General features: G+C 44.3%; 42 protein-coding genes and 1 tRNA gene. 20 read left to right on the top strand and 23 right to left on the bottom strand.

Annotated features, from left to right (window positions below; genetic code table 11):
• The coding region (locus A3735_RS11915) for a sensor domain-containing diguanylate cyclase (RefSeq protein WP_068638111.1) at positions 1-917 on the bottom strand (917 nt) is incomplete at its 3' end.
• 271 nt (positions 918-1188) lie between these two features.
• Here A3735_RS11915 and A3735_RS11910 point away from each other — a divergent pair.
• From A3735_RS11910 to fghA, 3 genes are all read left to right on the top strand, one after another.
• Positions 1189-1265, top strand: a tRNA-Met gene (locus tag A3735_RS11910).
• Positions 1266-1804: 539 nt separating this feature from the next.
• Complete coding sequence (locus A3735_RS11905; RefSeq protein ID WP_197475897.1) at positions 1805-2914, top strand: S-(hydroxymethyl)glutathione dehydrogenase/class III alcohol dehydrogenase; 1110 nt, start codon at positions 1805-1807, stop codon at positions 2912-2914.
• Between the two features lie 37 nt (positions 2915-2951).
• Positions 2952-3803 (top strand): S-formylglutathione hydrolase, encoded by an 852-nt coding sequence (fghA, locus tag A3735_RS11900; protein WP_068516502.1) that lies wholly within the window; start codon positions 2952-2954, stop codon positions 3801-3803.
• A gap of 41 nt (positions 3804-3844) precedes the next feature.
• Here the strand turns inward: fghA and A3735_RS11895 are convergent, their stop codons facing one another.
• The 11 genes from A3735_RS11895 to A3735_RS11845 form a co-directional block, all read right to left on the bottom strand.
• On the bottom strand, positions 3845-4507 hold the full coding sequence (locus A3735_RS11895; protein ID WP_068516504.1) for a cupin domain-containing protein: 663 nt from the start codon (positions 4505-4507) through the stop codon (positions 3845-3847).
• 235 nt (positions 4508-4742) lie between these two features.
• Entirely contained in the window at positions 4743-5924 is a 1182-nt protein-coding gene (locus A3735_RS11890; RefSeq protein WP_068516507.1) for a hypothetical protein, read from the bottom strand.
• A gap of 95 nt (positions 5925-6019) precedes the next feature.
• Entirely contained in the window at positions 6020-7192 is a 1173-nt protein-coding gene (locus A3735_RS11885) for a hypothetical protein (protein WP_156490166.1), read from the bottom strand.
• Positions 7193-7470: 278 nt separating this feature from the next.
• A complete protein-coding gene (locus tag A3735_RS11880) occupies positions 7471-8691 on the bottom strand; it encodes an iron-containing alcohol dehydrogenase (RefSeq protein WP_068516511.1) in 1221 nt (406 codons plus the stop codon).
• A 60-nt stretch (positions 8692-8751) separates the two neighbouring features.
• Complete coding sequence (locus A3735_RS11875; RefSeq protein WP_068516514.1) at positions 8752-9561, bottom strand: hypothetical protein; 810 nt, start codon at positions 9559-9561, stop codon at positions 8752-8754.
• A gap of 2 nt (positions 9562-9563) precedes the next feature.
• Entirely contained in the window at positions 9564-10358 is a 795-nt protein-coding gene (locus A3735_RS11870; RefSeq protein ID WP_068516515.1) for a hypothetical protein, read from the bottom strand.
• A gap of 44 nt (positions 10359-10402) precedes the next feature.
• Entirely contained in the window at positions 10403-12121 is a 1719-nt protein-coding gene (locus tag A3735_RS11865; protein WP_156490165.1) for a hypothetical protein, read from the bottom strand.
• A gap of 106 nt (positions 12122-12227) precedes the next feature.
• Positions 12228-14672, bottom strand: a complete 2445-nt coding sequence (locus A3735_RS11860) for a hypothetical protein (protein ID WP_068516520.1) — start codon at positions 14670-14672, stop codon at positions 12228-12230.
• 215 nt (positions 14673-14887) lie between these two features.
• Positions 14888-15826, bottom strand: coding sequence for a GGDEF domain-containing protein (locus tag A3735_RS11855; protein ID WP_068516523.1), 939 nt, complete (start codon positions 15824-15826; stop codon positions 14888-14890).
• A gap of 390 nt (positions 15827-16216) precedes the next feature.
• A complete protein-coding gene (locus A3735_RS11850; RefSeq protein WP_082865023.1) occupies positions 16217-17236 on the bottom strand; it encodes a DUF523 and DUF1722 domain-containing protein in 1020 nt (339 codons plus the stop codon).
• A gap of 93 nt (positions 17237-17329) precedes the next feature.
• The gene (locus A3735_RS11845; protein ID WP_068638109.1) at positions 17330-18217 is read right to left on the bottom strand and encodes a TIGR01777 family oxidoreductase; all 888 of its coding nucleotides are present in this window, start codon (positions 18215-18217) and stop codon (positions 17330-17332) included.
• Positions 18218-18427: 210 nt separating this feature from the next.
• Between A3735_RS11845 and A3735_RS11840 the strand changes: the two genes are divergently transcribed.
• Positions 18428-20197, top strand: coding sequence for an acyl-CoA dehydrogenase C-terminal domain-containing protein (locus tag A3735_RS11840; protein WP_068638105.1), 1770 nt, complete (start codon positions 18428-18430; stop codon positions 20195-20197).
• Positions 20198-20332: 135 nt separating this feature from the next.
• A complete protein-coding gene (hemH, locus tag A3735_RS11835) occupies positions 20333-21415 on the top strand; it encodes a ferrochelatase (RefSeq protein WP_068638103.1) in 1083 nt (360 codons plus the stop codon).
• A 59-nt stretch (positions 21416-21474) separates the two neighbouring features.
• Here the strand turns inward: hemH and A3735_RS29680 are convergent, their stop codons facing one another.
• Positions 21475-21645 (bottom strand): DUF6435 family protein, encoded by a 171-nt coding sequence (locus A3735_RS29680; protein WP_156490163.1) that lies wholly within the window; start codon positions 21643-21645, stop codon positions 21475-21477.
• Positions 21646-21758: 113 nt separating this feature from the next.
• A protein-coding gene (locus A3735_RS11830; RefSeq protein ID WP_156490229.1) for an IS3 family transposase occupies positions 21759-22936 on the bottom strand; the annotation gives its coding sequence in 2 pieces (ribosomal slippage) (positions 21759-22678 and positions 22678-22936; 1179 coding nt in all).
• Positions 22937-23556: 620 nt separating this feature from the next.
• Here A3735_RS11830 and A3735_RS11820 point away from each other — a divergent pair.
• Complete coding sequence (locus A3735_RS11820) at positions 23557-23925, top strand: hypothetical protein (protein WP_068553808.1); 369 nt, start codon at positions 23557-23559, stop codon at positions 23923-23925.
• Positions 23926-24118: 193 nt separating this feature from the next.
• Here A3735_RS11820 and A3735_RS11815 read toward each other — a convergent pair whose 3' ends face one another.
• From A3735_RS11815 to A3735_RS11805, 3 genes are all read right to left on the bottom strand, one after another.
• A complete protein-coding gene (locus tag A3735_RS11815) occupies positions 24119-24553 on the bottom strand; it encodes a phosphate-starvation-inducible PsiE family protein (RefSeq protein ID WP_068515468.1) in 435 nt (144 codons plus the stop codon).
• Positions 24554-24589: 36 nt separating this feature from the next.
• Positions 24590-25531 carry a universal stress protein gene (locus tag A3735_RS11810; RefSeq protein WP_068508639.1) on the bottom strand — a complete coding sequence of 314 codons (942 nt, stop codon included), beginning with the start codon at positions 25529-25531 and terminating at the stop codon, positions 24590-24592.
• 399 nt (positions 25532-25930) lie between these two features.
• Positions 25931-26569: an HPP family protein gene (locus tag A3735_RS11805; protein WP_068554077.1), complete on the bottom strand. Its 639-nt coding sequence runs from the start codon at positions 26567-26569 to the stop codon at positions 25931-25933.
• Between the two features lie 256 nt (positions 26570-26825).
• Between A3735_RS11805 and nhaR the strand changes: the two genes are divergently transcribed.
• The gene (nhaR, locus tag A3735_RS11800; protein WP_068515460.1) at positions 26826-27740 is read left to right on the top strand and encodes a transcriptional activator NhaR; all 915 of its coding nucleotides are present in this window, start codon (positions 26826-26828) and stop codon (positions 27738-27740) included.
• Here nhaR and A3735_RS11795 read toward each other — a convergent pair.
• On the bottom strand, positions 27724-28050 hold the full coding sequence (locus tag A3735_RS11795) for a hypothetical protein (protein WP_068515457.1): 327 nt from the start codon (positions 28048-28050) through the stop codon (positions 27724-27726). The genes nhaR and A3735_RS11795 overlap by 17 nt on opposite strands.
• Before the next feature lie 261 nt (positions 28051-28311).
• Here A3735_RS11795 and nhaA point away from each other — a divergent pair, with 261 nt between their 5' ends.
• The 4 genes from nhaA (at position 28312) to A3735_RS11775 (ending at position 31952) form a co-directional block, all read left to right on the top strand.
• Positions 28312-29487, top strand: a complete 1176-nt coding sequence (gene nhaA / locus A3735_RS11790) for a Na+/H+ antiporter NhaA (RefSeq protein WP_068515454.1) — start codon at positions 28312-28314, stop codon at positions 29485-29487.
• Between the two features lie 175 nt (positions 29488-29662).
• Positions 29663-30337, top strand: a complete 675-nt coding sequence (locus tag A3735_RS11785) for a heme-binding protein (RefSeq protein WP_068515449.1) — start codon at positions 29663-29665, stop codon at positions 30335-30337.
• Between the two features lie 10 nt (positions 30338-30347).
• Positions 30348-31121: a MipA/OmpV family protein gene (locus tag A3735_RS11780; protein WP_197482883.1), complete on the top strand. Its 774-nt coding sequence runs from the start codon at positions 30348-30350 to the stop codon at positions 31119-31121.
• A gap of 87 nt (positions 31122-31208) precedes the next feature.
• Positions 31209-31952, top strand: coding sequence for an SDR family NAD(P)-dependent oxidoreductase (locus tag A3735_RS11775; RefSeq protein WP_068515443.1), 744 nt, complete (start codon positions 31209-31211; stop codon positions 31950-31952).
• Between the two features lie 348 nt (positions 31953-32300).
• Here the strand turns inward: A3735_RS11775 and A3735_RS11770 are convergent, their stop codons facing one another.
• Both A3735_RS11770 and A3735_RS30920 read right to left on the bottom strand, forming a co-directional pair.
• Positions 32301-33332 (bottom strand): fasciclin domain-containing protein, encoded by a 1032-nt coding sequence (locus tag A3735_RS11770; RefSeq protein ID WP_197485882.1) that lies wholly within the window; start codon positions 33330-33332, stop codon positions 32301-32303.
• A gap of 5 nt (positions 33333-33337) precedes the next feature.
• Positions 33338-33577: a fasciclin domain-containing protein gene (locus A3735_RS30920; protein WP_255375169.1), complete on the bottom strand. Its 240-nt coding sequence runs from the start codon at positions 33575-33577 to the stop codon at positions 33338-33340.
• A 389-nt stretch (positions 33578-33966) separates the two neighbouring features.
• Between A3735_RS30920 and A3735_RS11765 the strand changes: the two genes are divergently transcribed.
• Genes A3735_RS11765 through folE form a run of 3 tightly spaced genes read left to right on the top strand, consistent with a single transcriptional unit; the run spans position 33967 to position 36272 of the window.
• Positions 33967-35181: a sigma-70 family RNA polymerase sigma factor gene (locus A3735_RS11765; protein WP_068515439.1), complete on the top strand. Its 1215-nt coding sequence runs from the start codon at positions 33967-33969 to the stop codon at positions 35179-35181.
• Positions 35182-35233: 52 nt separating this feature from the next.
• Entirely contained in the window at positions 35234-35629 is a 396-nt protein-coding gene (gene folX, locus A3735_RS11760; protein WP_068515436.1) for a dihydroneopterin triphosphate 2'-epimerase, read from the top strand.
• Positions 35622-36272 carry a GTP cyclohydrolase I FolE gene (gene folE, locus A3735_RS11755; RefSeq protein ID WP_068515433.1) on the top strand — a complete coding sequence of 217 codons (651 nt, stop codon included), beginning with the start codon at positions 35622-35624 and terminating at the stop codon, positions 36270-36272. Before folX ends, folE begins: the two co-directional genes overlap by 8 nt.
• Before the next feature lie 86 nt (positions 36273-36358).
• On the opposite strand, the gene A3735_RS11750 is transcribed toward folE, so the two are convergent.
• Positions 36359-38041 carry an NAD(P)/FAD-dependent oxidoreductase gene (locus tag A3735_RS11750; protein ID WP_068515429.1) on the bottom strand — a complete coding sequence of 561 codons (1683 nt, stop codon included), beginning with the start codon at positions 38039-38041 and terminating at the stop codon, positions 36359-36361.
• A 332-nt stretch (positions 38042-38373) separates the two neighbouring features.
• Here A3735_RS11750 and A3735_RS11745 point away from each other — a divergent pair, with 332 nt between their 5' ends.
• Complete coding sequence (locus A3735_RS11745) at positions 38374-39570, top strand: PQQ-binding-like beta-propeller repeat protein (RefSeq protein WP_068515427.1); 1197 nt, start codon at positions 38374-38376, stop codon at positions 39568-39570.
• Positions 39571-39802: 232 nt separating this feature from the next.
• Here the strand turns inward: A3735_RS11745 and A3735_RS11740 are convergent, their stop codons facing one another.
• Together A3735_RS11740 and A3735_RS11735 are read right to left on the bottom strand one after the other, a co-directional pair.
• A complete protein-coding gene (locus A3735_RS11740; protein ID WP_068515424.1) occupies positions 39803-40447 on the bottom strand; it encodes a ChrR family anti-sigma-E factor in 645 nt (214 codons plus the stop codon).
• Positions 40414-41007, bottom strand: a complete 594-nt coding sequence (locus A3735_RS11735; protein WP_082865284.1) for a sigma-70 family RNA polymerase sigma factor — start codon at positions 41005-41007, stop codon at positions 40414-40416. Before A3735_RS11735 ends, A3735_RS11740 begins: the two co-directional genes overlap by 34 nt.
• Before the next feature lie 135 nt (positions 41008-41142).
• Here A3735_RS11735 and A3735_RS11730 point away from each other — a divergent pair, with 135 nt between their 5' ends.
• From A3735_RS11730 to A3735_RS11710, 5 genes are all read left to right on the top strand, one after another.
• The gene (locus A3735_RS11730) at positions 41143-42132 is read left to right on the top strand and encodes an NAD(P)/FAD-dependent oxidoreductase (protein ID WP_068515418.1); all 990 of its coding nucleotides are present in this window, start codon (positions 41143-41145) and stop codon (positions 42130-42132) included.
• A gap of 85 nt (positions 42133-42217) precedes the next feature.
• A complete protein-coding gene (phrB, locus tag A3735_RS11725) occupies positions 42218-43681 on the top strand; it encodes a deoxyribodipyrimidine photo-lyase (protein ID WP_068515415.1) in 1464 nt (487 codons plus the stop codon).
• Positions 43678-44670 carry an acyl-CoA desaturase gene (locus A3735_RS11720; protein ID WP_068515410.1) on the top strand — a complete coding sequence of 331 codons (993 nt, stop codon included), beginning with the start codon at positions 43678-43680 and terminating at the stop codon, positions 44668-44670. The genes phrB and A3735_RS11720 overlap by 4 nt, the downstream gene beginning before the upstream one ends.
• Positions 44671-44685: 15 nt before the next feature.
• Positions 44686-45141: a nuclear transport factor 2 family protein gene (locus A3735_RS11715; protein WP_082865183.1), complete on the top strand. Its 456-nt coding sequence runs from the start codon at positions 44686-44688 to the stop codon at positions 45139-45141.
• 12 nt (positions 45142-45153) lie between these two features.
• The coding region (locus tag A3735_RS11710; RefSeq protein WP_068638101.1) for an SDR family oxidoreductase at positions 45154-45691 on the top strand (538 nt) is incomplete at its 3' end.

Below are 45691 nucleotides of genomic sequence, written 5' to 3'. Positions count from 1 at the left end.
TCGACTCTGAGAGGCGTATTCAAGAGATGCTCGCGAATACGCCCTGCAATAATATCAGCGCCTTCTTGGCGCTGATGAGGCAGCAACACGACAAACTCATCACCAGCAAAGCGGAATGCCAAATCACTCTTTCGTGTTAACTCATTCAGATGATGTGCAACATGCTTGAGATAACTATCACCACAGTCATGACCGCAGGTATCGTTGACTATCTTGAAATCATCACAATCGATAAACATGACCGCCAAATCTTCTTTCTGGCGCGCATGACGACTTAACTCTTGATCAAGCGTTTCCTCTAACTCTCTACGATTACGTAATAAAGTAAGCGGATCTCGCGTTGCCAAAAAGCTAATCCTTTCTCTTGCCCATACACCCGCTAGCGAGAAAGAGACTTTTACAGACAACTGCTTCAGAAAGAAGCTATCTTTGCTCGGGCTATAGCGCTCGGCGGAGTTTGAACCCAGCATCAAAGCCCCTACAACCTTGCTATCAATCACAATAGGCAATACAGCCAGCGAACGAACACCGTGAGGCTCGGCATTGCGTTTCACTTCAATAGGCATGAGCGAGTGATAGCGCTTGATGTCACGACTAACCAAAATTGGCTCTCGGACACTCTGAGTCGCTCCTAGAAAATCCACCATACTCACTGTGCGCAGAATGACAGGCGCTTCTTTATCAGCTTTACGCTCAGCTTCGCGCAAAGTATCAATCAGATGAGCGTTAGAAGGCGTTTCCGTCAAAACCGTCCACACATGCTCGATTTCGAACTTTTCCTGCACCAGCGACACCAGCGCCATAAAGAAGTCCGAACAACGAGTAATGTTCATAATCGCAACTTCTATATCGAAGAGGTTACGAGCGATTATTTCGTTACGCCTCGCGGTCGCAACGAGGTCATCAACTGAGGGCATCCAAGAATCTCCGGCTTGGGATAGGTATAACTAAGACATCTGTATATTGTAGTTTAAATCGCTTCCTCTGTAGAAGCATAACGCAATTTTATCGCGGCAATTGGACTCAGATCATCACCAGACAGTGAATTCACCCGCCACCCGCATTAATTAACACATAAAAATCCGTTTTTATTAAATAAGATGGAATTAGGCTTGACGGGAAGCACATCGATGGATAGTATACGCGCACATTGATTGAGGCAACAAACCTTGATCAAGACGAGATTGATGCGGGGTGGAGCAGCCTGGTAGCTCGTCGGGCTCATAACCCGAAGGTCGTCGGTTCAAATCCGGCCCCCGCTACCACATTAAAAAGACTAGTTAGTTATCTAACTGGTCTTTTTTTTCGCTTGTAGAAAGTAGCATCCATAACTAAATCATTTTCTTTAACAGAAGTTCAATCGAGTCTGACCCCGTTGATTCAATAGAGCCACGTCTATCACTCCTTTTTCTCCTGCCTTTGTTGAAGCAGGGATAGGTTTATACGTGGGTCAAAATTCGATGCAAATATTTGGGTTTAATGGGTCAGTTTTGGGTGCAAATCAACAAAAAAGGTCTCAGATCTATTTCTTAACATATTTGCAAAAGTTGAGTATTGAGGGGTTTAACCAAGGTACATTAAAACGAGCATTTGCCTTGCGAAAGAAGTCGCCACAATGATCACCTTAACAGGGCGTCCGCTTTAACTGGTGCGGATCATTAAGCCACCAACCTAAAACAAAAGCGCTGGAAAAAGTTTAGGAATATGTCAAGATTGGAACACGCTTCGGCCGATATAGGCTTGTAGCTAATCTGATTGTGAATTTCATCTTTCCCCCCGGAGAAACCTTGTGACTGACCAGTTTATTAAATCTAAAGCCGCCGTTGCTTGGGGCCCTAACACACCCCTGAAGATCGAAGAAGTCGATGTTATGTACCCGAAAGCGGGCGAGGTCTTGGTAAAGATCGTTGCAACCGGGGTCTGTCATACTGATGCCTTCACCTTGTCAGGTGAAGACCCAGAGGGAATTTTCCCATCAATCCTTGGTCATGAAGGTGGTGGTATTGTCGAAATGGTCGGTGAAGGCGTTACAAGCGTCGAAGTCGGCGACCACGTAATCCCGCTTTACACAGCTGAGTGTGGTGAATGTAAATTTTGCATGTCGGGGAAAACAAACTTATGCCAGGCCGTACGGGAAACCCAAGGTAAAGGGTTGATGCCAGACGGCACTACTCGTTTTTATAAGAATGGTGAACCAATCTATCACTATATGGGCTGTTCCACTTTTTCTGAGTATACCGTTTTACCAGAGATTTCCTTGGCGAAAGTAAACAAAGATGCTCCCCTTGAAGAAGTCTGCCTGCTAGGTTGTGGTGTAACAACAGGAATGGGTGCTGTCTTGAACACAGCTAAAGTACAGCAAGGTGATACCGTTGCCATCTTTGGCTTGGGCGGTATTGGTTTATCCGCTATTATCGGTGCCCGTATGGCAGGCGCTAGTCGTATTATCGGCATCGATATCAACGAAAGTAAGTTTGAACTCGCCAAGCAGTTAGGTGCAAGCGATTGTATTAATCCTCAGAATTTTGACAAGCCTATTCAAGAGGTCATTGTTGAAATGACCGATGGAGGCGTGGATTATTCATTTGAGTGCATTGGTAACGTTAATGTCATGCGACAGGCACTAGAGTGCTGCCATAAAGGCTGGGGAGAATCCGTGATCATCGGCGTTGCGGGTGCAGGTCAAGAGATTTCAACAAGACCCTTTCAGTTAGTCACCGGACGAGTTTGGCGCGGAACTGCCTTTGGCGGCGTAAAAGGTCGATCTGAACTGCCAGGTATCGTTGAACAGTATTTGGCTGGAGAGTTCGGTTTACAGGAATTCATTACGCATACTATGCCGCTCGAAGAGATTAATAATGCCTTTGATCTCATGCATGAAGGCAAGAGTATTCGCAGCGTCATTCATTACTAAGACATTTTATTAGATAACAATATTAAGCGACCGCTACATGACACTAAAACAAATAAATCAAGCAAGAGTCTTTGGTGGCTGCTATCAGCAGTTCACACATACATCGGATGTTTTGGGTTGTGATATGCGGTTTTCGGTATTTATACCTTCAAAGGCATCAACTGGAAGCCCTCTCCCTGCAATGTACTGGTTATCCGGCCTCACCTGCACAGATGAAAACTTCATGCATAAAGCGGGTGTTTTTCGTCTGGCAGAAGAACTCGGACTCATTATCATCGCACCCGACACAAGCCCTCGTGGTGAAGATGTTGCCGATGACCCCGAAGGCTCTTATGACCTAGGCTTAGGGGCTGGCTTCTATCTAAATGCTACACAACCACCCTGGTCTTCCCACTATCGAATGTACGATTACATCGCAACAGAACTACCGAAACTTGTTGAACGCCACTTCCCTGCCTCCAGTGTAAAATCTATTTTCGGGCATAGTATGGGCGGGCATGGCGCTTTAACTATTGCCCTGAAGAATCAAGAAGCTTATCGGTCAGTCTCTGCCTTCAGCCCTATTAGCAATCCAATCAATTGCCCATGGGGACAAAAAGCATTTCTCGCTTACCTTGGCACGGATCAGAATACATGGAAACAATACGATAGTTGCGAGCTGTTAAAAGAACATGGATGTGCGTTACCGATATTAGTGGATCAAGGTGATGAGGATAATTTTCTGCTGGAACAACTAAAACCCGAAAATCTTGTAGAATCCGCCAAATCTGTCGGCGCGAATCTAGAACTCAGAATGCAAAAAGGCTACGACCATAGTTACTTTTTTATTCAAAGCTTCATAGAAGATCACCTAAGATTCCACTTTGCTCACTTAAGCAGAGCTGACTAAAAGCGTTTTAGTGTGTAGAGATACTTTCGCCTCTTAATTATCTAAGGGTTAATTGGCACGGGTAAGTGCCCAGTTTTCACCAAAATGACCGTCTCCTCTTCAACGAAGGGGTGATGCTGACTCATGTGAGGGCTACGTATCCAGCTTCCTTTAGGATAGATGCCATGCTCATCACAAAACTTTCCCGATAGGACAAAAATTTCCTCCCCTCCAAAATGACGGTGAGACTGAAAACGCTCATTACTCGGCCACTTCACCAGTGCGACATGCTCATGCTCAAAATCGTGCAAAGGCATAACCTGCAGCCTGCCGATTCCTGGCAGCCAAGAGGTAGAAGTAGTATCGATGCGTACCTGTTCTTTATCCTCGAGTGAAAACTGGTTCAGCTTGACCAAGATAACACAGCCTTGCTTACTAAACGGGGCATGGTTGCTTCCAGGCGGATTACGTATATAGGTTCCAGCGCCAAAGTCTCCTGTTTCATCTGAGAATACGCCCTCCAATACAAAAATCTCTTCACCCATTGGGTGAAAGTGCTCAGAGAAAGACGAGCCAGGCTCATACATTACAATGCTCGTGGTATGCCCCGATTCCTTAGCTTCTCGCTCCAAAGGTTTACGCCAAACACCGGCAGCAGGGCTTTTATCCCATTCCATTTTCGCTGTATCGAGAGCCAGCTTTTCCGAAAAATCCATATTTAACATTGTTAATACTCATACCTTGTGAGCATTAACAATACAGTGAAAAAAAAGACCTGACACCTTTTTTATTATTAACGGTAACAAACAGGTATATACGCATTGCCTTAAAGCCTGGGCCACAAAAATATTGATTAAGCCTTAACGAAAGCCCATAAAAAAATCCGACAATGTTGCCATCATCGGATTTTCTATTCAGCCTTATGCTAGTTTTTTACATGACTAAGTATTTCAGACTCTACTACTCAAATGAGTCCAGTATCACTTCAGACATACTTTTTCTTGAAGCATTGGTGATATACCGATATTTCTTAAACCATGACCAGTGATGGTGATACTCTACATCCACATCGATTGAGGCATTACCACTGTTTTCGTATTGATTTGCATTGCTCAATGCGAAGGTCATTGGGTGACCGTCAACAAACCATGGAAGTACCAATAGGTTTTGGAAAGACCAGATATTAATGGATTGCGGCATATTATTGTGAGGTGTGTTCTCACTCATAATGATGGGGTAGTAATAATCGTAGTAACCAGACGGGTGCTTCGAGACATACTTCACACGTCCATCTACAGCTAGATCAGACACACATGAATCAATGGACTCTTCCCTGTTAGAGCCACATGCACTATGCAGAGGTACAACACTGTCATCGCCGCCTGTAATCAGCGGGTGCGTAACGAGACCAAAAAGCTCATCACCCGTACCTGCAATACGCAAGTTAGGGATCGAATTAGACGTACCAGACGCGGCTAAGCCTCGAGCAATTTCAGGCTGCAATTCATACGTCATACCAATTCGCGTGCTGGGCAATGTAATATCTGCACCAATCCAATCGGAAATAGCATTAGCAATAGTAGAGCCGTAGTTGATACCATTAAACAGGTCAACACCTATGTTCGCCAGGTCAGTACCACCACCGGCACCCGCCATGGCGATGACCGCGTCAATGTTTAAGTTATTGGCATAATCACCCAACAGTGAAGCATTTTGAGGATCCATAACATAACGCATTACGATATCGCCCGTTGAGTGCAATACCAACACACAACCATCAACACAAAAGTTAGGTGTGTCTGCGAAGATTTCTTGCAACTGATTGGCAACAAGCTCACCATTATTACCTGGTCCAGTTAGGTGTTTACCTGAATCATAGTAAAGAATTCTAGCATGTGGGTCTGCCGTCTGATTGATCGATCCATCTCCATGCCGAACAATACCGTTACCGCCGTTGTATAGTTCAGACGTCCCCCAATATCGATAGCCATCTTCCTTACCGTTGTCACCTGGATCAGCGGCAATATGCGTGGGCCAATACCCTTGGATGAGTAAAATATTCTTACCCGCAATTTGACCTGCGAAGCTAGAAAGGCTAGACGCCGCCATGCATAAAGCGACGATATACTTGAGTATCTTCATGATAATTCTCCTGTCCTTTTATCTTTATTTTTAAGAGCTTAATTATGTGTTGAGTAGTGATTTAAGAGCTTGTCTGCTACAGAAAGTTGCTAGCCTTAGTGAGTACTCCCTAGTTGATTTAAGAAATCCAAACGTGATTGCGCGCTCTCGTCGATGTATGGAACGTCGTCATATTCGCTAAAAGAGAAACCGGCAACAGGATATGTAGACGCGCCGACCAGCCCTTGCTCCACGGTATATTTTGGTGCAGACGCCCCCCTGGTAAACGAAAGATCCCTGAGTTCATAAGGCCCTTCATGGCCCATATTTTTAAGTGCTGCGATGTGTGCTTTCAGTAAGAGCACACCGCTCTCTGAGTTGAGCTCTTCAACCGTATTCAGGTGCACAAGAGGTGTGCCTAAATCAGCAGCATAAAGATTTGCTTTAATGGCATGCAAGCCGGGAGCAGAGGTCGTCACCTGCATTGGAATCTTGAGGTATTCTCCTTCAACCTCGACCTCACCAAGCCCCTCTATAGACGCAACCGTCTTGGGGTACCTTATTAATGAGGTAATCGCATAGGTATTTCCATCAATCGTAAACTCGGCAACAACATCCATGTCTCCCTGATCGCTCACAGGAATATTGCTGAGGTCATCAAAATGCAAGCTGTATTGCTGGTGAGCATGATTAGAACCGTCATCTGAGCGAATAACACCTTGGTTTTTCGCGACAATCTGTCCACCAACTCGAACTAGCCCCGTGACATGCACAGAGTTACGAGCTTGTATGCCTGTCACATCTGCGACGGCGACAACAGGTTCGCCAGGGTAATAGTTAAACTTAGAGGTCTTGAGAGCAATACGAGGCCCTACCTCTTGTATCTCTCCATCAACGTCATCAAGATTGATCGGTCGACTAGACTGTACGGCCCGATTGGGTAAATACTCAACCAAGTCCTGTTGCTGATGAATCGGGCGCGAAAAAGTAGGGTATTTAATCTCCTGAGCAAAATGAGACGCTATTTGCTGGAAGCGATATTTGACCTCTCGCCCCTCAAAAGGATCATTCCTGTCTTCAATAGCTAAAGGCGCGTCATCGGGAGACATGTTCGCAGTCTCTGCCAAAGACTGAGCTTCAACACCAATGGTTATTTCCTGAATTTTCTTGGGGGTGCCAAGCTTTGACGTTTCCTGTACTGGTTCACTTTGAAGAGCGACAAAGCCAACTCCAGCGAGTACAGAGACGCCAGCAATCATCTTAGCATTACGAGATCTTATTATTTTCACTATCCATCCGCCTGGAGTATTTAATTACTTTGTGAGTCATAGAACGAATAGGAAAAATAATACGGCGAGTATGTATTTTATTAACCCGCCCATTTGGGGGGTATTAGTGATTTATGAGAACTAGGTTATACCCCATATGTCGGTATTGCTATTGGCACCCCACCCAATCCTGACTCTTCATTGCGGCTCCTTAAAGAAAGTCTATGCAGTAATGACAAATGCAAAGACCGAAGCAGTAAGCGTCAGGATCAAGTCTAAGTGGACTAAAAAATTCACCCTCAAGCTACAGTATTTGGTAATAGTTGCTGTAAGAGTGTATTGCAATCTTGTTCTGGCATAAATTTGGGAACAGGATAATTGAAATAGGCTTCGCTCATGGCATCTTTAACGATGGAAGGAAAGTCTTCTTCTTGAAGCTCAGCAATCGTTTCCGGGATATCGACCGCTTTATTAAACGCAAAAAGATACTCTACCACTCTCTTTGCTGATTGTTTTGTGTCGTCTCCTTGTTGCACGATGCCAACTTCTTGTGCAATCGTTGCCAGCTTGACTTCAATTGAAGGCGCTGAATATTGAATCACATGCGGTAATACAATTGCATTACCCAAGCCGTGGGCAACACCATACTTCGCACCCAATTGATGAGAAATAGCATGTACGTAGCCCAGTGATGCTTTCGTAAACGCTAGTCCTGCTTTGTAAGAAGCTAATGCCAGCGCACTTCGTGCCTCAATATTACTTCCATCCTTAAAAGCAATAGGCAGGTTTTTGAATATTAAACGAATAGCTGCGAGGGCTTGCTCGTCTGTGTAAGCACTACCATTTCTTCCGACATACGCTTCAATAGCATGGGTTAAGGCGTCCATTCCTGTCGCTGCCGTCAACGCAGGCGGTATCGTAATCATAAATACTGGATCAAGTGCGGTGGCTAAGCTGGCTGTACGAGGGTCAATAACGAAGCTTTTACTTTTAGTCTGATTATCAGATATGACGGATATAACCGTCACTTCTGAGCCTGTGCCAGCTGTTGTTGGGATAGCGTAAAACGGCAAAGGTTTCTTAAGTGCTTTGAAATAACCGGTAAGTTTTTCTGGTTTTTTCTTATTGGAAGCACTCAAGGCAATGACTTTAGCAAGGTCCATCGCAGAACCACCGCCGATCGCTAGCACGCTTTGGCAATTGTTTTCATTTAGCAGATTCAATGCTTCATTCGTGATACTGAACGTCGGGTCGGGTTCTACACGGTCAAAAATAGTCACACTAATATTAAGTTCGGCAAAACGATCAATAATCGGCTGCACCTGCCCTCTTCGAATTAGCCCAGCACCCGTTACAATCAGTACGCTTTTATGCTTCTGGCTCGCCATGTAATCGATCAAATCAAGTGAAGAGTTTTCTCCCTCGAATAACTTAGGTTCTTTAATCAACGGTAGGCTGGCTGTGAGTTTTAGACAAAACATCCAAACATAGTTTAATAGCTTTCCAAAAAAGTCGTTCATAGCGTTAAGTCCTTATTCGACTGCATTGCATAATGATAATAGCTTGTGAGCAAATTGATTCTATTCAGGAGGATGCTCTTCCTTAAAACGGCGCTGATTATCTTCGTTGATAAAATCAGGGAACCATTTTACTTTCGGGAAGAATAGCACTCTTACCAGGCCGATAAGCATCCACATAAAGCACACACTAAAGATGAGACCACAGGCCCAGGTAATGTACTCGAAGTTACCGGAGATATACTTCATTCCCCACCAGGAGATGATGTCTGTTAACGAGGCAATCAACCCAACCGGAAATATCCATTGATAGACCTTAAGGCGACTGAAGTGCATAGAGAAAGGTATACCGATGATAAAGAAGCTGGTTGTGAAGCCAAATAGGTGGGCATGCGTGAAAGCAATCAGCTTGCCTTCACCCATTTGCTGAAAATAGCTGGGTGCGTCACCATGCAAGTGGACTTGGTAATGCGCCTCCATCGCGCCAAACACCAAGGCTATGCCATAAAGTATGACCGCTACACCAATACCCCGCTGCGCCGCGATAGGCAGGTTGTGAAGATCAAACTCCATACCCGTTTGCTTGAATGGGAAAAACCAGTTGATTAAGAAGCAAGAAAAGAAGAAAAAGACCACAAGCGCGATAGGCGCTCCAATGTCTTCCCATGCTGTTTTTTCGGGTGGCACAATGACCAATTCCTCTTCAGCGATAGGCGCATCACTGAAGAAATCAAATTCTGCATTTTCTGCCAAAGCAGGACTCGCCCCCAAGCTCAGGAAACAAACCGTAAACAGTGCTAAGAAGGGTGCCCTGAATGAAGCCGTTAAGGTTAACAAGATGCTGAACAAACTATTAGCTATCAAGCCTTGCATGCTTAAGCCCCCTTCAAGCGAATATAAACCAAGGCACCGGCACGTTTAACTGCACTGTTTATCGCAGTCGCCAGCCCATCACCATCGCGCTTAGGTATTGAGTGAAGTGCTGAGCCCTTAAAACCTTGAAATAGCTCCGCCCCTAATTCGAAAGGAAGTTCCTGTGACTCTAAAGCTTTAACTTGGCTAATATTCAAGTGACGATCTGTCGACATCAATAAGAAGAAGGTTTCATTCTTATATATCACAGGAAAGATGAGACTGGTCCCTATCGGACGACGATTTGCGACAGGGATGTATATCGTGTTCTCGTCTTCACCGCTAAGCCTTACACCCATGGCCTCAGCCCGCTTAAGGTCTTTCTCAGTTAAGGTGGCATCAAGCGGTTTCCAAGCTTCAGCCTTAGGAAATAACGTTTGCACTTCTTTTGGAATAATACTGGATAAATCAAGCCAATTTCCCGGTTTAGAAGGCAGCGAATTCGGATTACCCGGGTTAGATTTTTTGACCGCTTCAACACCGTTAGCGATACCATCTTTATCACTGTCCAGCTCGGCGATCAGTCTTAAGGCGGCTTTGTTTTTTCCCTGATCTTCAAAGGCCTGTCCGTAAAAGTTTAAAGGTGTACCGCCACCTTCTTTGTGGCAAGCGTGACAAGATGGCGTATAGCCATAGTGCTGCTTGTATTGACGCGCAAAGGCAGGCATCGCGTAAATGTTTGCGGCATTCAATATCAAAACCAAGGCGAGCGATAGCTGTATGGCCTTTTTCAACATCGCTACTTGAAGTATGTGCATTGATAATATTCTCTCGATTATTCCACGATAGTGATTAGTATAGATTAAAAGCTAAACAAGCTTGGCACCGTGTCTCGCATCAGCTGTAATTCATCACCCTCTTTCCCTTCGTCACTCAAAGCCTCGACAAGCATTTTATACTGCACAGAATCTCTTGGCGGCATTAAGGTACTTTCCTTATCAGTATTCTGATAACGCTCCCAGTCCAGAACGTCTCGAATTTCTGCTTTATCTTTGATCTTATCAAGCACAATTTGCTCGTTATCACCTGACATAAAATCAAGGCGCTTAGCAGGGTTACCTCGATGACAAGTGAAGCAATACTGCTCAAACAACTTAAGTTCTTGATATTCGTTTATCTCTAACTTAGGCGCGCTACTCACTCGTGGCAAAGACATGTCAGATGTATCTAAACAACAATACTGAAGATCCTTAGCTAATAAAGCCTTCATAGTTGCCACCCGAGAAAAAGGCTTTGCTTCAAAGAATTCAACCGGTAAGTCAGAAACTCTTTGCAAGATGGCGTCTATCTTGTAGCTATAGTGAGCGTTGAGTGTTTTCAAATCTGAGTCAGTGAAGAAACTGGCGATACCATAGACACCATCGATATCCGATTTACTTAGCGTTTGTTTTGGCTCCCGCTTCGTTAATGGGTCCTGCCTTGGTGGCAGAGGTGGTAGCTTTTCAAACGCATTGAGATCTTCATTGTCTTTGGCGCCGTCACCAAAGCTAATATCAGGAGTAAGGGTTGCGTATAGCCACTCGGTAAAGGTGTTTGACTCACCACTTGGGTCTCGATTAGCCAAGTCGGATTGTGGCACCTTAATGCCCGTCTCGGGATAAGTATTCGCCCAGAGCTTGAGTAAGGTATTCACCTCTTTACTCATTGAATCAAACAAGCCTGGCTGATCTGCGTAACGTAGAGCGAGTGACAATAGTGCACGTCGACACTCATTGCCTTCGACTCCACAAGCATCTAGCCATACGCGCTGGCTAGCTACATGAAAATTTCCAACATCAGTGAGTTCATCAAAACGCTCAGGCGTAGCCAGCGGTTGTTCAATGTCTACCCCCCAATAAGGCTCGTTACCTCTGGCCGCCTGTATACGTTTAGCAACACTTAACTGTCCATTGGTTTCTTGCCAAGGGCGCTGCGAGAAAATAGGCCCGCCCCCTTGGTGGCAGGTCAGGCAGATCGCTCGACGAGTATAGACAATTCTTGGCACACACCCTTCACAATAATTTTGCACCAGCTGAAACTCAAACCGCCCTGCGCCTTCATTGTAGCTAAGCACCTCTATTTCATTTGCCCCTTCGACTAGCGCAACAAAAAGCTGGCCTTGGGTATTCATACCCAAACCCGCTGGGGTGTTTTCTTCCTGAAAGTCTGGCGCAATCAGTATTCGAGGTAAATGATGATCAGCTTGGCCTTTTAGCAGTGAACGGCCATCAGGAATCAGCAATGACAGCGGCGCTTCACCTTCAGGGTGCTGGCTCTGCAAGAGCTTGATCATTTCAGTAAAAGGGTAAGGCAAGCCATCATTCTGCGCGATTATATGGTCGAACAAAGAACGGGTTCCCTCAGGAGGGAGGTCTGTATCAGGTATCAGCTGACTATGCAGAGACGACTCTTCTACACCATCAAGAGATTGAGTGAGTTCAGAAATAGACGGATTATCAGCGTGATTGATAGACCAATATGTAATGCCAATAGCGAGCATACACAACAGGACTAACGCACTTATTGCTCTAGATAGATTCATTATTAACATTGCCCAGCTAAAGCAGCCCTTGTGATAACAAAGCTGCCTCAGCTCAAGCAATTAGGCCTCCCCATTCGTTTTTCATGACAAACATGAGTACCAAACGTTACATGAGTTTCAAGAATTCACGTAGGGCTAGTTTTTCTTCTGCAGGTAGATCTATACCAAACTGGTGGCCTTTGTTCTCAACAAAATCACCGCACTTCAAGAATACTGCATCATGTGGATTAGACGAAAGTACATGCGCAGCAGGCGTGCCTTTAGGGAAATGGACAATGCCATCTGGCTGACCGCTTAAGGTAATATTCAGGTCATGCTGTAACTTAGTGATCTTCTGCGGGCGACTGTTCTCTGCCAGCGGATCGTCAGACTTCATCAACTCATCGAAGGCCATTTCGAATTGTTCGATACGTCCTTTAACCGTGTAGTCAGGTGAACCGTCTTCAAGGAAAGTCACTTCACCAATCGCATTGTTATGTAGGAATGGAGCCGTTGCCCAAGCCGATAATAGAGAGAAGTTTCTCAAGTACCCTGGGCCACCTTCAATCTTCTTCTCGCCAATCTGCATACCACCGACGATTGGCGCGACAGGGTTAAGCACCTTAGGAATACTGCCCGGTGAAGGCTTATTCTTGTAGGTCTCAGATGAGAACTCTTCAAAGATGTGGCCTTCATTATGATTGTCATGAATGGCTCGACAATAGTTTGTACCAATGATATCGAAAGGCACTAACTCATCGTTTGACAGCCAATCCTGACCAAAGATACCTTTCTCGGCGAACTGCTTAGGACGTAACTTACCGGACTCATCTTTCTGCATAAATTTCGCAATAAAGGCCGGATCATTGCGCTCTGCGTCAGTGAACTCTAATTGCCAGTAATCTTCCGAACCAAATACATGACCTTCGTAGAACTTGGCCAAAGCATTCTTATCTGCACGTACGTTTTCTGGTGCCATTTTCGAGCTGTGGCAACCTGCACACTCACGAGCAAAAACTTTGCGGCCTTCTGGAACCTTATCCAAATCGATATAATCCTTACCTGCTTTGCCATCCAGGTCTTGAGATGCTAGTAGATAGGTCGGGCCGCCAGTAATCAAGAACGCAGCCAGGTCATCCATTTTTGCATCGGCATAGTTCCACGCATCACATTCGTTTGCACATTGCATAATACGCATTGGGCTTTGCTTATTGCCTTGGCCGAAATGCTGCCCAGGATGCGGAAAGTTAGGCACCCAGCATTCTTCTGTACACATACCGATATTCACATAAACACGAATCAGCGCTAGGTGTTCACCGACACTATCTTCACCGCCTTTCAGTACGTGACGAGTGCGCGCTGTTGAAACTTCACCCGTGACCGGGTCTTTCATTTCATGCTCAAAGACACGCTTGTTATGGAAGTCCATAATATTGTTTTGCGTACCCGGGTTGTGGCTCCAATCAGACGCTACAATCGACGTGTCAATTGTTCCTAAACGTCCTGCCATCACTGCTTGGTTCGCTAAATGGTCTTCAGGCACACCTTGGAAAAAAGCCATAGGCTGGCGCGTGTGTTGGTTACCAATTGTTGCACTCAGGTTTTCCCACTTAGGCTCATTTGGATCTTTAGGCGGGTTTGTCGGTTCAAACGCTACGTGACACTGTACACAGGGGTGTCCGATAGCAAAGCGTTTGTTTTCTTTGATTTCATTTTCTTCGTAGGCTGCAGTTCTTGCATCGTAAACCACTTTGCCAGACTCATCCTTGATCGGCTCCTGATAGTATTTACGATATCCGAGCACACCCGATGAATGAGGGTCTTGGCAGATATCATACCAATTAGAAGACGCATCACCTTGCTTACAATCCGGGTCGTTGATCAAGCCCCATTTGGTGAAACGATAAGGACGAGTGCGAGTATCTAACCACGGGTAGTTCATACCCTCTTTACCGGTTAGTCGTGCTTGGTGAATGATGTTCTCATCCTGATTACCAAAGGTACCTTTAAACCAAACATCACGGCCACGACGGGCTTGATCTCTCATTGCTTGAGCTTTTTCAGGGTCAACTGCTTCAACATCTTTGAACAGTGCATTGACATAACGACAACCCTCAGCATCATAGCCGGTTGGCTGAGGCTGATCACAAGGAGGCGGAGTATATTGAGCAATAGGCTCTATCGCCCATGTTACTGGGTCACCACGCTCATGCGTATCTGGCGATTTACCTTCTGGCCAGACTTTACGTGCTGCCAGAGTATTGTAATAGTTCTCGTTAAACCACTCAGCTCTTTCCAGCCAGTAAGGGGTACCTTTGTATACACCAGTGGTTAGATCGTTTTCGATTAAGTCTGGAATCCCGACACTTCGGAAAGTCGCTCGATAGGGTTCGTCAGAAACCTCAACGTTACCCGTTGGCAAGTCGTAAGGCGTTAAGGTGGGCACCTCTGGAATAGCTATGTTTTCTGGAACAGGCGGCACACTCGGCGGTGCTGGTGGTAAGGTCGCGAAGTGAAATACCGTCGCAGCACCAACAATAGAGGCTGTAATACCCCAGAACTTTTTACTCATAGCAATCATCCTTTTTTTTCATAAAGCATAGTACAGGCAAAAGCTATTTCCACTTATGAGTACTTACAACCTAGCCTGTAGTAATAGGAACGAGGGCACATTACAGGAAATTTAGACAAAAGGGAAAGAGCTATTACTCTAATATTTTGCGGTAACATAAGGAAATATCTAACAAACCTTGCAAGCTAGAAGTAGATTCCAGAAAGGCCCTTAACCTAGCTCTGCGTTGGTTTATCTATATCAGTAACGCTTAACTGATTTTTGCCATTGCGTTTACTTCTATAACACTCGTTATCGGCTGCACTCATCAGCTTCGAATAAGGTAAGTTATTATTACTTGTAAATGCTAAGCCGACACTACAGCCGATTTTTAGGTCACCAAGTTCAGCATTAACACCCATATTCTGCGTGTCAGCAATTATGTTCAACGCGATCGCTTTTGCCGTAGCGATTTGATCAACAAACAATAATATTGTGAACTCATCTCCACCAAGACGCGCACTAACGTCATCCTTGCGAGTTTGAGCCCGAATTATTTCCGCAAATTCAGTTAATGCTTGGTCTCCTTTTTGATGACCATAGCTATCATTTAGTTTTTTGAAATTATCTAGATCAATAAAAATAAGCGCTATGCTGTGAAGACTATTGGGGGTGCTGGTCATGTACTGCCTTTCAAACTCTCCCCTATTAAAAAGACCTACTAAGGGGTCATGATTAGCTCGATATTGCAGTGTATAGGTAAGCTTAAAATTTTCTATTAACGTTTCCCGTGTCTGACGACCCGTCTTTATCATGACAAGCATAAAGAAAGCTAATAACAGACTTAGGACGTAATGAGATTCGTAATCAAAATAAACAAATGCTAACGCAGGCAAGCCACACGCAGGCAACATAAACAAGTTAAATGCGGGGTTATCAACCGCATGTGTCGCTAGCGCTGCCGCGGTCAAGCCTACAACTGCAGACAGAATAATTACTTGATACTCAGCGGGAAGAACGGGAAAGAAACAGACCGCGCCAAGGCCAATCAAAGTTCCAGACAATAAATTTAGTAAGCGGTAAGAGTATTGCCAAAAAGGTATACCAAACTTGTCTCTCTTAAGCCTAAATAGAACCAATGCTAAGGCTCTAAAAATGGCTAAAGCTACGCCCATCAGAACCCAAGTGCCAAGAATCAACGAATCAACGAATCAATATAGTCGGACACAGAAAACGCAATAAGGAGTAAAACAGCTAAGCTCCCAAATGTTGCCGCCACTGCATTTGCATACAAAAGATTAACTGCATTTCTTCAACCCAGTCTTCGGATGAACCAAAGCCTCTTGCCGCCTGAACTGATGTATTCCCCAATCGTCGCCCAACTTTTCACTATAGTTTATTATATCAAACACAGTTAACTGCATTATTTAAGGCTGTACCAAAATAAGCCTGAGTGATAACTATAGTTACTCCATGGAAGTTCTGCCAATAAAGCATTACTAGCCAAGTCCCTAAACGGTAAATCACTTAGAGGCTATATTGACTATTTCTTCATTATAAAAACACTAGTGACAATACTTACGGATAGGGTGAATGTTTTCAGGGTAAGGCTGTAGGTATCTCTGCTCATTTATATAAGCTGAGCCAAACTGACTCAAATAGTGAGACAGAAGGGTTAAAGGCGTTGCCAAAGGAGTTATGCCTTCTTTGTACTTCAAAATAGAAGACTCAATGTGCTGGCGTGACACTGAGGGTACGCTTCTTTTTAAGTACCCTAGAATATGTAATAAGGCATTTGTATGCCCTCTTCGATTGGCAGGTTTAGAGAGTGTTTGCATAAAACCCTCAAAATAACGCCCTGCAAGCATTTCGATACTTAAGCTCTTGTCACCCGCTAACAACCTGCCAAGCGCTTTCGCTTGCTTTTGATTATGTGCCATCAATAAGTATTTGTAGCTCGCATGGAATTTGGTTAGTTTTAAAACACTAGGCTGATCCAAAACTTCTTTACGAAAGTTATGATACGCATAAACGCGCATCACAAAATTGTCATACAAGACGTCATCATTGAGACGACCTTCTTCTTCAATTGGCATTAGCGGATATTTTTCCCTTAAAGCACGAGCAAAAACGCCCATCCCTGGCTTCATATGAGCATGACCATTAGGCTGATAGACTTTCACCCTTTCCATGCCGCAACTAGGCGAGTTTCTCATCAGGATATAACCATCCAAACTCCCCATTTCTGGTAGTTTGTGCTCAAAACCACTCACTAACTGATCAGTCAAGTCTTTAGAATTGTCGTCGCTAAAATTTAATTGAGGCGATTCCGGGTTGCCCGTCAGCCTCATGGTAGGTCTGGGAGTTCCAAACCCAGCAGCAACTTCTGGGCAGAAGGTTTTAAATTCGAAGTGCTTACTAAGTACATTGAGGCATAAACGAGATTGGGTATGACCGCCATTATAACGCACCTCATGACCCGCCAAACAGGCACTCAAACCTACTTGAATTGACTTCTCACCTCGGCTTTTCATAGCGTCGCTAGAAGCAGCCTTGTCGGAGACAATAACATTATGCTTTTTCATACCCATCACCCTCTTACATGCCATGCATTTTTAACAGTTCTACAAGGTATACGCGACAAGCACAAAACTAGATCATAATGACATGATTTAAAGTCAAAGTATCTCATCCAAGGCTTGCTTTAACTGAGGATACTGAAATTGAAAGCCACTTTCTAGAAGCTTCTTTGGGACTACATTCTGACTTCCAAGCAATAAAATAGATGATTCACCGAGTATGGTTTTCAAGATAAATGCCGGAACAGGAAGTACTGCAATTCTCTTTAATGTACGAGCAAGCGCGATAGAAAACTCTTTATTTCTTACGGCACCAGGTGCGACTAAATTGACCGCGCCACGCGTCGTCTGATTTACTAATAAATACTCAAGCGCTCTGGTTACGTCAACATTATGAATCCAGGGCATGTACTGCTTGCCGTTTCCCAGCGGCCCTCCAAGGCACAACTTAAATGGCAAAATCATTTTTGATAGCGCGCCGCCCGAACCGTCTAAGACAATACCCGTTCTCAAGGTAGCGCAGCGAGTTCTTTTGTTTGCCATCTGCGCTAACTGCTCCCAATGAAAGCACAGTTCTGAAGCAAAGTCTGAGTGCCCAAGCCCAAAGGCCTCATCTAGCTTCGTATCGCCCTGATCACCGTATATACCGACAGCCGATCCAGATAAAAAAACATTTGGAGGGTTATCTCCCTTGTTAATGAGATCAACCAAGGCCTGAGTTATTGCCCATCGGCTTTCACATATTCTGAGTTTCTGTTGTGCTGTCCAACGACGGTCGATAATAGGCTCACCGGCTAGATTTATAACGCCGTCAAACCCATCTAGGTTTGTAAAGTTTTCCAAACTGTCAATTAAGGAAACGTGTTGAGGTAGTTTTTTCTGCGCACTTCGAAAATCTCTGGTCAAAACGGTATAGTCGTGGTGAGTATACCGTTCGATAAATCGGCGACCTATCAAGCCCGTTCCACCCGTTACTAATAATTTCATACTAATCTCCCCAACGATCCGGCAGTTCCGGTTTCAATCTCTTATTAACTCACTTACGCAATAGTTTGTAATTTGGATCCACTTCAGAGTTTTCTTTCATATTGATCCAATTTGTTTTTAACGACGTAAACCTTGTTGAATATCATTTATTCGCTGTCGCAAAACTGTTCGGCTCTGAGTCGAACCAAAGAACTTATAAAGAGGTTAACTGTGAGTCATTACAAAGCACCATTGGATAATATTAATTTCGTCTTGTTTGATGTCTTAAACTCCGGCCAACTAGCCGAAAGTCCTGCGTTCACCGAAGCCACAGAAGAAATGCAAAGAGCAGTTATAGAAGAAGCTGCTAAACTGGCCGAGGGCGTGTTACTGCCTATCAATACATCTGGTGACAGAGAAGAGTGCCAATTCGATCCAGACACTAAAACAGTGAAAACTCCAAATGGCTTCAAAGCAGCCTACGAACACTACCAACAAGGTGGATGGAGTGGTTTGTCGTCTGCGCCTGAGTTTGGCGGGCAAGGCTTACCACACTTACTAAAAAACGTTGTTGATGAAATGGTCTGTTCAACGAACCTATCGTTTGGCATGTACCCAGGTTTATCTCATGGTGCGATAGACTTACTCCAGCAGCACGGTACAGAAGCACAAAAGCAAACCTACCTACCAAAGCTTATACAAGGCATTTGGACTGGCACCATGTGCTTGACCGAGCCTCAGTGCGGAACCGACTTGGGCCTAATCACCACAAAAGCTGAAGAGAACCCTGATGGCAGCTACGCTATCAGTGGAACAAAAATCTGGATTACCGGCGGAGAGCATGATCTTGTCGACAATATCATCCATTTAGTGCTGGCTAAAATACCTGGCAGCCCAGAAGGCAGCAAAGGTATCTCATTATTTGTCGTCCCAAAAGTGCTTGAAGACGGGTCGCGCAATCCAGCATTTTGTGGAGGCCTTGAGCACAAAATGGGAATCAAAGCATCAGCGACTTGCGTAATGAACTTTGAAAATGCCAAAGGCTGGCTAGTGGGAGAAGCAAACCAAGGTCTTAAGTGCATGTTCACCATGATGAATGCTGCCCGTATCATGGTAGGTATCCAAGGTTTGGGGCTGGCAGAAACGGCTTACCAAGTATCATTGGGGTTCGCCAAGGAGCGCTTACAAAGTCGCTCCCTGTCTGGGCCTCAAAACAAGTCAGGCAAGGCAGACCCGATTATTGTTCACCCTGACGTGCGCCGCATGCTTTTAAAGCAAAAGGTTTTGATAGAAGGGTCTAGAGCAATGGCCAGCTTGGCCGGCCTTCACTATGACCTAAGTCACCACCACGCCGATTCAAATGTGCGGGAACGCTCCGATGATTTGTTTCAATTACTCACGCCCATCGTCAAATCATTTCTGACCGATGAAGGATATGCTTGCGTCGATGCGGGCCTCCAATCTATGGGTGGCTCTGGCTTCACACAGGATTGGCCTGTTGAGCAACTGCTCCGCGATGGCCGTATTGCCCGCATCTATGAAGGCACCAACGGAATTCAAGCGATGGACCTAGTCGGCCGTAAGCTAACCATGAAAGGCGGGAAACTCCCCCTAACTTACTTCAATGAGATGCGTTCGTTACTTTCTATCGTATCAAACGAGAGTCACTTGAAGCACTGTGAAGGTTTTCTATCTACCTTGCAGTCTGCACTGAGTTGGTTAGGCCAGAACGCAAGCCAAGATCCGGAACAGGCAGGCGCGGTGGCATCGACGCTACTACGAACATTTGCACTAACCACCTTAGCTGTATTATGGGCCAGAATGGCCGCTCAAACGCAGCAAGCAGAAACAGCCAAACAATACCCAGCAGCGTTCCTAGAAGGCAAGCGTAAAGCTGCTGAACACTTCTTCCGCTTATACGCACCAGAAATGGAGACATTGCTTTCAGACATAAAATCTGGAAAGAGTAGCATCATGGACTTTTCAGTCGAAGAGTTTTAGTCACCTCAAGCCACACTCCTGCATCATGCGCAATTAATTAAGTGCATGATGCAGTTTTCTAGACAAGCATCCTTGCCATAGCGCGACGAACAATCAATCTTGTTGATACAAGCATTACTGACAGGAACAGGTATTATGAAATTTAAAGGACTAGACGATTTCACTCACACTCAAGAAGATAAAATAGGTGTGTTAATTACCAACTTAGGTACTCCCGACGCACCAACACCACAAGCTTTACGAGTTTACCTCAGACAATTTCTGTCTGACCCTCGCGTTGTAGAAATTCCGCGACTTATCTGGCTGATAATTTTACACGGCATTATTTTACGCATACGTCCTAAAAAGTCGGCTAAAGCCTATGCCTCGGTTTGGACGGAGCATGGTTCACCATTGCTTTCGCACACACAAGAGCAGGCAAAAGCCTTAAGCAAGAGGCTAGAAACCAAATTGGGTGACCAGGTTGTTACCAAGTTTGCGATGCGTTACGGCAACCCTTCCATCGACAAGGTAATGAATTCAATGCTAGAAGAAGGTGCTCGACGCTTAGTGATCCTTCCCTTGTATCCTCAATACTCAGGTTCGACTACCGGTTCCACCTTTGACGCGGTCTCTACAGAACTAACAGCGCGTCGCTGGGTGCCTGAACTCCGCTTTATAACTTCTTATCACGACCATCCGCTGTATATCAAAGCAATGGCCGATAAAATAAAACAGTTTTGGTCTGAGAACGGCCAGGCTGACAAGCTCATGCTATCTTTTCATGGTGTCCCCAAACGATACTTAGAGTTAGGTGACCCATACTACTGTCATTGCCAAGTCACTTCTCGACTATTAACTGAAGCGCTGGATATTGATGCGGATAAAGTTATCACAAGCTTTCAGTCGCGTTTTGGTAAAGCTGAGTGGCTTAAACCGTATACCGACCACACCTTGAAATCACTCCCCGATAAAGGCGTCTCATCTGTTCAAGTATTTTGCCCTGGTTTTTCATCAGACTGTTTAGAAACGCTTGAGGAAATTGCCGTGGAAAATCGAGATTATTTTCTAGAAGCCGGCGGACAAAGTTATCAGTATATCCCTGCGTTAAACTCAGATAGGAGCCATATTGATTTACTAGAATCGATAATCGACAGCAACCTTCAAGGATGGGAGGTCAAGGCTCAGGATTATCAGGCACGTGAACGCAGGTTTAAAGGATGTCCTTTACACCAGTAATACTAAACAGACCTTCTAGCATGGCGCCTGAAGGTCTTTTCACTGATGCGTTCACAAGTTTAAGACTGCTGCCGATCCTTTATTTGCTGATATACCAAATCAGCATCCTGGGTTCGCTTGGCATACTCTCTCATATCGCCCATTCTTTGAGCCTCGAAAGCGTAGGTCAGCTTTCTTTCATATTCCTTAATCAAGCGTTTCATTGTGTGTTGCTTAAATAGATTGATCATTGCGCTATTTCCTATTTATAGAGGGTACTTATTAAATACGTCTGTATAAGGGAAATAGATTACAATCATCCGGCAAAAGACCATTATTCAGGGAACCAACAGCTGTGTAGTGGTCAACTAAAACTGGCCAGCCCGTTATAAGTTTTTTCGTAAGCCTGTTCAGTCAATAACGGTGACATACCACCATTATGATGATGAGGCCGATGACGATTGTAGTAACCATTAATGTATTGATCGATAGCTGCTTCTGCTTCCATAAACGATTCATATCCTGATCGCGGCATCCATTCTGTTTTAAAGCTTCTAAAGAATCGCTCCATTGGCGCATTATCCCAGCAATTTCCTCTGCGACTTAGGCTTTGTCGAATGCCATAACGCCATAGCAGCTGACGATAGGATTGGCTTGTGTAATGACAACCTTGATCGCTGTGAAATAGCACGCCCTTCGGTTTGCCACGACTTTCATAAGCCACTCTCAATGCCTTCTTGGTTAACTCACTGTCGGGACTCTTAGATTTGGCCCACCCAACAACACGCCTTGCATATAAGTCGATAACGACCGATAAGTACAGCCAACGAGACCCCGTCCAAACATATGTCACATCACCACACCAAACTTGATTAGGCTGTTCCGGACTGAAGCAACGACCCAACACATTTGGAATGAGCACATGCTCTTTCTCAGATTTAGCGTACTTATGTGCCGGCAATTGGCGGCTAACCAAACCTTCTTGCCTCATGAGCTTGTTCACTAACCAGCGACTCACCTTAAAGCCGGATAATGCCAGCAGAGTTACCAAAGTACGCTCCCCCGCAGAACCATTACTAATTCCAAACCAACGCTTGAGTTCAGAAATCAATCTAAGGCGTTGCGGCTCTATCTCTTGAGGGCGGTCACACCAATATCTGTAGCTGCTGCGATGAACATTAAGTACGCGGCATAGTCGAGATACCGACCAGCTCCCTTGCTGCGCTTGGATTAACGAAAACCTTTGATCGAGTCCTGCATCAAGAGAGCTGAAGCCTTTTTTAAAATCTCGTTGTCTCCCTCTAGTTGTTTGATCTTGCGTTCCAACTCGCGAATTTTTAATTGATCTGGAGTGAGAGGTGTAGCACTCGACAACCTACCGTTTCGTTCTTCTTTTAATTGTCGCGCCCATTTATCGACCGTGGACTTACCAAGGCCTAAGCTATCCGCGACATCTCGGACACTGCGCCCTTTATCAACAACTTCTTGTGCAACTTCGAGTCTAAATTCTGGAGAGTATGTTGGTCTTGTTCGTTTGCTCATTTTGATACCTAGTTAGTTGATGGTGATAATATCACCTCTAATTAGGTGGCCAAAATTAGTGTGCCACTACATTTCCTTCTTTATATGTAACTGGGTAGTAGCCAGGATTGGCTTTTACTATGATTGAGTCCGCAAATGCATAAAAGGGAGGAACAAACCCCAGCAACGTCACACAAATTGTAAGCAGAAAACTCCGTCTAAAAAACAAATTCATATACTCACTAATTTTTAAAATTTCATCAGTATAAAACAGCCCTTTCCAAAGCTATCCATATAAGCCTTCAAATTAATTATGACTTTAAAAGTAATAATTCAATACTTTGATTAGATATAGGCCTCTTATATTAAACGCTAGTATTTCCCTTAAACAGTATAGGTGAGAAAGACTTACCATGAGCACCAATATACCAGCAAATATCTACTTCAACCTTTCCGTCAACCACAAGATGCTGGGATCTATGACCTATAAAAAATATCTGAATTTCAAATAGTATGTTTTTAACGAGCATTCAGTAAATTTTTATCTGCTTTTTATATCACCAATTTTATTCAAAATAGATCGTGCATATATGGTCATACCGATTTTGGTAGGCATCTATTCAAGCTTATAGGAGAGTAATATGAACATCTCAGTCAACACACGAACAGCTTTTATTAGCCCTGGCGTTAGATTCGACCTTGAGCGAAGATTAGGACGAATGTATCGAAAGGCTGCAGGGTCTATTCAACGAATCAACGTTAACCTAGAAGATGTGAATGGCCCAAAAGGCGGCGTTGATAAACAATGCAAAGTTAAGGTTACACTGTTCGGGCTCCCGTCGATTCTTATTACTACTAAACGAGACAGCACAGAGAAAGCATTTGTAGATGCATTACAAAAAGTAAACCAGACCTTGTTTCGTAAGCTCAAAAAACATAATCGAGTTCGCAGAGCTACTCCCTTGCTCGACGTTACTGAAGAGGCCAATGAAGCCAAACTGGTTGTTTAACCTCTAGCAACAACAGGCTGCAGATCGATCAACCCTGACTGGGTGAATCGCTGACGCAGTCTGCTTTTGACGCTGCAACAAAACCTTTAATCAAGACACCGTATCCTCTCTCCGCGAAAACACCTTTAAAAATCAGGTCACAAAATAACTATACGAATTTACCCCTCCGCTCAGGATAGTTAGAGTCAATGATCTACTGTGATTTTTCAGGTAGTTTATGAACTACCCAGTATCCCACACTCATCGCGAAGACTAGTACTGCGGTGGCATAAACATACTCTGGTTGAACCTCTTTGTAATCCAGAATAATCACCTTTCGCGCTACCGCCATTAGGGCAGTAGCCATCACAATCTTTACATGAATCACATCATCACGTAGATAGACGGTAATATTGATAAGGATCTCAATGGCAATCAAGACTGCCATGAACGCCCCAAACGTTGCCAACATATCAGAGATAGTGAGTATAAACAGCGGCGGTGTTATGAGCTTTTGATACAGTGTCCAGCCAACATCAATAACGCCCATCACAATAACGACAGCCATCAATATTGAGAGTAACCGGACGCAGTACCGAACCAAGACATAAATACGAGAAATCAAAATACTTTCAGTGTCATTTTTCATCTTAAGTGTCCTATTAATAAGGTATTGAATCACTCACTATTTAACAACAGGAGACTCAAACCCTTCTGGCTTCAAAGTCAGCACTGAGCAATTGACCTTACCCAAAATAGACTCTGCGGTATTGCCTATGATCATGCCAGCAACATTTGAACGGCACACAGTCCCCATCACCAAGATATCAATTGACTGATCATCGACGAATTTGGGTATTTCATTCTTGGGCTGCCCCTCAACTAAATGTATCTCTCGAATACGCCGCTTAGCATGCCCCGTTAGGGCGTCAACTCTCTCTTTCCTAGAGTGCTTTTCTTCTCTTGCCATAGCTCCGACCTCGAAGTCACTGCGCCGCCCCCAAGTACTAAGATACCCTTCACCCGCAAGGTGCCAGATATGAACAATATGCAGCTCTGCGCGATATAACTCCGCCAGGCTCAAAGCTGCATCAAGTATCTGCTGATTCAAGCCGCTATCAACATCAATGTTACTTACATCGATAGCTGCGGCTATTTTCATTTCAGGGCACATTTTTTGGTGGCCAATCGCGAAAGTTGGCGTGGGTGACTTACGCATCAGGTGCATCAAAGTGCTTCCCATAACACTACTATCTTTCTTGTTGGTACTAGGCTTAGAGATGGCAATACAATCATAGTGGCCCCGCAACGCACTTAATATAAGATTGATAAATGCCACGCCTGTTACAACTTCGCGCTCAAATAACACATCAGGAAGCTTTTTTTCTAAGAGCGCAATCATGGCATCCAGCCGCTCAAGCTCAACATTGATTGCGTGCTCTAGGAGTGTCGCAGGAGAGGCTCTCATATAACCCGAGATTCTAGAAAAGTCAGCGTCTTCGATTACAGTAATAAACTTAACCTCTAGCGGTTCATCATTGTCACTCCTCAAGCCGATAAGCTCACCCAAGCTTGGAGCAATTCCACCTCCTGGAGAAATAGGTACCATAATATGATTCAATTTCATTTTTAGTCCCTCTCATAATTTGGAAAATATAATCCAACACTTGACAGCACTAATCATCAACTAAAACGATTAAAAGCTAAGCCATTATTTCAACTATTAATGCTCGTAAAAATCAGATTTTAGCTAAATGATTACTCGATTTTAACGAACATAAAGTTATGCTAAGAGTATTGCAGAATATAAAAAAACCCCGCAATGCGGGGTGTCTCGAAAGTTCGCTCGAGCAAGGGAGTTAGAATGGTTTGTATTCGATAGCTTCATACAGCTACTTAATATAGCCTCAGTTTCTCAATGAACATTCCCTTAAAAAAGCAGTTTAATTCGTTCATTTAATAAGGAATTTTCTGACACAGATAAATCTTCGCCTAGATCTCTTTGGGGGCTTAAGTCTCTTTCGCGCTAACACCACATTGAAAGAGGAGGGTTGGCAGTCACACACCTTAAAATATCAGTGCGGGAGACAATCCCCACTAAACGATGCTCAGCATCCACAATAGGGATTGCATCCAAGCTATACATGACTAAGGCCTTGGCCACTCTACGAACATCTGTCACAGGATCCGCTGAAACAACAGATTTCCCCCTTGTTTGGATAACACTCGATAATGAAGTGTCCCGCCCCATTTGAACCGACGATTGAGACAAGAGCTTAGCGTATATTTGTTGGCGAGAGATTACTGAAACTAGCTGCCCTTTATTATCCAGAACAGGAACTACCTGATAATGCACCTGTTCGAATAACTCAAGTACGTATCCCCATGTATCGCTTAGCTGAACACTAACGACCGGTTGGCTCATAACTTGGTAAGCATGATAAACAGCTTCTTGCTGTGAGTTTTTCTTAAGCAAATTCTGATATTCAGAAATCGCTTTGACGGGCACATCATAGGAACTTCTGGCTTGCTCATTCTCTTCAAGCTCTACTTCTGTATAATTTAAACTCGGTATTGTCGAGGTATTGGCGGGTTTCTCAACCTTCCTAAGCTTTTCCAACGGCCCAGCGAAGGCCCGTCCACTCGGTGAATATACATAGAACATAGCAAAATCCCCCAATACAATTTATACGACTTAGATCATCCCGCCTTTCTGGGATCGATAAAAGTAGCTTTTTACTTACTAAACGGTCGCTTTTTTCGATCATAAGGAAAGCTTCTACAATACTGAAAATAAACATTAAGCTGACACTAAACAAACCATCATCGAAAAAACCGATCTAAAATCACATTATCTTCGTATATAACTTGCAATATTGATGAATTACGATTGTCAGTCAATACACCTTAGGGGGCTTAGCATGAGACATATCAATTACAACCACCTGCTATATTTTTGGACCGTCGCTCGAGAAGGCTCCGTCGCAAAAGCAGCTGAGTCTCTTCATTTAACGCCTCAAACAATCAGCGGTCAGCTGAAAATGCTTGAAGAAACTATCGGTGAGCCTCTGTTTCAAAGAGTGGGTCGCGGCCTAGTTATCACCGAGATGGGGCGCATGGTTGAGCAATACGCCGATGAAATATTCAGCCTGGGCGCTGAGCTTACTCAACGAGTCAAAAGCAAGCAGCCCGGAGCACCAATTACTTTCAATGTTGGAATCGTAAACTCCATTCCCAAACTCATCGCTTATAAACTTCTCGAAGCAGCTATGAAACTAGATGATCCGGTAAAAATCGTCTGTATGGAGAGCGACCTAGATAGCTTGCTTGGAGATTTAGCCGTTCACAAACTTGATTTGGTGCTATCTGATCGCAGTATTCCTACCGGGCTCAATGTTAAAGCCTTTAGCCATGAGCTAGGTTCTAGTAGCTTATCTTTCTTTGGCACAGACGAATTGCGGCACCAACATTCAGGAGAGTTCCCTGAATTGCTAAATGAGGCACCCGTTCTTCTCCCTCTGAATGATCATGCTTTACGTAGAAGCTTGGATGATTGGTTTGATCAGGTAGACATATCACCAAATGTCATCGCAGAGTTTGACGATAGTACATTGCTAAAAGCATTTGGCGAAGGCGGTGCAGGTTTTTTTCCTGCGCCATCAGCCATGGCAAGCCAAGTTGAGCGCATGTATAACGTTAAGTCGATTGGTGAGATAAACAATGTTAGCGAACACTTCTTTGTTATTTCACCAGAGCGAAAATTGAAACATCCGGCTGTCGTTGCAATTACCGATGCAGCACGACGAAGCTTTTCATCTATTAGCCAAGCATCTTAGCTGCCGCTTCATCTGAAATTCCGCGCATGCGGCGCAGCATATAACGTTTTGCTTTGGCAAAGCTCTGTTCAATCGCGACACCACAATTTTCGCTCTCTACCGCTAGCTGTAAGTGCTCCCCTACACATGGGTGAATATTCAGCTCACAGTAGTAAAGAGCTCTATTATCATGTTCTTGTTGGCGTTCCTCTATCAACAGATTTACTGATTCAATATCAGTGTTAATGCCACTCAGGTGAAAGGAATAGTAAAGATCGACTGTTCTGCTCCAGTTACGCATTACGTGCTCACTTACATTTAGGTACAGCATAATTTCAACTCCGTGTTTTTTTACTATGCTAACGACCAACTACCCTAGGTATCCATAAGTTATTCACTCATAAATACTTCGAAGTATCCGAAGTATTTATGAGTGGCAATTTAAATCCATGCTTTCCCCCAGCCGTTTGGTTAAAGATCCAAAAAAAATTGATCAGTTTTTTTCGATCATATTGAGCTGAATATTCGACTTTTTCATAGCTAGGTAAAAGCATATAAATGTCTTCTCATCATTTAAAGCAAGGACCTACCTATGACAAAAGTTTTTCGAGAAATGGTTGAGCATGACGCAGCAGGGGGAATTCTATTAATTCTCGCGGCTTTGGCGGCACTCATCATGGCGAATACAGCTTTCAATGGTTTCTACCAAGGTGTGCTTAACTTACCCGTCACCATTCAATTCGGCTCCTTTGAAATTGCTAAACCGCTATTGCTTTGGGTCAATGATGGCTTGATGGCACTGTTCTTTTTCTTGGTCGGCCTAGAAGTTAAACGAGAAATTATTGAAGGCCACTTATCTTCAAAAGACCAGATAATACTACCTGCTATTGCCGCTGTGGCGGGCATCATTGCTCCCGCTTTAGTTTATGTTAGCTTAAATCAACAAAATCCGGCGGCACTTCAAGGCTGGGCTATTCCATCGGCAACTGATATCGCCTTTGCTTTAGGTATATTTAGTCTGTTCGGCAAAAGCCTACCACTGACCCTCAAGCTATTCCTGCTCTCGGTTGCTATATTTGATGATATCGGTGCGATAGTCATTATTGCCATTTTTTACTCACAAGACCTATCAACAGCCTCTCTTGCCGTTGCCATTTCAGGTCTGTTTGTTCTAGGCCTGTTGAACCGATTCAAGGTGAGCAAACAAGCGGCTTACATTATTGTCGGTATCGTTGTGTGGGCAGCCGTACTCAAGTCAGGTGTTCATGCTACGCTAGCGGGTTTCATCGTGGCTTGGTTTATACCAATTAACGTGGCCACTGAAGACGGACACCCAATGTTAAAGCAAATGGAACACAGCATTCAGCCTTGGGTTGCCTTTATGATACTGCCTGTGTTCGCATTCGCGAATGCCGGTGTCAACTTAATCGGGATCGGCACTCATGATCTATTTAACTCAATTACATTAGGTATCGCGCTTGGGCTGTTTTTAGGCAAACAACTGGGAATCTTTGGCGCTTGCTGGCTGGCGGTGAGATCAGGTATCGCAAGCCTGCCAAAAGATACCACATGGCCTCAATTATATGGTGTATGCGTACTGTGCGGAATTGGTTTTACCATGAGCTTATTCATCGGCACACTCGCTTTTGAGAGCCATGACCCAAGCTATCACGACAGCGTCAAACTAGGTGTTCTGTTAGGGTCAGTTATGTCAGCTGTGATGGGGGCCATCATTATTATAAGAAGCCGAAACAATAAAGCTGTATAAAGCGGCACACTCTAATGCACCAACCTGTGCCAAAGAGGGCTGACTCGTTAAATAAATAGCACTCTTTGGTACAAAATTTCGTTTATATAGATCCACTAAGCAAAATTCAGCGTACAAACACTAGGTAGATATTATTTTTTATTTCCCTGATTTTTAAGACGAGGTGATTTCTGATATGTGGAATAAAGCACGAAGCAGTGCCCCCTTGCTCATCATAATAACTTTGCTGAGCCTCATATTGGAAGGCTGCTCACTACTTGGTATACGCACTACAGATGAGGCTCGCTATACCGTTGAAAAGAAGGTCGGCAATATCGAAATAAGACGATACGAACCTGTCATGATAGTTGAAACCTACGTAAATGAGCCCAACTTTCGTGATGCAACCGACCAATCCTTTAGACGTTTGTTTGACTATATTTCTGGGGCCAATGTTTCTGCCAATGACATTTCGATGACAGCACCAGTCATCGCTGAACCACAGGAAGAAAAAGGTAAAATAGTTGCGATGACCAGCCCTGTTATTGCGAGTCCGAGCAAGACTGAGAACGAACGGCAAGGCTGGATTTTGAAATTTGTGCTACCAGACAAGTTCACTATTAACAATTCTCCTCAACCTACAGACCCGCTTGTTTGTCTTCGTGAGGTTCCTGAAAAACGAGTTGCAGCGATTAGCTATTCAGGATTATGGAGTGAAAGCAATTATCAAAAACATGTCAATCAACTGAGTGACTGGCTCAACAGCAATAATTACTCTTCAATTTCACTAGCTAGTTATGCAGGGTACGATCCACCCTGGGCACTACCATTTCTGCGACGCAATGAGATATTAATTGATGTTCTACCTTAGGTTGATAATTGTGCTCGCCTTAGTGTCGAGCTCTGTTTCATTGAATGCTGAGCCATATCAAACCGGCAGTAAGGAAACGTCGCTAGTAAAAAAAAGCCAGGCTAGAAAACAACAGACTGGCTGGTTTTACGGTGCTTTTACAAGCATCAATTCCTCTTATTATGCCGGCGTAGGAGCTGACACGGTTGCCCTGCCTATTATAGGTTATATAGGTACTAGGTTTAGCTTTTTGGGGCCTCGTGCCAGCTATATCATACATCAGAGTGCTGAACTGGAAGCTTTGGCACTCATCACCTATAAGTCGGTCGGTTACAAACCGAACGACTCAAAGCATCTTGACGGAATGACGAGGCGCCAGAACTCATTGTTTGGCGGTCTGAGTACAAGCCTCAAAAAAGACAGACTGTCGTACACACTTAGCTATCTTCATGATTTACAGAACCATTCAGGCGGACAAGATTTCACCCTTGCAATGTCATACCGTTACAATTACGGGCCATTTTTTTTGACTCCAAAGATCTCTTTAAACTACTTGGATAGCGCGTACAGTAACTACTATTTTGGCGTGCGCGATCACGAATCCAATTCAGATAGACAAGCTTACACTCCCAACACGTCGATCAATCCGTCTGTTAGCCTTAACTTTGCAACGCCAATTTTTCTCAAAGGCTTTACCCGTGCCAGCGTGACACATTCCTGGCTGGACTCCTCGCTATATAACAGCCCTATTGTTAACAACAAAAACCATTGGAAGGTAAATCTTTCTTTCACCCGATTCTTTTGATTTCAAACCTGAATCAAGCTGATGCACCCTTCCAATAAGCCATTACTCCCTGCACTCAGTTTTCAATAACCATTGAGGTCACACAAAATGAACCAATCCAAGGCTGCAGCAATTATCATCGGCGCTAACGGGGGTATTGGGAGCGCAATCCTTAAACGTATGCAATCAGATAGAAGCATCACGACTATTTTTGCGCTGTCTAGGAACGAGCCCCAGAGAAATGAAAGTCAAAAAACAAAAACCGAATGGCTACAAACCGACGCCAAGCTTAGTTCGATTCAGGCTTGCTGCAAACAAATAGCGGACAGTCATATACCTATTCGATATATCGTGATCGCCAGCGGTTTACTACATAGTAAAGAACTCAACATAAAGCCTGAGAAACGTATCGAAGATATCAACTATGAAAGTCTGCATAGCGTTTTTGAGACCAACACGTTCATGCCGATTGTCTGGTTAAAAGAGCTGACCGGGTTACTGAATAAAAATTCAGCGACCACGATTGCTGTATTATCAGCAAGAGTGGGTAGCATTAAAGATAATCGGCTCGGCGGCTGGTATAGCTATCGAGCCTCTAAAGCAGCACTAAACATGCTTCTCAAGAATGCTTCTATTGAATACAGTCGTCGCTTTCCAAAAGCAAAAGTCATTTCATTCCACCCTGGAACCACAGACACCGAACTTTCAAAGCCATACCAAGCGGGCGTTCCAGAAGAAAAACTATTCAAGACCGACTTTGTCGCAGATCGGCTGCATCAACTCTTAGTTGAGTCAAAAGCAGATGGAAAGTTAAGTTTTAAAGATTGGAACAATATGGATATTGAGTGGTAGTAGGCCAGCTCTTGGCTTACTCAGAAACCTAAACCGAACCAAGCTACTAAGGTAACAATTGTTTTACTCAGCCTTTTCTACACGAGCCGTGTCGATTTCTAACTCATGAGTCAATGGCTATCATTGTTCTCCACGGGCGTCCATCACACACTGTATAGTTTGAGCATGTTTTTAGGCAGCCCCTGCAAGGTAATCTTAGGGTAGTGCTTTGTTTGCTGCGATGCTCTGTATCTACATTTTTACTTGTATTGGTAGCCATAAAATAACGCTCTCCTAGACTCGCTCTAATTCGAAAAAAAAGTCCCGCAAAGCGGGACAAAGGTAGATCGATTTAGATAACCACTTCTACTAAGGGGCTGTGATTACCGCATCGACTACATGAATAACACCATTTGAGGTTTCAACATCTGTAATCAACACCGTGGCATTTCCAACCATCAGCATACCCATATCGATATCTACTGTAAGATCTGTATCTGCACGCAATGTCGGTACAGCCGTGCCATTTGCTGCATAGGCAGCTATGGAGTCAATTTCTGTGCCGCTGATTACGTGTTGGCTCAAGATATCTGCCAAGCCACCTAAAGCAAGCACTTCACTAGGTGTACCCACTGCTGCGAACGCTGCATCAGTCGGTGCAAACACGGTGAACGGCCCATCCCCCACCAACGCAGCATCTAAGCCTTCTTGCTGAAGCGCGGCGAGCAAGGTTGTGAACTCTGCATCCACCTCAGCCCCTGCCAAATTAGTCACCAGCTCACCAATGGTAATACTGTCATCTGATAAAGCATCAGCTGATGGTGGCAATAGGACTTTATCAATCGCATGGATTATTCCATTTGATGTATCGACATCGGCAACAATGACCTTAGATGTGTTAATGAATAAGTCTGGGTCATCATAAGAAATTGCCAGATCTTTTGCGGTATATAACGGCGTTGTTGTATTGCCTGACAGGCTGATTGCGGTCAAAGCATCAACTTCAGAGTCCAATACATGATATTGCAGAATATCCCCAAGATTCGTTAGTGCAAGAATATCACCGGCACTATCAAACGCGTCATTATTTGCCACCAAGTCTGCAAAGGCATCATCAGTCGGTGCAAAAACGGTTAGGTCTGGCGTTGTCGCTAAAGTGCTTACTAAGCCAGCCTCAACGACGGCAGCCACCAATGTATCAAAGCGACCATCTGCTTGTGCCGTTTCAACAACATTGAAATAATTTGGTGGAATAAGAACCTTATCTATTGCGTGAATGATACCGTTGTCCGCAACAACGTCAGCGATCACAACTTGAGAGCGGTTAACAAATAGATCATCGCCAGAGACAGATACTTCAATACTCGACGTCTCAACAGTGGGTGTTGTGTTATCCATCATTCCAGCTAAGGATGTAGCTGCTGTCGCGTCAACCGTTCCAGATAAAACATGGTAAGCAGGATATTAGCTAGGTCTGAACGCGCCAGGAACTCATCTGGCGTCACACCCAATGCTGTAAACAATGCATCGAAGGCATCGTCCGTCGGCGCAAATACTGTAAACTCTCCACCACTTAGGGTTTCACCTAAGCCTGCCGCCGCCACCGCAGCATAAAGTGTATCGAAGCTATCGTTGCAGTCAGCGATGTCTGCGATTTAACCCGTGCAAGACGCTGCGCTATCGTTATCGCTGTCACTACATGCTGACAATAATAGTGTTGAACTGGCAAACAACAATACGGATAAACTTTTGGCCCAAGAAAGCCTGTCTAAAAGTCGAGTGGACATAATGTGTACCTTCCCTAAATCATTCTTCAATTTCGTTTTGAGTTAATACCGACATCATTCTTACAAATTAAACATGCGTCGGTGACATTCATCTCGAGCGCTCAAACCAGTTTACGGGGAGGTTGTAAATTCGGATCACAATTAAGTTCTGTTTTCTAAAACGAAACGACATGAAAACACAAAATTATGATCCGTTTTCGCATTCTTCGAGTAAAGGTAATTAAACAGTGTCCGGAGAATAAGCACCTATGCTCGCTAAAGAATATGCTGAAACCAAGATTAGCAATACGAGTGGAAACCCTTATGACCTTGAGAATAATCAGCTGCCACAACTGCCTATCGCAACGCAAATGAAGCTCTATAAATCTATGGAGTCTTACGCCCTGTCACAGCTGGTTTTATTTGCTCAGTTTCCCAGACTACTGAGCTCTTTGAAGTCATTGGTCGAACTAATCGAGAACGAAACTCAAAAATACTTAAGAACCCAGATCTATAACGATGGAAGTGTCTATTTAAAAATCATTTCTCTCATCGATTCTCTTGAGGTAATCGACCATATCGAAGGTTCAAAGCAGCAGAGGAAAGCAGTAAGCAGAAAGCTGAAAAAAAACCTTTCACTTTGGAAAGTCCCTCGCCACCTAGTGATAAAAGTTATCAACGAACACATCAATCAAGAAAACACAGCAGACCAATTTCTTCTGTGTGATCAGGTCCACACGCTGGAAAAACTAAGTAAACAATATAAGAGCGAACGTAATGAACTAATAACTGCAAATTTGAAGCTTGTTTTTAGCGTAGCTGGCAAATTTAGATTCCTCGGAATGCCTTACAACGATTTAGTGCAGGAAGGCAGTATCGGCTTACTTAAAGCCATTGAGCGCTTTGATCCCAGTAAGGGGTTCCTCTTTTCGACTTATGCTTATACTGCCATTAGTCATCACATACATGCGGCTATCGAAAAGCAAGCAAGTGTCGTTCGTAAACCTTACGATCAACTCCGCGATAAAGCAATTGCCGACAAAACGAGGGCAAAGCTAGAACAGCAGCTATCACGACCTCCTAGAAGCCATGAGTTTAGAGCGAGTTTGCCAGATAACATCAGTAATAAAGCACCTTATGTCGAATTAAATACTCATGCGACCGCTAACACAGAATGGTATGCACAGTCTCCAGAACCTGAAGAACACGAACTCATTGGAAAAAACGAACAAGACCTAAAAACACAGGAGCTCCTGTACAAACGAGACCTAAAAAACATCCTAGGGAGCTTAGATCTACGAAAACAAACCATACTCCGAATGCGATATGGCATAGGAATCAACCGCACCTACACGCTAAAAGAGATCAGCGAGATACTCTTCATCTCATCTGAAAGGGTTCGCCAATTATCGCTTCAATCTGAAAAAGAGCTGAACACAATCTTAGAAAGTGAACCAGACACCGATCTGGGCAATGGCAATTGAGATCCATTATTCAATTTGATTCGTAATGATTAATAATGAGAGGAAACGGACTATGAATTTATCAAATGCGATTATTAAAATCGACAAACTACGCTTACGAACATTTATCGGCTTTAATGAAGAAGAAAAAATTAAACAACAAGATATCGTCGTGAATGTCGAACTACATTATTCTGCCAATAAAGCCGCGCAATCAGATCAGGTGAAAGACGCGCTGGACTATAAGATCATTACCAAGCGAATCATTCAACTTGTTGAAGAAGGCAGATTCTTATTACTCGAGCGACTTGTAAAAGAAATTTTGCAAATTTGCACCACGAGTCCCCACACCACCTTCGCCAAAGTAAACGTTGAGAAACCACACGCGCTCCGGTTTGCTGATTCAGTATCACTGACAATGCAGGCCTCAATCCTACCTGAAACTTTGGAGAACTATGCCCATGCTTAGCCCTGAAGCCCAATTAGTTAAAAGCACCTTAGTTGAAATGGGACTTGAAACGCCTCTTGTTCAGACGCCATACACTGACGAACAAAAATATCAGCGAATTAAGGGTTTATTAGCCGAGGTCGTGGCAACTTTGGGGCTAGACCTTCAAGACGATAGCCTGGCTGAAACTCCACACAGAATCGCAAAAATGTACTTGGAGGAGATATTCTCTGGCCTGGACTATCAGAACTTTCCCAAAATAGCGGTTATCGAAAACAAAATGAATGTCGATGAAATGGTTAAAGTCAGTCGCATTAACCTGATAAGTACTTGCGAACACCACTTCGTCACGATCGATGGTTTAGCTAAAGTCGCGTATATTCCCGCAGAAAAAATCATCGGCTTATCCAAGATAAATCGTATCGTAAAGTTTTTTTCACAGCGCCCTCAAGTTCAGGAACGATTAACAAAGCAAATTTTAGTTGCGCTGCAAGTCTTACTCAATACCGACAACGTCGCAGTATCAATTAACGCAACACATTATTGCGTTAAATCCCGAGGTATTATGGATGCAAACTCTGAAACATCAACGACAGCCTTAGGAGGTTCCTTTAAAACCAACCCACAGACACGCGCTGAGTTTCTACAAGAGGCCCATCAATAATTGATTGCTACACAATCAATGGCGGGGACAAACACCATCGCTGTTTATCCCCAGAGCTATCGGCGTGATAGCAAGCAGCGCTGCGCCTAAACAGGCACAGCCAAACCAATCCTATCGCGCAAGCCAAAGCGATTAAGTAGCTTGTAGCTTTTCCAACCCAGCACACTAACCGATGTCATCACTCCTGCCATCATCGCGCCACCAATGCCACAGCTAAGCACATCCTGGCCAGTTAGATACAAGCCGGGAATTCGCGTCTCAGGTCGCAGCCAGTCTTGCTCAAAACGAGAAGGGTCATGATTAAGTCCATAGAGCTCACATTTTTTGTAGGCGCAGAAGAAGTTTGTCGACAAGGGCGTACTGGTTTCGTGATAGTCGATTTTACCTTCTAAGTGAGGCATTTTTTCATAGAGTGCTTTCAGCATACGCTCGGTAAACATGTCTTTGAGTGCTTCGTAGTCCGTGCCTCGTTTCCCCCATGGCTGGTCTTCCCACTTTTCAAACCATTCATAAGGACAAGGCGCAACGATTTCTATCGTCGACTTGCTAGGGTTCTTTCGCTGCCATTCAGGGTCTTTTGCAGACGGAAATGAAATATACACCGCAGGCAAAGGCTTATCTTTGTCATTCTCAAACGCATCCAAAGCACTATCGGCGTCATAATCAGGAAAGATCCAGAAGTTCGTCTTGGGTAGCTTCAATTCTTCAGTGCTGCCCTTCAAACCAATATACATTCCCAAGTGCGCTTTTGATGATTCAACTTCTTGCAGCTTTTTATCATAAGAGAACTTTTTGCTCAGCGCCTGCGGAACCAGGTCTTGAAAGGTATTCATTACGCCTGCAGCACTAATAACCTTATCTGCGTGAATGATATGACCATCAGACATCTCGACACCCAACGCGACGCCCTTTTCAACGACTATTTTTTCGACGCTTGCATAAGTAAGCAAGTCACCACCTGACTGTTGGATAACAGGAATAATCGTATCGGCTATTTTCCAGGCACCACCTTCTGGGTAGTAAGCACCCGATAAGTAATGTCGAGCGATCAGTGCATGAATTAAAAAGCTCGACTGCTTAGGAGGTAAACCACAATCGCCCCACTGCCCTGTTAAGACGCCAATTAACTTTTCATTTGAGGTCAGTCCACTTAAGACTTCATAAGTCGTCTTGTTGAAGTAGTCAGGCAGGCCGAAACGCTTGAGCAGCTTATAGGGCCGAGAAAGTAAGGTTGGCATCAACTTATCCATAACCTTAAGGGGCATGCACCGCGTAATGGCATCTAGCATTTTCAGATAGGAATCAATCGCTAGCTCTTCTTCGGGAAAGTGTTTTAACAAGTCTTGTTTGAAACAATCTCTACCCGCGCGCAAATTGTAAACATCCTCGCCAAAGTGGAAGCGATCGTAATTGCTATTTAGTGGCGCCCATTTCAATTCACCGTCAGTGATAAAGTCGAAAATTCTGCGCATTTGTGATTTAGGGTTGCCCATCTCACCGATATAGTGAACACCTACATCCCATTCGTAGCCATTGCGCGAGTAGCTGTGAGTGTATCCTCCAGCGGTGTAGTGTTGCTCTAATACCAAGACCTTTAACCCAGCCTTAGACAGCATAGCTGCGCTGGTCATACCGCCAATACCCGAGCCAATGACAACGGCATCATAATGACCGTCGACACGCGATGAGCGATAGCGTTTGCCCACTCTTAGCGTACTGGGTTTGAGTGTTTTCTTATTCGTGAGAGGCTGAACGGATTCCTTAGTCATAAGAGCAATTCCTACATGGATAATTAATGGTTAAATCACATAATCCAATTATTACGATTTATTTTAAGTATTGAATCATCACATACAGCAAAAAACTTACATCGTAAAGATTATAGGTAGTTGGCTCAGGAAGATAGTGTCAGTATCAAAATAGTTTTTGTGTGCTCCCGACACCTTAAGTGGGCTAAGAACACCTTATTAAACAAAAAACCGTTAACCAGATAACATTTTAGTATGCTTATACTAAATTTTATCACTATATTCCAACACCTAATGTTGTTTTTAAAACATTACAACCTCTTTTCATACACACATGGAGTTTTATTAAACGTATGAACCTACACCTTAAAACATTATCTTTATTGCTTCCGCTTACCCTACTGACTGCCTGTAAGAATGAAATCACACCAGAATGGGAGCAATATTACTCTCATGCCAGTAGCAATGAATCTCGAGTTGAGTGGCTATCAAATGTCGCCGTCGATGGTTATGGAGAAATAATCAGCGGCGGATCAACGATCCGAACAGGCACGGACCGCCAACAAAATATTTTGCTGGTTAAGCGAAGCAGTGATGGTGAATTAATCTGGTCAACCGATATTGACCTTGCGAAAGGCAACTATCGAAGTGACGATAAGATAACTGATCTCACCCTAGATAGTGACGGTAACAGCTATGCCATTGGTGTTAGCTATATTGTCGAAAATGACATTCAACGCTATGGCTCTTTCCTCGTTAAAGTAGATACTTATGGAGAACTAGTGTGGTCTATTGAGCTATCTAAACACGATGATGCGCGCGATCTAGAGATCCATCAAGACCAGTTATATGTTACAGGTTTTGCCACCCAAGTGTTTAACTTAGATGGCGTCAAACAACTTAAAATTGAACATGAGAAAGCATGGGATATCGAGGTTAATGATGCCGGCGACATCCATATTGTCGGCGCAGAAAAAGCAGCGAAATACAATGCTGCAGGGCAACTGGCCTGGGCTGTTGATTTACCTGCAGACCTTTACCTTCAAGCCGCTCTCGCAGTCCTATCTGATGACAGCATTGTTATCGCGCACAATCAACAAGATGATTCAACACGCATAGCCGGTATCAGTCCAAACGGTCAACCATCCTGGAGTAAAACCTACTACCCGCCACAACAAAGTTATGGACTACCGGGCCCGGCTTTACTGAAGGCAGATTGGCGAGACAATGTAGTGCTCAGCCTTTCTAACGACAAGTCCAGACGCCTAGTTAAATTGAATGAGCAAGGGCGAGAGCTGTGGCAAACCACGAGCCAAAATATTGTTCAAGACTTAGCGCTTGATGAAGACAGTGCAGTGTATGTTGTCGGTGGTGGTAACAACGAGAAATTTGATTCAAGTGGCCAGTTCATCGGTGCAACCGTAGCGACCTCAGGCACTCAAATCACGACAGGCTCCATCGCATTAGAAGGCAATAATATGTACATTGGATATAGCGCAGTCAAGGACGGTGAAATTCAACATTATTTAGCGAAGTTCTTGAACCAATAGAAATACCCAGTCTCACCCTTAAAACAGATTGAACAGGTTTAAATATGAGGTGTTAAGCGAAGGCCTAGATGGAATAGGCCTTCGCGATGAAATCTAGGTTATGCCTTGAGGCTTTGTAAGAACGCGGAAACCATGGAAAGAAAACCCCGCAATTGTCGCAATGCATGACCCTAAACGACGGCACTTCAATTTACTTAAGGTAAGTGCTAAGAGGCTAATCCGAAATACTCTGTCAACGAAGGAATGGGTTCAACATTCGACCAAAAAAGCCCGTCATTTTCAAAGGAGCATCCATCACAGCAAAGCATATACAGTCTTCTTCCATATGCGCTCTTGGCTGGTGAACAGTCTGGGTGTCGGCCAAAATGAAATCATCTTTATGATAATCACCTGCTTTATCGCAAAAACTACCACGCATCACCAAGGTAAATTCATTGCCCTCATGTGTATGCTCTGGGAGTTCTTTGCCTGCAGCGATTCGATAAAACTTAGCGGTGTAGCGTTCATCGGAAATAGGTAATACAAACTCTTTTATGCTGCTTGAAAAGCCTGACCACGATAACTGGTCGAAGTCTTTATCAACAAACCGCCTCAGTGGCGGTGGAATCTCGACCTGCTGATTCGCTGAGTTCAAAGGTTTGTCATTCGCGACAGGATCATCAAGCCGCGCGAGAATATTGTCTAGTACGTTCGCGCCAACCGGCTCAGGCTCCAGGCTAGATAATATATCACCGCCTAAGCTTTCGTAACGTCGTACTTTTGCGGCACACGAACCGCAAGTTTCGATATGACAAGCAACGATAATACCCAAAGCATTAGGTGCCTGCCCAGCAGCGAACTGCATTAAAAGGTCATCGGAAGGATGATAATTAGCCATGTCATATGCTCTTTTGCCAAGTTATCTAGCTTTTTCATTGCTAGTCTGAGTCTCGATTTAATCGTGCCAAGGGGCAAGTCCAATTCCCCTGCAATTTCACTGTGTGATTTCCCTTCAAAGTAAACCTTGTAGACAATCTGTTTTTGCTCGTCAGGTAAGGCTGTGATTAAGTTACGAACAATCAGCGCATTTAGATCACTTTCGACTTCACTTTCTAGAGATTCACCACCCTCTTCATAAAACAAGTCATCAGATTGGACCAAATCAGGGCGACCCTTACGTGCAATATCAATACGTTTGTTACGAACAATCGTATATAACCAGGTAATCGCAGTGCCGGATTCTGGCTTAAAGGTATGCGCTTTTCGCCATGCGGTTAACATGCACTCTTGTAATAGCTCCTCGGCATCTGCTGAGTTCGAACCACACTTAATGGCATACGCTTTCAAGCGTGCAGAGCTTAAGTTAAATAGTTCTATAAACGCACTACGGTCTTGATTTTGAGCAATACTCATTAACAAGGCGTTTAACTTTTGGTTTTCTGGAGTGATGGTAGCCACCGGGCCTTCCTGCAAGAAATCTACGTTTGAATCATTCCTGAAATGTAAAGCATATTACTATTTGGGTAAACCCATTAATCCAATATCTGAGCTATGCCGTATAGTTAGTAGAATCTTTTAATACTTAGGTGAGACATGAAATCAGACGTAGTTATGGACACAGTTATGGACGTAGTCATAATTGGTGCAGGCATGGCAGGATTAACGGCTGCTAAGCAGTTACAACATAGAGGCAAAAAGGTAGCGGTGGTCGAAAAGTCACGCGGAACTGGCGGCAGGCTCTCATCAAAGCGCTTACCACTACCTGACGACCAAAGCCTTACGTTTGACCTCGGCTGCCCTAGTTTCTCTAGCGAAACACCACAATTTAAAGCTCAACTTGATAAGTGGCTGGCCGATGAGCTTATCGTTCCCTGCGCCAATCAGCCAGAGTACTATGTTGGCCGAGAGCGAAACTCCAGCATCACGCGCCACATTGCTAAAGACCTGAACATTCACTTTTCCACCCGGGTTTGTCGCCTCGAAAAGGAACGTGAGCTTTGGCAGGTTTACACTGAATCACCTACTGGCGAGCAGCTGTTCTGCACAGCAGAGCACATTGTAATCGCAACGCCACCTCAACAAGCTTACGACCTATTACCCAAAGGCAATAGTCTCTGCCCTCTAATCGAGCACATTAAAATGGAACCACAATGGGTACTTCTCTTGGCCGTTCGTAGCAGTACAGAACTAAAAATAGATTCTGCACAGCACCCAAATATTAAGTCAATTTCGCCAGAGCACGTTAAACGAGGTGCTAAGCCAGACGATTCAGTGCAGTACTATCAAGTCCAAGCTGGCGAAGAGTGGAGCCAAGAAACAATTAATTGGGAACGAACACGCGTTGAAAGCTATCTATTGAGTGAGTTCGAAGCACTATGCGAACAAAAAATAGATATCATCGTTTCACACTTACATCGCTGGCTATATTCTCTGCCGAGTAATACCCCCATCGACAATAAAGAGAACTACCTTACATGTAGTGAAAAAATACACCTCAGTGGAGACTATCTTGCCACGAATCAATCCCGCCACGGACTTGAGTGCGCCTATTTAAGTGGCATATCGGTAGCAAAACAGATCTAATTTCATTCGGCCTGCGTATGATATACAAGGTTCGTAGTATAAGATATTGGCAACATAAAATAGCAACAAAAAGGGATAATATAAGATGACGCAAGAACATTTACTCAACCTAATCTGGTTTAGAAGTGATCTAAGGGTTTATGATAACCCGGCGCTTTCGGCTGCCATGTCATCCGGGCCTAGCATTGCTGTTTATGTGATATCTGAAGAAACCTGGGATGCCCACAATGAGTCGCCAGCTAAACGATCTCTTATCCTGCGCCAACTAGAAATACTCTCTGGCGCTCTCAGCGAGCTTAACGTTCCCTTTTATGTTCTTACAGCAGAATCCATGCAAAAACTGGAATCGAGTATTTCTGAGTTTGCCAGCCAGCTGAAAGTTTCTCACCTTTTCTACAATGAAGATTATGGACTGAACGAGCGCCGACTCGCCAAGTCGGTATCTGAAAACTTACGTAATCACGGCATTATCAGCCAATCTTTTCATGATCAATGCATCGTTTCTCCGGGCACCTTGAGGAACCAGAAGGGAAGCTACTATCATGTATTCTCGGCATTTAAACGTGCATTTTTAAAGCAGTCGAAGACTTTATCCAGGCACCTGGTCAACAAACCCTCGCCACAACCGCCCTTAACAGTCAAAGCACCAAACTTGAATGTTGCGACGTTTCAAGTCGATTCTCGGTGGGACCATCATTGGCCCGCAGGAGAAGATCACGCTCACGAGCTACTTAATAACTTCATGGAAGAACGCGCAGCCTCTTACCATAAGGCCAGAGATATTCCCTCGCTCGACGCGACAAGTTCACTGTCTCCTTATCTTGCAACGGGTATCGTAAGCACATCACAGTGTTTAAGATCAGCACTAAGCTATAATCAAGGCGAGTTTGAAGGGCGTAATGAAGGCGTCAACACCTGGATAAACGAACTACTATGGAGAGAATTCTATCGCCACCTCTTGTACGCTTATCCGAGGTTGAGCATGCATAAGCCGTTTAAGAAAGAAACAGATCAGCTACCTTGGCGTAAAGACCATCGTTTGTTTGAACAATGGAAGGCTGGAAAAACAGGCTACCCCATCGTTGATGCTGCCATGCGCCAATTAAAAGAAAAAGCCTGGATGCACAATCGACTACGCATGATTACCGCGATGTTTTTAACAAAGCACTTATTAATTGATTGGCGACTCGGTGAAGCGTACTTTATGGAAATGCTAGTCGATGGTGATTTGGCGTCCAACAATGGTGGATGGCAATGGTCAGCCTCGACAGGCGTCGACGCGGTTCCCTACTTCAGAATTTTTAACCCCACACGCCAGTCTGAACGCTTTGACCCCCAAGGACAGTTTATAAGACGCTATGTTCCTGAACTACAAACCTTGGATAGCAAGTCAATACACCAACCAACTAAAGAACAGAGAGCTGCATGCGCTTACCCCGCAGAAATAGTCGAACACGCCCTGGCAACGTCACAAACGAAAGCGGCATTTAAATCGCTTCACAAACAAGCTGATACTGAACAGCTTCCTCTTTTGGACTATTACTCATGAACGATACACCGAGCAGTAAGACTAAAGCGGGTCACTCAACAAGGCTAATAGGTAACCTTATTAGCTGGTTTGACTCTGAGTCTTACTCACCTGACCCCAAAAGGGAGCACGCTACCAACACCGTAAACTGGATGCGTTGCATGCCATTTATTGCCGTCCACTTAGGCTGCCTAGGTGTCATCTGGACAGGCTGGAGCCCCGTCGCCATTGCGATCTGTTTAGCCGCTTTTTGGCTAAGGATGTTTGCGGTCACCGCGTTTTATCACCGCTTTTTTTCTCACAAGAGTTACAAGGCCAACCGCTTTTGGCAGTTTTGTTTTGCCGTGCTAGGCAATTCAGCGTCTCAAAGAGGCCCGCTTTGGTGGGCCGCTCATCACCGGAATCATCATAAGCACTCAGATGAAGAGTCAGACTTACACTCTCCCATTGCTCATGGTTTTTGGTGGAGTCACGTCGGATGGTTCATGAGCGATGAAGGGTTTAAAACCGATTACAGTGTCATAAAAGACCTAGCGAAGTTCCCTGAACTCCGCTTTCTAAATCGCTTTGATAGCCTAGTGCCCGTTCTCTTCGCAATCGGCATGTACATGCTGGGTGAATACTTGGCTTATGCTTTACCAAACTCAGGCGTTAATGGTTTACAAATTCTGGTTTGGGGCTTCTTTATCTCTACAGTATTTTTGTTTCACGCCACCTTCACCATTAACTCTCTTGGTCACGTATGGGGATCAAGGCGCTTTGAGACAAAAGACCAAAGTCGGAATAATGCTTTCCTTGCACTGCTTACCCTGGGAGAAGGCTGGCACAACAATCATCACCGCTTTGCCGTCTCTGCAAGGCAGGGTTTCTACTGGTGGGAGATTGATATTTCTTACTTGATACTGCGTCTATTGAGCTTTTTTAGAATTATTTCTGATCTGAACCCTGTGCCTTCTCGTATCCTAGAAGAAGGTAGACAAAAACGTTCAAGCATAAACGTTCATACTTAAAAAGGCACAATCATCATGTCAGTCGTCGTTATAAAGTCAGAAACACCCGCTAATGTTGTAGAGCGATTCAAGCACCTCTTCCACACGCTCGATGCGAATAACTGCGATAGTGGAATCATTGAAGCAGTCTACGAACCAGACGTATTATTCGAAGATAGCTTTCATCGGATAGAAGGCGTAGCTAACTTTCAAGGGTACTGCGCGTCACTGTATCAGAACTTACTTTCCTGCCAGTTCACCTTCCATGACCAGTGGGTTAAAGACAATGATGCCATGTTAAATTGGACCATGAAATATGCTCACCCGAAGCTAAATAAAGGCAGAATAATCACGATTGAAGGGGCAAGCCTAATACGTTTCAACGACAAAGTGTACTACCACAGAGACTACTTTGATGGCGGGCAATTGCTCTATGAGCACATACCGGTCATGGGGAAACTTATCCAAACTCTAAAATATTTTATGAAGTAGCAGGAGCCGACAATGCTGAATGATATTGAACGTATTTGGGTAATTGGTGCTAGCACCGGGATTGGAAAAGCGCTCGTCACCGCCTTGGCGAAGTTTGATAAATCAATCATAGCAAGCGCTCGCTCAGAAGATAAACTAGACGCGTTGTGCGGACAGACACCATCAAAGTGCGAGCCACAAACGCTAGATATCACCAATGATAGTGCTTGCCAAGCCGTCGTAGAAAAGCTGCAAAGCACTTATCCGTCGATTGATATGGTCGTCGTGAACGCGGGTACGTGTGAGTATATCGATTCAGACGAAATTGATATGAGCAGTATCAAACGCGTGATGGACACCAATTTCACGGCCGCTGTTTCGACCATCAATGCAGCGCTGCCCCTGTTGCGCGAATCCGCCAAACAAGGAAAAACGCCAAAACTGGTCGTGATGTCGAGCAGCGTCACCTATCAAGCGCTTCCCAGAGCACATGTCTACGGCGCTTCAAAAGCGGCACTACGATATTTTACCGAGTGCTTAAAAATAGATTTACAGCAAGAAGGCATTGACG

The organism is Oleiphilus sp. HI0061, from assembly GCF_001635675.1.
This window is presented reverse-complemented; position numbering and strand designations above follow the sequence as displayed.

What these genes read in the sequence shown, in the direction of transcription:
- fghA (WP_068516502.1), top strand. Translation starts at nt 2,952, where the DNA reads ATGACACTAAAACAAATAAATCAAGCAAGAGTCTTTGGTGGCTGCTAT.
- A3735_RS11895 (WP_068516504.1), bottom strand. Translation starts at nt 4,507, where the DNA reads ATGTTAAATATGGATTTTTCGGAAAAGCTGGCTCTCGATACAGCGAAA.
- A3735_RS11890 (WP_068516507.1), bottom strand. Translation starts at nt 5,924, where the DNA reads ATGAAGATACTCAAGTATATCGTCGCTTTATGCATGGCGGCGTCTAGC.
- A3735_RS11880 (WP_068516511.1), bottom strand. Translation starts at nt 8,691, where the DNA reads ATGAACGACTTTTTTGGAAAGCTATTAAACTATGTTTGGATGTTTTGT.
- A3735_RS11875 (WP_068516514.1), bottom strand. Translation starts at nt 9,561, where the DNA reads ATGCAAGGCTTGATAGCTAATAGTTTGTTCAGCATCTTGTTAACCTTA.
- A3735_RS11870 (WP_068516515.1), bottom strand. Translation starts at nt 10,358, where the DNA reads ATGCACATACTTCAAGTAGCGATGTTGAAAAAGGCCATACAGCTATCG.
- A3735_RS11865 (WP_156490165.1), bottom strand. Translation starts at nt 12,121, where the DNA reads ATGAATCTATCTAGAGCAATAAGTGCGTTAGTCCTGTTGTGTATGCTC.
- A3735_RS11860 (WP_068516520.1), bottom strand. Translation starts at nt 14,672, where the DNA reads ATGAGTAAAAAGTTCTGGGGTATTACAGCCTCTATTGTTGGTGCTGCG.
- A3735_RS11855 (WP_068516523.1), bottom strand. Translation starts at nt 15,826, where the DNA reads ATGGGCGTAGCTTTAGCCATTTTTAGAGCCTTAGCATTGGTTCTATTT.
- A3735_RS11850 (WP_082865023.1), bottom strand. Translation starts at nt 17,236, where the DNA reads ATGAAAAAGCATAATGTTATTGTCTCCGACAAGGCTGCTTCTAGCGAC.
- A3735_RS11845 (WP_068638109.1), bottom strand. Translation starts at nt 18,217, where the DNA reads ATGAAATTATTAGTAACGGGTGGAACGGGCTTGATAGGTCGCCGATTT.
- hemH (WP_068638103.1), top strand. Translation starts at nt 20,333, where the DNA reads ATGAAATTTAAAGGACTAGACGATTTCACTCACACTCAAGAAGATAAA.
- A3735_RS29680 (WP_156490163.1), bottom strand. Translation starts at nt 21,645, where the DNA reads ATGATCAATCTATTTAAGCAACACACAATGAAACGCTTGATTAAGGAA.
- A3735_RS11820 (WP_068553808.1), top strand. Translation starts at nt 23,557, where the DNA reads ATGAACATCTCAGTCAACACACGAACAGCTTTTATTAGCCCTGGCGTT.
- A3735_RS11815 (WP_068515468.1), bottom strand. Translation starts at nt 24,553, where the DNA reads ATGAAAAATGACACTGAAAGTATTTTGATTTCTCGTATTTATGTCTTG.
- A3735_RS11810 (WP_068508639.1), bottom strand. Translation starts at nt 25,531, where the DNA reads ATGAAATTGAATCATATTATGGTACCTATTTCTCCAGGAGGTGGAATT.
- A3735_RS11805 (WP_068554077.1), bottom strand. Translation starts at nt 26,569, where the DNA reads ATGTTCTATGTATATTCACCGAGTGGACGGGCCTTCGCTGGGCCGTTG.
- nhaR (WP_068515460.1), top strand. Translation starts at nt 26,826, where the DNA reads ATGAGACATATCAATTACAACCACCTGCTATATTTTTGGACCGTCGCT.
- A3735_RS11795 (WP_068515457.1), bottom strand. Translation starts at nt 28,050, where the DNA reads ATGCTGTACCTAAATGTAAGTGAGCACGTAATGCGTAACTGGAGCAGA.
- nhaA (WP_068515454.1), top strand. Translation starts at nt 28,312, where the DNA reads ATGACAAAAGTTTTTCGAGAAATGGTTGAGCATGACGCAGCAGGGGGA.
- A3735_RS11785 (WP_068515449.1), top strand. Translation starts at nt 29,663, where the DNA reads ATGTGGAATAAAGCACGAAGCAGTGCCCCCTTGCTCATCATAATAACT.
- A3735_RS11775 (WP_068515443.1), top strand. Translation starts at nt 31,209, where the DNA reads ATGAACCAATCCAAGGCTGCAGCAATTATCATCGGCGCTAACGGGGGT.
- A3735_RS11770 (WP_197485882.1), bottom strand. Translation starts at nt 33,332, where the DNA reads ATGATGGATAACACAACACCCACTGTTGAGACGTCGAGTATTGAAGTA.
- A3735_RS11765 (WP_068515439.1), top strand. Translation starts at nt 33,967, where the DNA reads ATGCTCGCTAAAGAATATGCTGAAACCAAGATTAGCAATACGAGTGGA.
- folX (WP_068515436.1), top strand. Translation starts at nt 35,234, where the DNA reads ATGAATTTATCAAATGCGATTATTAAAATCGACAAACTACGCTTACGA.
- folE (WP_068515433.1), top strand. Translation starts at nt 35,622, where the DNA reads ATGCTTAGCCCTGAAGCCCAATTAGTTAAAAGCACCTTAGTTGAAATG.
- A3735_RS11750 (WP_068515429.1), bottom strand. Translation starts at nt 38,041, where the DNA reads ATGACTAAGGAATCCGTTCAGCCTCTCACGAATAAGAAAACACTCAAA.
- A3735_RS11745 (WP_068515427.1), top strand. Translation starts at nt 38,374, where the DNA reads ATGAACCTACACCTTAAAACATTATCTTTATTGCTTCCGCTTACCCTA.
- A3735_RS11740 (WP_068515424.1), bottom strand. Translation starts at nt 40,447, where the DNA reads ATGGCTAATTATCATCCTTCCGATGACCTTTTAATGCAGTTCGCTGCT.
- A3735_RS11730 (WP_068515418.1), top strand. Translation starts at nt 41,143, where the DNA reads ATGAAATCAGACGTAGTTATGGACACAGTTATGGACGTAGTCATAATT.
- phrB (WP_068515415.1), top strand. Translation starts at nt 42,218, where the DNA reads ATGACGCAAGAACATTTACTCAACCTAATCTGGTTTAGAAGTGATCTA.
- A3735_RS11720 (WP_068515410.1), top strand. Translation starts at nt 43,678, where the DNA reads ATGAACGATACACCGAGCAGTAAGACTAAAGCGGGTCACTCAACAAGG.
- A3735_RS11715 (WP_082865183.1), top strand. Translation starts at nt 44,686, where the DNA reads ATGTCAGTCGTCGTTATAAAGTCAGAAACACCCGCTAATGTTGTAGAG.